Below are 42,506 nucleotides of genomic sequence, written 5' to 3'. Positions count from 1 at the left end.
AGGCATCAGACCGAGTTGATTCTGACTGTTGACTGTCTACTGACAATCTTCAATCCAAAAGGAATTGCATCATGACCCAACCAACCCGAAGGAAGGCCAGGCACGAGGTCGATCAATAAATTGGCATTGACAATGTGCACGCTGTTGAGTTCTCAAGGACCAGACGCACTCCCCCGCTCCACACCCGAAGATGCTCGCCAGAGAGGCTTTCAAATCCGTCACCCGGGGAAGAACCCTGGCGGACAAGATCACCAGGTAAACCCAGTGACCGTCTCAGCCGTTCCGTTCTCCGCCGCCGTGGCAACGAGAGGTAACACTACACAGGCTCCCGAGGCCCCGCCAACCGTGGTTCCTCCCGGGCGTGTCGGCCCGGGAGCCCCCGTCGGCGCCGGGGCTACTCCGCTGCGGCGAGCTGCCCGCAGGCCCCGTCGATCTCCTTGCCGCGGGTGTCGCGCAGGGTCGTCGGGATGCCCGCGGCGTTGAGCCGGCGGACGAACTCGTCCTGCACGTGCACCTCGGACGAGGTCCACACCGAGCCCGGCGTCGGGTTGAGCGGGATCGGGTTGACGTGCACCCAGCCCTTGCCACGGGCGTTCAACTTCGACGCGAGCAGGTCGGCACGCCAGGCGTGGTCGTTCATGTCCTTGATGAGCGCGTACTCGATCGAGACGCGACGCCCGGTCTTGACGTAGTAGTTGTGCGCGGCGTCGATCGCCTCGTCGGCCTTCCAGCGCGAGTTCACCGGGATGAGGTCGTCGCGGAGTTCGTCGTCGGGTGCGTGCAGGGACAGCGCGAAGGTGACCGGGATCCCTTCGTCCGCCAGCTTGCGCATCGCGGGGACCAGCCCGACGGTCGAGATCGTGATGCCGCGGGCGCTCATGCCGAGGCCGTTCGGCTGCGGCGCGACCATGAGTCGCACGGCGTCCATCACCCGCTTGTAGTTGGCGAGCGGCTCCCCCATGCCCATGAACACGATGTTCGTCACGCGCTCGGCGTCGACGCGGTCCTTGCCGCCCTTGCGGGGATCACCCCCGAGCTCCCCCGCGGCGATGGCCGCGTTGGCCCGGACGATCTGCTCGATGATCTCGGCGGTCGACATGTTGCGCGTCAGTCCCGCCTGACCGGTGGCGCAGAACGGGCAGTTCATGCCGCAGCCTGCCTGCGACGAGACGCACAGCGTGATCCGACCGGGGTACCGCATGAGCACCGACTCGACCAGGGCGCCGTCGTGCAGCTTCCACAGGAACTTGATCGTGTCGCCGTTGTCCGTGGCCAGCCGCCGGGTCTCGGTCAGCAGGGGCGGCAACATGCCGGCGACGAGCTGCTCGCGCTGGGCGGCCGGCAGGTCGGTCATCTTGTCCGGGTCGGACGTGTAGTGCGTGAAGTAGTGGGTCGCGAGCTGCTTCGCCCGGAAGCCCGGCAGCCCGAGTTCCTTGACGCGCGCCTCGCGCTCCTCGGCCGTCAGGTCGGCCAGGTGGACGGGCGGCTTGCCGCGCTTCGGCGACGCGAACTGCAGCAGCGGACGACCGTCGGTGTCGGTCGCCTGCTTCCAGCCCTCGGTGCGCGGGCGCACCTGCGGACGAGCAGACTGCTGCTGTTCGAACGGGGTACGGGTGTCGGAAGCCATCAGGCCAGGATACGGGAGGCCCGTGACACGTCGGTGCCGGACCCTCCGGTGGCAGGGATGGTCACCGTCGACGGCCCCGCCTGCGTCGGGTCAGCTGCCGGCGGGCAGCAGGCGCGCGAAGTGGTGCGCGGCCGAGTACATCGGGACGATGTCGACGACCTCGCCCGGGTGCGGGGCCTGCAGCACGAGTCCCTGGCCGAGGTACAGGCCGACGTGGTCCTGGTCGTCGTACACGACCAGGTCACCGGGCAGCGCCTCGGACTCGGGGATCGTGGTCGCTGCCGCGTCCTGCGTCGGCACGTAGTGCACCAGCGGGATGCCGACCGCGGCGTACGCGACCATCGTCAGCCCGGAGCAGTCGATGCCCGCGTGGCTCGCGCCGCCCTCGACGTACGGGTCCCCCATGTACTGCAGGGCGGTCTCGACGATCGTGGCCCGGTCACCGCCGGCGGACAGGGCAGCCGACAGGGCCGACTGCGCCTGGGCCGTGGTCACGCCGAAGCGCAGGTCGAGCGTCGGGTACGAGACGACCGTGGTCGTGGTGGTCATGCCGTCCGTGGACACGACGGGCACCTTGACGTCGTGCGCCACGGTGAAGGTCTGTGCGGCCTGCGCGGTCGTCGTGCCGTGCTGCGTCTCGGTCGGGGTCGCCGCGTTCGCCGGCATCGACAGGGTCAGGGTGGACGTCACCGCCAGGGCGGGAGCGAGCAGGATCGCCGCTCGCTTGGCGTTCGCCGCGCGGCGGATGTGCCGGGGGTCGACGGCCCGCTCGGCTCGGAGGACGGCCGCGCGGCTCAGGACGGCCGTGCCGGCGACGGAAGCGACGGGCACGGGACGCCACTGCATCCGGACGGTGCGGGTCGGCTTCGGGTGCTCGACGAACGTGGACCGGGCGGCGGCGGGCCCGAGGGCCGAGCGACGGCCGCGGGGACGCAGCTGCGGTCCCGGCGATGCCGGAGCGGGTTCCAGCGCGGTGCGCGGGGTCGCTCGCGAGGGCTGTCGGTCTTCGGCTGCTGCAGGCAGGGCGTGGCGTCCCATGGGTCCTTCCGGGTCGGGACCGCTGGGCGATCCGGAAAGTAACGTATTGGTCACGGAGCGGCCCGCGGCTGAGCAGTCCCGGAGTGTTCCTGCGGCTGGTCACAGGAACGGGCGATCCTCGCAGCTCGCTCAGATGCGGCGGATCCGGGATTCATGCGCCGTGGACCCGGCCTCAGACGGAGGCGAGCCGCATGACGGCGGCGATCCGGGCCTCCCGGTCGGCCGCCAGGCGGTCGAGGCGAGCCGCGAGCGCTACGACGGACGCGTCGACCGGGCTGTCCCCCGAGATGTCCCCCGCGACCGGGACGCCGGCGCGGACGGCGAGCGGCAGGACGCCCGCCCACACGGTGTGGTCCTCACCGTCGTCGGCAGCCTCGCCGTTGCCCTGGAACCGGACCTTCACGCTCGCGCGGTCGAGGGGCAACTGCAGGACCTGGGTGGCACGGACCTCCTTCGCGGTCATCTCGCGCACCTCGTCACGGCGACCGGGCATCAGGTGGTCGGAGACCTGCCAGAGCGCCTCGGTGCGGAGCTCGGGCGGCACGACGGTCGCAGCGCCGGCGATCATCGCGCTCCGGTAGTTCGCGGAGCTGTCGAAGGTCGAGCGGGCGAACACCAGGCCGTCCAGGTGCGTGACCGTCGCCGCGACCTGCACACCGGCCGGACCCGCCTCGAGGAACAGGCCGCCGCCCGTCGAGCCGTGCAGCAGCAGGACCGGGCCGTCGCCGAGGTCGCCGACGCCGCACAGGAAGGGCAGCACGATCGGGTGGCCGCCGCGGAGGAACCCGACGTGGGCGAGGTGGGCCTCGGCGAGGATCGCCCGCAGGACGGCCGGGTCGTGGGACTGTCGTTCGCGGATGCGTCGGACGCGCAGATCGGGCCCGTCGGCGGGGTTCTGGGTGCTCATGCGGGCAACGCTAGGGTCGGGAGTGGTCCGGTGCGTGGACCAGATCGGGGTGATCGTGGTGGACCAGTCCAGCAAGACCGCGGGGGTCGTCGCTCGTGTCCGGGGCATGGTGCACGACGGCACGCTGCACGAGGGCGATCCGATGCCCTCGACCCGGGCGTTGGCTGCCGAGCTCGGCGTCGCACGCGGCACGGTGGTCGCGGCGTACGAGCAGCTCGACGGCGAGGGGTGGATCCGGACACGGCACGGGGCCGTGGCGCGGGTCGTGGCGTCCGCTGGCGCGTTCGGCATGGCCAGCGTGGGCGACCGGGGCGGCGCCGTCGTCGGGGACTTGCCGCCAGCGTCGGACCCGGGTGCGACGGCGATGGCCGCCGCCGCCGCCCGGGTCATCGATTGCCGCCCCGGGATCCCTGCCGTCACCGCGATCTCCCAGCGGGACTGGCGGGCGGCCTGGCGGGCAGCGGCCGATGCGCCCCTGCGGAACGCGGTCGCCGACCCGCTCGGCACCTCGGACCTCCGGGCGCAGGTCGCCGCACAGCTCGGGCTGAGCCGGGGGTTCGCCCCGGCGCTCGACCGGGTGCTGCTGGCCGCAGGGACCTCGGAGGCGCTGTCCCTCGTCACCGAGGCGCTGCGCATGCACCTCGGTCGCGCGCCGGTGTTCGCCGTCGAGGACCCCGGCTACCGGACCGGGCAGCGTGCGGTGCGCAGTGCGGGCGGGACGGTCGTCGGCATCCCGCTGGACGACGACGGGATGGACCTCGACGCCCTCTCGGCCGCCGGCCCGGTCGACGTCGTGCTCGTCACCCCGACCCACCAGTACCCGCTCGGCTCGGTGATGCCGGTGGTGCGACGGCAGCGGCTGCTCGCCTGGGCCGCGGCAACGGGCACGCTTGTGGTCGAGGACGACTACGACTCCGAGTTCCGACACCGCGGCAGCCCCGTGCCCGCCCTCGCGGCGCTCGACGCCGAGGGGGTGGTGCTGCACGTCGGCGGGTTCTCGAAGACGCTCGACCCGCGGCTGCGCTGCTCGTACGTCGTGCTGCCCGCCGCCGTTCCGGCAGAGCAGAGTGCCGGTGCCGTGGCCGGGATCGCCGAGGCGGTGCTCGCTACCCGCCGCGCCCGTGGTGCGGTGGTCGCGGAACCCGTCCAGGTCGCGCTCGCGCACCTGCTGCGGACCGGCGCGCTCCGCCGGCACCTCGGCCGGGTCCGTCGCGACTACACGCACCGTCGCGCCCGGATCGCGGCTCGGCTCGACGGCGTCGCCGGACTGGAGGCCCGTGCCCTGAACGGCGGACTGCACGCGGTGGTCGTGTGGCCGGGTCCGGCGACCGGGCAGGAGGTCGCCGCGCGGATGGCGGGGTCCGGCGTGCTGGTCTCGACGCTCGAGGAGTACGGGATGACACCGGGCAGCACGCCGGCCGGGATCGTGCTGGGGTACGGAGCCGTGACCGTGCCGGAGCTGGACCGGGCGCTCGATGCGCTGATCGGGGCGGTCCGCGACGGTTAGCGCTGGTGCTGCTGCAGGTGTGCGCGCACCTGTTCCTGCACGGCGGACGCGTCGCGGTGGTCCCACAAGGCGAAGTGCGTGCCACCCGGCAGCGTGACGAACTCCGCGTCGGGGATGGCGTCGGCAGCGCGCGTGCTGTCGTCGTGCACGACCTCGGAGTCGGCGTCGCCGTGGACCAGGAGCGTCGGCGCCCGCACGGCACCGAGGTCGAGCGACTCGATGGCCGCGAGCTGCCGCACGTCGTTGTCCCAACCGGCGCGTCTCGGTCCGGAGGCGTTGCCGGTGCGGGCGACGCCGAGCAGGAAGGCTCGGCGCTCTGGATCGTCGAGGACACCGGCGACGTGCTGCCGTAGGGCTCCCCCGCGCAGTGCGCTGACACCGGCGACGGCAGCGCGAGCCGCGGCGGCCGGGGCGATGCGTGCTGCGGCGGCTGCCAGACGGGCACCGAACGCCGTGCCGGTGACGAGCCGCTCCGCGGGACCCGCCGGACCGGGGACCCACCGACCGGACACCCCTGAGGCGACGGCGAGCGCCGTGGTGCGTTCCGGGTGTTGGACGGCGAAGCGGTACGCGGCGGGGGCACCACCGGACCACGCCAGCAGCCCCGCGCGGTCGATGCCGAGGTCGTCGAGCACGCCGGCGAGCAGGTCGGCCTCGTCGTCGATCGACGAGCGGTCGGGGTCCAACGGTGTGCCGAGGTACCCGGGCCGCGAGACCGTCACCACGCGGAACTGCTCGGACGGCAGGAACGCCGACATCAGTTCGGCGACGTCGATGCCGCCGGGGGTGCCGTGCAGGACGAGCACGGGGGTGCCGGTGTCCGAGCCCCGGGTGCCGACCTCGACGCCGCGGGTGACGGCTCGGGCCGAAGAGGACATGCGGCGACGATACTGCGGGCCGCCGTGCGGCGCCGCCGTGTCGGTCAGCGGGCCTCGGAGCTGGCGGCGCCGCGGGCGCTCACGAGGTCGGCGAGGGACGGCTCGGCAGCGTCGGTGGGCACTGCCCAACCACGGCGAGCGGCCTTGCGGACCAGACGGTAGGTGGTGACCTGGACAGGCTCCACCCCGTCGGCGGATTCGTATGTCGTCATGTGTGTTGTTCTCCCTGAACGCGAGTTCATCGCTGCGCCCGACGGTACGCGTGCCGGGTACCCCAGGACGGGGGCCTGCGTTCCCTGGCCAATGGGCGGCGCAGCGGCGATCGACCTCACGTGCAGAGCGACAGTTGACGGCTTCGGGGGCCCGTGGAGTGTCGCTCAGCGCGAAGGGTCGGCGAGCGCGCGACCGGGTCGGCGAGCGCGCGACCGGGTCAGAGACTCGTCATGCCGCCGTCGACGCGGAACTCGGCGCCCGTCGCGTACGACGACTCCGCGCTGGCCAGGTAGACCATGATCCCGGTGACGTCGTCGGGGGTGCCGGGGCGGCCGAGTGGCGTGCGGGCGACGATCGCCGCGCGTGCTTCGGGGTCGCCCGAGATCGCCTGGACGAGCCCGGTCTCGGTGTAGCCCGGCACGACGGTGTTCACCCGGATGCCGTCCCGCGCGTAGGCCATCGCGGTCGCGCGGACGAGGGCGTGGATGCCGCCCTTCGTCGACGAGTACGCCGCGAAGTCCGCACCCTCGCCGTTCAGCCCCGTGGGCGAACCGGTCGCGATGATCGACCCGCCGCCGCCGGCCGCGAGCATTGCCCGGACGGCGTGCTTCACGGTCAGGAACGTGCCGGTCAGGTTCACCGCGACCGTGCGGTTCCAGGTCTCGAGCGACAGGTCGGCGACCGCGGCGTCGTGACCGAACAGTTGCACGCCGGCGTTCGCGACGACCACGTCGGGCGTCCACGCCTGCGCCGAGAGGGCGGCGAACCCGGCCTCGACGCTGGCCTCGTCGGCGATGTCCACGGTGAGCGGCAGCGCGAGCGCACCGGCCGCCGCTGCCGCCGTGCCAGCCGCCACTGCATCGCGGTCGGCGTAGACCACGCGCGCTCCCTCGGCGACGAACCGGTCCGCGATCGCGCGACCGATGCCGGAGCCCGCCCCCGTGACGAGTGCGGTCCTGTGGTCGAGTCGTGCGGTCATGCGGGAGCTCCGTCCTGGGAGCGCCGTCGCTCCACGGACCCATCATTGCCCAACCGGTTGACCGGTGGTAGTCATGCACCATGACTGTGACGTCGATGGGCACGGTGTCGATCGGTGCGTGGCGGTTCACGGTGCTCGACGCCGAGCTCGCCGACCTCGCGTACGACGACGAACCGGTGCTGCGGGCGATCCGGTTCGTGACCCGTGATCACGACTGGCGCACCGCCGACGACACCGTGCTCACCCGGACGATCGACACCGGCGCCGACGGCACGAGCGGGCGCCTCCGCATCGAGTCCAGCAGTCGGTACGACGGCACCGAGGTACTCCGGTACGCCCTCGAGGTCACCGTCGACGGCCCCACCCTGCACGTCGACGCGGTCGCCACCACGACGACGCCGTTCCGCCGCAACCGCATCGGCCTGGTCGTGCTGCAGCCGCCGACCCTCGCCGGCGCACCCTTCACCGCGCGGCACCCGTCCCGCACCGTCACCGAGGCTGCGTTCCCGACGTGGATCGCGCCGCACCAGCCCTCCCACGACCTGTCGGGGCTGGACTGGTCGACGGGTCGGGTCGCGCTGACGCTCGACCTGGCCGGCGACGTGTTCGAGATGGAGGACCAACGCAACTGGACCGATGCCTCGTTCAAGACCTACTCGACGCCGCTGTCCGAGCCGTTCCCGGTCACGCTCGACGCGGGTTCCGTGGTCCACCAGTCGCTCACGCTGCGCGCGACGACGGACGGTCGACCGGGAGGCACGGCCGCCCCCGCCCCGGACCTCGCGTTCCTGGACGGGCCGGCTCCGACCGCCGTGGTCGCCCCGCCGCCGACGCTCCAGTTGTTCGCCGCGTCGGCCCCGGCGGCTGCGCGCCCGGCCGACGCGCGCCCGGCCGGGGTGCCGCTCGGCGTGCCGGTCTTGGTGGAGCCCGTGCTCGGCGATCCGAACGTCCTTGCCGTGCTGGCCTCGGCTCGGCTCGATGCGGGTGGCGGGCCGCTCGACGTCCGGTTCGTGACCGACGACCCGGACGTGCTGCGTGCCGCGATCGACGACGTGCTCGACTCGGGCGCGGTCGTGCGGATCGGTGCGTTCGACCCGACCTCGCACGTGACGACACCGGCGCTGCAGCAAGCCCTGCGCGACGCCGCTACTGCTGCCGGCGACCTCGAGGTCGTGGCCGGCACCCGCGCGCACTTCACGGAGCTGAACCGGACCGTCGACCTGTTCCGCGACTGGGACGGGCCCTTGACGTTCAGCGTGACGCCGCAGATGCACGACCGGTCGCCCGAACAGGTGACCGAGTCGATCCGGATGCAGCGCTGGGTGGTGATGAGCGCCTCCAGGCTGGCCGCCGGCAGGGCGCTGCACGTCGGACCGGTGACGCTGCGGCCACGGTTCAACGCGGTGGCGACGTCCGCGCGCCCCGTCGTGACCGACGCGACGATCGAGGCCGGCTACGGGCCGCAGTTCGTGCCCGATGCGACGGATCCGGAGCAGCACTCGGCGGCAGCGCGGGCGTGGTTCGCGGCGTCGGTGGCGGCGCTGACGGTGCCGGGGGTCGCCTCGATCACCCTCGCCGAGGCCTGGGGACCCCGCGGCGGGCGGTGAGTACCGCGAAAGCGACGGATTCCCGCCGATGGTCGGCGGGAATCTGTCGCTCTGGCGGATCAGACGGGTGTCAGCGGCGGACGGCGTCGATCTTGAGCATCTTCGCGATGACGCTGTCGAGCTCGCTGTCGTCGAAGACCTGCTTCCAGTCCTCCTTGATGAGCTTCTCGCGGCCGTAGCCCATGGCGATGTGGCAGGCGTCCGAGAACGGGTTCGAGCCGCGCAGGCCGTTGGTCAGCGCGATCCAGGTGTGGCCGTAGAGCATGGCGCGCGCGGCCTCGCGGGGCACGCCGACACCGGTGACGGTCTCCTCGAGGGCGTCGTTGAGGAAGTCGCCGATCATGCAGGCGATGGTCTCGACCAGGGTCGGCTCGAGCACGGCGAGCTGCTTCACGGTGACCCAGTGCACCTGGATGACGGGCGCGTACATGGTGGTGATGACGGCCTCGGCGATCGCCTTGGCACGCTCGTCCTGGTCGCCGAGCGACTCGGAGGCGTCGAAGGCCGCGATGACCTCCTGCGGAGCGGCGATGCCCCCGAAGGTGTCGTCCCACTCGGCCTTGGTGGTGCGCTCGAGGAACACCGACGGGTGGCACGGGTGCGCCACGGCGTAGTGGATGTCCTCGCGCTTGGCGAGCAGTCCGGCGTAGGCGGCGGCCGGGTCGAGCGTCAGGATCGTCGCGCCGGGCTGCATGACCGGGACGAGCTGCTCCGAGATGCTGCCGAGCAGGACGTCCGGCACGGCGAGGATGACCACGTCGGCGACCTTGGCGGCCTCGAGGCTGTCGGTGAGTGACCGGCCGAGGGCCTGGATGCGCTCCTGCCCGGCGGGCGAGGCCTCGCTGTAGAGCGTCGTGTACTCGCTCTTCGCGAAGTTGTTCGAGACGCGAGTGCCCATCTTGCCGCCGGCACCGATCACGGCGACGGTGACGTCGGCCGTACCGGATCCGGCAGCGACGGTGTGGGGGGTGGTGACGGTGTCGGTCATGATTCCTTGCTCCTGATGTGCTCGATGGTGTGTTCGGTCCACGCCGCCTCGATGCGGGTGGTGGTCTGTGCGGGCGTCTCGCCCGGTCGTGGCTCGGCGCCCGCGTGCTCGTCCTGCCACGGCAGCCAGAACTCGATGACGCGGTTGATCCCCCGGGCGTCGGGGTCGATCGCGGCGCGGACGGTGTCGTGGTCGATGACCCCGGAACCCATCGGGACGCCGGTGTACTGGAAGCCGACCCAGCCCGGCGAGCGGGTGAAGCCGGAGTCCTTGACGTGCCAGTTGACGACGTACGGGGCGGTCATCGCCACGACGTCGGCGGGGTGTTCGAGCCGTGCGACGGTGTTCGCCGGGTCCAGGCAGATGCCGAGGTGGTCGGAGCCGATCGCCTGCACCACCGCGACGAGGTCGGCGGTGGCGACGACCTCGTACGTCTCGAGGGCGAGCGTCACCCCGGCCGCTTCGTACGCGGGGAGCGCCTGCCGCAGTCGGCGTTCGGTCTCGGCGGCGTCCGGGTGGTCGTCGCCGCGCGTCCACATCGACCGGACGAGCGTCGCGCCGAGCACCTGCGCGATGTGCAGGTACCGGGCCAGGTGCGCCGGGTCGGTGCCGCGGGTGCCGACCTCGAGCGTGAGCCCGAGGTCGTCGGCCAGCGTCCGGATCGCGGCCAGCCGGTCGTCCGACGCGGTGTCGAGCGGCAGGTGGTCGCAGATCTGGAACAGGTCGACGCCGTCGCGGGCGGCGGCGTCGCGCAGGGCGTCGTCGAGGGACAGCGGTGCCGGCACACGGTCGGACATGCGCCAGAAGTAGGCGTAGGTGGAGAGGCCGAGCAGGGAGGTCACGCCGGTGCTCCGTCCTGCGTCGCGGCCAGCGCCTCGGCTTCGTCGAGGATCGTGCGGATCGCCTCGGGGTCGTGGGCGAAGCGGCCGAGGAACAGGCCACCGATGCGGCCCTGTCCCCGGGTGAGGAGGCCAGGCCCGGCGCTGCCGCCGTAGATGACGACCGAACCGGCGAGCTCCGGGCTGGTCGCCAGGTGCTGCTCGATGCCCGCAAGCACCGCGACGATGTGCTCGTCGGGGGCGGGCTGCGGCGCGCCGATGGCCCAGACCGGCTCGTAGGCGGCGATGACCGGTCCGGCGAGCCCGTCGGCGACGGCCGTCGCGACGAAGCGGTCGAGCTGCGCGGTGACCTCGGCGACGGCAGCGGACGGGTCACCGTCGGCCGCGCGCTCGGTCTCGCCGATGCAGATGAGGGGACGCAGGCCGTTGCGGAAAGCGGCGTGCACCTTGCCGGCGATGTCTTGGTCGGACTCGTGGAACAGGGACCGGCGCTCGGCGTGCGCGATCTCGACCAGGTCGACCCCGACCTCGCGGAGTTCGCGGCCGGACACCTCACCCGTGAAGGCACCCTCGTCGGCCCACGCCAGGTCCTGCGCGCCGAGGAGCACCGGGGTGCGCTCGAGCACGGCGTGCACCGGCACGAGCGAGGGGAACGTCGGGATGACGAAGAGCTCGACGGCGCCGGACTGCACCGCCGGGTGGGTCCGGGCGATGTCGGCCACGGCGGCCGCCCACTCGAGCGTCCGGGCGTGCCCGAAGTACATCTTGAGCGACACCCCGATCGTGATCGGAGCGGCCGCCGTGGGCTCCGGCATCAGGCGTCGGTCCCGACCGGCGCAGAACCGTCGTAGGAACAGATCGCCGCGACCTTCTCGGCGCTGGCGCTCGTCTGGTCGAAGGTGTAGCCGAGCCACTCCTTCGCCATCCGGCGTGCGACCTCGACGCCGACGACCCGCTGGCCCATGCAGAGGACCTGGGCGTCGTTGGACAGGACCGAACGCTCGACGCTGAACGAGTCGTGCGCGGTGACGGCCCGGATGCCGGGGACCTTGTTCGCCGCGATCGCGACACCGAGTCCGGTGCCGCAGATCAGGATCGCGCGGTCGGCCTCACCCGACGCGACGAGTCGTGCAGCATCGACGGCGACGTGCGGGTACGCGGTGTGCCCGTCCGCGTCGACGCCCACGTCGGTGACGCTGACCACGCGTGGGTCCTTCGCGAGGTCGGCCTTGATGATCTCCTTGTAGTCGAACCCGGCGTCGTCCGAGCCGACGACGATGCGGAACTGCTGGTCACTCATGCGGGTGCCTCTCTGCGTGTGCGGGGGTCAGGCGGGGACGGCGATGGTGGCGAGCACGGCCGCCGTGATCAGGGCGAACGAGATCGCGCCGGCGTCGGGGGTGCCGACCGCGTCCTCGCCGTGGGTGCGGGCGCGGCCCATCTTCGGCAGCAGGTCGGCGGTGGCGTCGGCGGCAGCCGTCGCCACGGCAGATGCGGCGGACCACGCGGCGACCAGGTCGTCGCCGGCCGCGACGCGGTCGGTGAGCACCTGGTCGAACGGGACGATGGCGTCGACCATGGTCTTGTCGCCGGGGACGGCTCCGAAGGCGAGGACGGCCTCGGTGGCGGCGTGCACCGCGCTCTGGACCGTGGCGGCTGACGGGCGCTCGACGTCGCCGAGGACGCGACCCAGTGCCTCCAGGGCGGCTCCCCAGATCGCACCGGACGTGCCGCCGGCCTTGTCCGACCAGGCGTCGCCGGCGATCGCGAGGACGCTGCCGGCACCGGCGCCGCGCATCACCGCGTCCGCAGCGGCACGGTCGGCGGCGGTGGAGCCGCGCTGCATGCCGATGCCGTGGTCGCCGTCACCGGCGACGGCGTCGATGCGACCGAGCTCGTCGGCGTGGACGTCGATCGTGGTGCGGATGGCCGTGATCGCCTCGGCGACCCGGGCAGCGGCCGCCTGCGACGCCGCGGAGCCGACCGTGACCGGCGCCTGCACGTCGGCCGCGAGCGTTTCGGCTGCGACCGGCTGCTGCGGGACGGCGCCACCCTTGCGGTACGCGGGGCTGTCGGCGGGCGCGGCCCAGAGCTGCTCGAGTTCGTCGTCGAGCCAGAAGAGCGTCAGCGAGACGCCGGCCATGTCGAAGCTCGTGACGAGTTCGCCGACCTCGGGCTCGACGACCACGGCACCGGCCGCCGCGAGCCTGCGCTGCGCGGCGCCGAAGACGACGAAGAGCTCCTCGTACTTGACGCTGCCGAGGCCGTTGAGGATCGGGACGACGCGTGCCCCGTCGACGACGACACCGGATGGCAGCTCGGTCAGCAGCTTGTCGACGAGCAGGTCGGCCAGACCGTCAGCCGTCGGGACGTCGGCCTCGGCGATGCCGCGTTCGCCGTGGATGCCCATGCCGATGGCCATCCGACCCTCGGGGACGGTGAAGAGCGGTTCGTCGGCGCCGGGGAGCGAGCAGCCCGAGAAGGCGACGCCGAAGCTGCGGGTGCGGTCGTTCGCGCGTTCGGCGATCGCGGTGACCGTGTCGAGGTCGTCCCCGCGCTCGGCGGCGGCGCCCGCGACCTTGAACACGCAGAGGTCGCCGGCGATCCCGCGGCGCTTGTGGGCTTCGGCGCTCGGGGCGGAGGCGACGTCGTCGGTCACCCGCACCGTGCGGACGTCGATCCCGCTGGCGGCCAGTGCCCGTGCCGCGGCGTCGAAGTTGAGCACGTCGCCGGCGTAGTTGCCGTAGCTCAGCAGCACGCCGCCGCCGTGCTCGGACGCCTTCGCGACCGCCGTGACCTGCTGGGCGCTCGGGCTGGCGAACAGGTTGCCCATCGCCGCACCGGCTGCCAGACCGTGCCCGACGAGTCCGCCGAAGGCCGGGTAGTGGCCGGAGCCACCGCCGACGACGAGCGCGACGGTCCCCTCGGGGCTGGTGGTCGAGCGGGCGACGCCGCCGTGGACCTTGCGGACCCGGGCCTGGTTCGCGGCCACGAAGCCGTCGACCATCTCGTCGGCGAAGTCCGCGGGGTCGTTGAACAGGCGGGTCATGCGTGGGTCTCCCGGGTCGTGGTCGCGGTCGCGGTCGCGGTCGACGAGGTCGTCGCCGTCGTCGTGGCCTGCGCCGCAGCGTCGGCGTCCCGTCGTTCGTGCCGCTTCGTGCTCCGACCGAGCACGAACATCAGCACGCTCGACAGCACCATGAAGAAGCCGACGATGAACATCGGGACCTGGTAACCGCCGGTCCACCCGCTGACGATGCCCGTGATGTACGGGGCAGCGAACCCGCCGAGGTTGCCGATCGTGTTGATGAGCGCCACACCCGCAGCAGCGGCGGCACCGGTCAGGAACTGGGTCGGCACCGTCCAGAAGTTCGGCAGTGCGGCGAAGATCGCGCAGGCGGTGACCGCGATGACGGCGATCGTGGCGGCCGGGCTGTTCATGAAGAGCGCGACCGGGATGCTCAGGCCACCGACGAGTGCGGGGACGGCGATGTGCCAGACCCGGACGCCACGGCGGAAGGCGTCGCGCGACCAGAAGTACAGGACGACCGCGGCGGGGACGTACGGGATCGCCGTGATCATGCCCTTCTGGAACAGGTCGAACGTGGTGCCGAACTGCTCCTGGAAGCCGTCGATGATCGTCGGCAGGAAGAAGCTCAGCGCGTACAGGCCGTAGATGAAGCCGAAGTACACCGCGGCGAGCATCCAGACGCGGCCGGAACCGAAGGCCGCACGGAGACCGCCCCTGCCGTGACCGGCTTTCTCCTTGTTCTCCGTCGCCAGGGCACCTTCGAGCCACACCTTCTCGTCCTCGTCGAGCCACTTCGCCTGCGATGGCTTGTCCTTGAGCACGAAGAGGCACAGGACGCCGACGATGATCGCCGGGATCGAGACGCACAGGAACATGAAGCGCCAGCCGGCCAGGCCGCCGAGCATGCCCTCGTGGGTCATCAGCCAGCCGGCGAGCGGGGAGCCGATGACGCTCGTCAGGGGCTGGGCCAGGTAGAACAGCGCGAGCATCTTGCCGCGGTGCCGTGCGGGCACCCACGTCGACAGGAACAGGATCGCGCCGGGGAAGAACCCGGCTTCGGCGATGCCGAGCAGGAAGCGCAGGCCGACGAGCTGCGGGTAGTTCTGCACCCACGTGAAGAGCAGCGAGACGATGCCCCACGTGATCATGATGCGGGCGAGCCAGATGCGCGCGCCGAACTTGTGGAGCGCCAGGTTCGAGGGCACCTCGAGTACGAGGTAGCCGATGAAGAACACGCCGGAGGCGAACCCGAACTGGGCGGCGGTCAGACCGAGGTCTGCCTCCATGCCGTTCGGGGCCGCGAAGGAGATCGCGGTGCGGTCGAGGAAGTTGATGAAGAACATCAGTGCCACGAACGGCACGATGCGGATCGCGATCTTGCGGATGGCCGTCTTCTCGACGACCGAGGTGGGGATGCCTCGCGTGGCGGGGATGTCCACGATGACTCCTGCTCGGTGGGGGTGGTACGACTCCGGCCCGGGCTGCAGCGCCCGGTGGTGGAGCGGGCGCATCGGTGCGCCTGGTCCAGTGTGCGGATTCCAATTCAACTTGTCAACCGGTTGACCAAACACTCCCCAAGCGACTCGAAGCCCAACCGGTTGACCGAACGGTACGCTCACTGCATGCCCGCGTTCAGCCCGGACGATCCCCTCAACATCCGACTCGAACTCGAGTCCGTGCCCGTGGGTTCGCCCGCCTCCGAGGTCGCCCGACAGCTCGTGTCCCTGCTCACCGCGGGTGAGCTGGCCCCGGGTTCGCGACTGCCGTCCGAGCGGATCCTGGCCGAACGGCTCGGGGTCGGACGCTCCGCCGTGCGCGAGGCCCTGGCGGCCCTCGAGATCCTGGGCATCGTGCAGATCCGCCCCGGCTCGGGCACGTACCTGCAGGGCGGCACCTCGGACCTGCTGCCGACCACGCTGTCGTGGGGGCTCATGCTCGCGTCGAACCGCACGCGCGAGCTGCTCGAGGTCCGGTCCTCGCTCGAACGGACCGTTGCGATCCTCGCCGCGCAGCGTGCCACACCCGAGCAGGTCGCGGAGCTCGGCGAGTACCTCGTCCGACAAGAGGCCACCCTCGACGACCCCGAGGCCTTCATCGACGCCGACGTCCGGTTCCACGTGCTGCTCGCCCGGGCCGCGGGGAACGACGTGCTCGGCGACCTGCTGCAGAGCCTGCGCTCGATGCTCAGCGTGTGGGTCGGCCGCCGTGTGCAGACCCGCCAGGCGACCGAGGCCGCCTACGAGGAGCACCGCGCGATCTACGAGGCGCTCCGGGCCGGCGACGTGCCCGCCGTGCAGCGTGCGATGGACGCGCACATGGCCACGGCGAGCGCCCGCATCGAGAACGCGGAGCCCATCCCGCCCGTCGAGTAGCGGCCGGGAGGCGCGGTGCGGGTCCGCCTCGCACCGTCCGACGTTGCTGGGGCGGCAACAGGGCTTGGGTCCGGCCCGGCAGGTGCGGTCGACTTGGCAGATGCATGCACACGAGACCACCGCCGCGACCGCCGGCTCCCCCGTTGGCTCGGCCCGCGACTGGTGGGAGCAGCGGTACGCCGAGCGCGACGGGATCTGGTCGGGCCGCGTGAACGCGGTGCTGGCCGACGTCGCAGCGGCGCTGGCCGTGGGGCGCGCACTCGACCTCGGCTGCGGTGAGGGCGGCGACGTCGTCTGGCTCGCCGAGCAGGGTTGGGACGCACTGGGCATCGATCTGTCGGTGACGGCGATCGAGCGCGGCTCGCGGGCGTCGGTGTCGGCCGGGGTCGACGAACGGACAGCGTTCGTCGCTGCGGACCTCGCCCGGTGGGAAACGGCCGCGCGCTTCGACCTGGTGACGGCGTCGTACCTGCAGTCGTGGCCGGTGGAGATCCCACGCGCGGAGATCCTGCGGCGGGCCAGCGGGTTCGTCGCGGTCGGCGGGCACCTGCTCGTGACCGCGCACGCCGCCCCACCGCACGACGACCTGCCGGCAGAGATGCAGGAGTACCGGTTCCCGACGCCCGACGAGGACCTGGCAGCGCTGCAGCTCGATGACGCCTGGGAGGTCGTGGCCGCCGAACTCCGGCCGCGCACCGCGACGACGCCCGAGGGCGACCCGCACGAGGTCCTCGACAGCGTGGTGCTGGTCCGCCGCACGCGCTGACGACGGATGGAGCGCCGGACGGTTCAGCGCCGAGCGGTCAGCGCGGGAGCGGGACCGCGGCGCCGAACGCCTGCACGACGCGGGCCACCACCTGGGCGGCGGGGGTGTCCCAGATCGCCTGGTTGAAGAGCTCGACCTCGACGTCCCCGGTGTAGCCGGCAGCGACCACCGCCTCGGTCACGGGCCCGAAGTCGACGTGCCCGTCGCCCGGGTACCCACGTGACAGCAGCGGGTCGGCTGCGATCGGGGTGAGCCAGTCGCACACCTGGTACGACGCGATCCGCCCGGCAGCCCCCGCGCGGGCGATCGATCCTTCGAGGGCCGGGTCCCACCACACGTGGAACGTGTCGACGACGACCCCGACGGCGGCGGCCGGGAACGGTGCCGCCAGGTCGATGGCCTGCGCGAGCGTCGACACCACGGCCCGGTCGGCGGCGTACATCGGGTGCAGTGGCTCGACGGCGAGCCGGACGCCGGCGTCGAGGGCGTGCGGCACGAGGTCGGCGAGTGCGTCGGCCACCCGGCCCCGGGCGCCGACCAGGTCGCGCGATCCCTCGGGCAGTCCCCCGGCGACGAGGACGAGCACCGGCGCCGAGCCGGGAGCGCCGGCCGCGGCGAGGGCTGCGGTCTCGTCGATCGCGCGCCGGTTGTCGTCGAGGGCCTGCTGCCGAGCGGCTCCGGGCGGCAGGGTGAAGAAGCCTCCGCGGCAGTGCGACGACACCCGGAGCCCCGAGTCCGCGACCATCCGGACGGCCTCGGCGAGGCCGACCTCGGCCACGGGCTCCCGCCAGGTGCCGATCGCTCCGATGCCGGCCCCGGCCACGATGTCGAGCGCCTGTCGGAGCGGCGCGTACTTGATGGTCGCCTGGTTGACCGACAGCCGCGGATGCGGCCCAGCACCGGCGGACCGGACCGGCGTGCCGGCGTCCGCCGCGGTCGTCACGCGACCACCTCGGCGACGGTGCGGTCGACGGTGGGTGATCCGGGCCTCCCGGTCGGCTGTGTCGCCACGCCGGCAACCGCGAGCAGCGCGTGCCATCGTGACGCGGCGAGGTCGGGGTGTTCGAGGGCGCCGCAGGCGTTCGCGAGCCGGAGGGTCTCGGACAGGTGCGGCAGGGAGCGGCCGGCGTGCTGGCCGCCGACCATCTGGAAGGCGGGCTGGTGGCCGTTCAACCAGGCGAGGAACGCGATGCCGGTCTTGTAGTGCCAGGTGGGGGCGCTGAAGACGTGGCGGGAGAGCGCCTCGGTGGGGGCGAGGAGTGCGCGGAAGGCGGCGTCGTCGGGCAGGGCCTGGACGGCGGCGGAGGCGAGGGGTGCGACGGCGGCGAAGGCGCCGAGGAGGGCGTCGGAGTGGGCTCGACCGTCTCCCGCTACGAGGTCCACGTAGTGGAAGTCGTCGCCGGTGAACATCCGGGCGGTCGCGGGCAGTTGCGAGCGGAGGGCGACCTCGGCGCGGGCGTTCAGCAGGCTCATCTTGATGCCGGAGACCTTCGGCCCGGCGTCGCGCATGATGTCGAGCACGGTGTCGGAGGCCTGCTGCCCACCGAAGTAGCCGGCGAGGGCGGGGTCGAAGGCCTCCCCCAGCCAGTGCAGGACGACGGGTGCGCTCGCCCGCTCGACGACCCGGCCGTAGACGCGGCGGTAGGTGGCCGGATCGTTCTGCGCGAGTCGTGCCAGGTGCCGGCTGGCCATCAGGACGACGCCGGCGCCGGAGTCCTCGGCGTGGTGGAGCTGGGCGACGTACGCGTCGACGACCTGCTGCTCGGTCGGGAGCTCGTTGCGGTCGTCCGGCAGGTCGTCCGTGTTCACGCCGACGACGATGCGCCCGCCGACGGACTGGGCCTCGCGGGCACTGCGGGTGATGAGCTCACGCACCGCGGCCGGGTCGAGGCCCATGTTCCGCTGCGCCGTGTCCATCGCGTCCGCGACGCCGAGCCCCCACGACCACAGGTGGTGACGGAAGGCGAGTGTGGCGTCCCAGTCGAGGTCGGCCGGAGCACCGGGGGTGTTGTCGGCGGCGGCGCGCGGGACGACGTGGGCGGCGGCGTAGACGAGGCGCTCGGTCAGGGCCGCGGACGGCTTGGCGGCGTCGGTGACGGCGGGCGGTTTCAGGGGCGTCCGGGTGGTCGTGCCGTCGGGGGCGAGGAGGGTGAGGTCGGTCATGCGCGGGCCCCGGCCGTCGCGGGCGCGGCTGCGCGGTCGGCGTCGTCGCTGTTCGCGTCGGCGCTGTTCGCGTCGGCGTCGGCGTCGGCGTCGGCGTCGGCCTGGAGGCTCGGTGCGGTCTGCGCGGGCAGGCGCAGCTCCGGCAGGTCCACACGTCGCCCCTCGGCGCTGGACCGCAGGCCGGCTTCCGCGAGCGCCACGCCGCGGGCACCGGACAACAGGTCGTAGGGATGTGGGCGACCGGCGACCAGGTCCTGCAGGAAGTCCTCCCACTGGGCGCGGAAACCGTTGCCGAACACCGCGTTGTCGGGGACCTCGAGCCACTGGGTCCTGTAGTCGCGGTCGTCCTTCAGGTCCGGGTTCCAGACGGGCTTCGGCGTCGCCGTCCGGGGCTGGATGCGGCAGCCGAACAGTCCCGCGACCGCGCTGCCGTCGGTGCCGTCGACCTGGAACTCGACGAGCTCGTCACGGTCGACCCGGACCGCCCAGCTCGAGTTGATCTGCGCCGTGATCCCGCCGGCCAGGTCGAACACGCCGTAGGCGGCGTCGTCCGCGGTCGCCGGGTACTCGTGGCCCTGTTCGTCGGTGCGCTGCTCGATGTGGGTGACGGCGCGCGCGTACACGGACTCGACGCGGCCGAACAGCTGCTCGAGCACGTAGTTCCAGTGCGGGAACATGTCGACGACGATGCCGCCGCCGTCCTGCTGCCGGTAGTTCCAGCTCGGTCGCTGCGCGGTCTGCCAGTCTCCCTCGAACACCCAGTAGCCGAACTCGCCGCGGACGGACAGGATCCGGCCGAAGAACCCGGAGTCGATCAGGCGGCGGAGCTTCCGCAGGCCGGGAAGGTAGAGCTTGTCGTGCACGACGCCGTTCGGCACCCCGGCCTCGGCGGCGAGGCGGGCGAGTTCGAGGGCTTCGGCGGAGGTCTCGGCGGTCGGCTTCTCGGTGTAGATCGCCTTGCCGGCGGCGATCGCCTTGCGCAGCGCATCGGCACGGGCGCTCGTGACGGCGAAGTCGGCGAAGACGTCCCAGCGGGGGTCGGCGAGGGCGGCGTCGAGGTCGGTCGTCCAGTGCTCGAGGCCGTGGCGGGTGGCGATCTCCTCGAGCTTCGCGGCGTTCCGGCCGACCAGGATCGGTTCGAGCTGCACGCGGGAGCCGTCCGGCAGCCGGAGTCCGCCGTCCTTGCGGATGGCCAGGATCGACCGGACGAGGTGCTGCCGGTAACCCATGCGCCCGGTGACGCCGTTCATGATGATGCCGATGGTGCGCGTGGTGGTCAACGCGTGCTCCTTTGCTCGCCGTGGCCTGCTCTCCGCGTGCTGGAAAGCGCTTGCCGGAACCGTACACCACGGCCCGCCCGCCCGCGCCCGCACCCGCGCGCCCCCGAGGTTCCGAAATCTTGGAGTCTCGAGGCTCTGAACAGTGCTCCGTGGAACCTCGACGCCAGACACGCGGCATGTTGCGGAACCTCGACGCCCGGGCGCCGGCGTGTCGTGCGACGCTCCCCACCCGCCGGTGACCGATGGGGATCGCGTGGGACGTTCCCGACCCCGCCAGCCGAGGTTCCGAGATTTCGGAACCTCGGCGTGCCAGGCGGCACTCCGTGGAACCTCGGCGCTGAACCGGCGGCGTGTTGCGGAACCTCGACGCCCGGGCGCCGGTGTGTCGAGCGCCCTCGAGCTCGACCGCCGCGCCGCGCTACCGCGCCGTACTCGCGCGCAGCACGACCTCGCCGTCGATCGCACCGTCGGCCTCGAGCCCCAGCGCCCGCCGCACCGCCCGCTCCCCGATCTCCTCCAACGGGAGCCGCACCGTACTGAGTGCCGGCACGACGTCGGCGAGCATCTGCACGTCGTCGAACCCCGCGACGCCGACGTCCACCCCCGGGACGAGCCCACGCTCCCGGATCGCCGCGACCGCCCCCACCGCCATCAGGTCGGTGACCGCGAACACGCATCGCGGCAGCACCCACGACCCCGCGGCGGCCCGGTCGAGCAACGTCACCATCGCCTGGTACCCGCCGTCGCGCGTGAACGCCGACGGCACCACCGAGTCGTCGGGTACCCGGATGCCGTGCGCGGCCAGGCCGGCGACGAAGCCCTCGACCCGGGCGTGCGCGGTGACCAGGTCCGGGTCACCGGACAGCACGGCGAACGAGTCGTGGCCCTGCTCGACCAGCGCCCCCGCCAGGGCAGCCGCACCGCTGAGGTTCCGGATCACGACCCCGTGCACCCCGGGCACCCCGGCCGCGGCACCGTCGAGATCGGACACGAGCGCGGACACCCCGGCGCCCGCGGCGACGAGCGCACCGACGGCGGCGGCGGAATCCGACCCCCCGGACGTCAGCCCGGCACCCAGTCGACGACTCACGGCGAGCACCACGGCCCGCGGCCTGAGCCCGGCGACGACCCCGAGCACCGCGGCCTCGCGCGCCGGGTCTCCCCCGGTGGAGGTGATCGTCACCACGAGACCGGCGTCGTCGGCCGCCCGGATCGCCCCCGCGGCGATCGCGGCGAAGTACGGGTCGGCGATGTCGCCGACGACGAGCGCCAGGGTCGTGGTGGTCCCGCGAGCGACGGCCTGCGCCTGCACGTTGGCGGTGTACCGGAGCTCCAGGGCGGCAGCCTGCACCCGGTCCACCGACTCCGGTCGGACCTTCCGCGTGCTGCCGTTCAGCGCCCGCGAGGCGGTCGCGAGCGACACGCCTGCGAGCCTCGCCACGTCGGCCAGGGTGACGGCGCCTCGCTCGGGCATGTCGTGCCTCCAGTCCGATCCGCGCCGTGCGCGGTCTGTGGCGAGGATAGCGATTTCCCGGGAGGCCCGACCACCGTCCACGCCGTCGGCGCGGCCATTCGAGACGGCTGGTCACCATGTCAGAACATCGCGCAGGAAAGCGCTTGCCAAGAGCGCGCACGTCGTGTAGACCTGGGGTCCTCGGCCGAGACACCCCGAACGCTCGCCCACGGCACACGTCAGTGGTCCCGAACGAAAGCAGTGACGATGAAGTCATCCAAGAGAATGCTCGCGCTCGTCGGCGGCATCGCCGCACTGGCCCTGGTGAGCGGCTGCGCCTCCGGTGGATCCGGCGACGGCGGCAAGGTCGATCAGCTGACCTTCTGGCTCTCCACCTCGACCGCGCAGGAGAAGGGCTACCAGGACCTCGCGACCGCGTACGAGGAGAAGACCGGGGTCACGGTCAAGATCGTGAACCTGCCCTACGACGGACTGCAGACCAAGCTCCGCGAGTCCGCGCAAGCGAACTCGCTGCCCGACGTCGTGCGCGCCGCCGGCATCGACCCGATCTGGACCGGCAAGACCGTCGACCTGGCCTCGATCGTCGACGACGACGCGAACAAGATCGACCAGGACATCATCGCGAAGGACGACGACGGCAAGGTCACCTCGATCCCGTCCGACGTCACCGCTGCCGGCCTGTTCGTCAACAAGTCGCTGTTCGAGAAGGCCGGCATCGACTACCCGACCGACCCCGCGAAGGCGTGGACCTGGGACGAGTTCCTGAAAGCCGCCGACCAGGTGAAGGCGAAGACCGGTGCCAAGTACGACATGGTGTTCGACTCGTCGCCGTCACGGCTCCGCGCCTACATGTTCACCAAGGGCACGGACTTCATGCAGCAGGAGAAGGACGGCTCCTTCCCCACCGACGGCAAGACGGTCGACGCCCTGCAGGACTTCGCCGACATGAACGACGACTCGGTCATGCCGAAGTCGGTGTGGACGAGCGGCCAGGACCCGAACGCGCTGTTCAAGAGCGGTCAGGTCGTCGCGTACTTCTCCGGCGTGTGGCAGTCGTCGGACTTCGCGTCGAACATCACCGACTTCGACTGGGCGAGCGCCGCCACCCCGGCCGACCCGACCCACGCCACCGAGATCAACTACGGCGGCAACATCGTCGGGTTCGAGAACTCGGACACCCGCGGCGCCGCAGCGAAGAAGTTCATCGACTACATGTACGAGCCGACGAACTACGCGAAGCTCGTGACGACGAACGGCTTCCTGCCCGTCGAGACCGGTCTGGACATCGAGTACCCGTTCGAGTCGCAGGCAGCCAAGGACTCCTTCGCGCTGTACCAGAAGGAGATCGACGCAGCCGATCCGATCTCGAGCTCCTACGCCAAGGAGAGCGCGAAGTGGGCGGTCGAGGGCAAGGAACTCGGCACCGACCCGACCACCGCCGAGGTCGGCAAGCTCATCAACGGGCAGCAGTCGGCCAAGAAGACCCTCGAGACGATCACGAAGTACTACGAGGAGCACGTCGGCTGACGGAACGGGGCCGGGCGCACACGTCCGGCCCCGTTCGTCTTCCCTTCCGCAGCAGCACCATCACGAACGAAGAGGATCATCGTGAGCATCCCCACCGCAGCCGGTGACGTGCAGACCGCCGTCCCCACCCCGGTGCCGCCCCGCCGGCCCGGAGCCGCGAAGACGACGAAGCGCCGCCGCTCCGGCGTCAGCAAGCCCGTCCTCGCCCCGATCCTGTCCGTGAGCGTCAACGCCGTCCTGTTCGTCGTGTTCTTCGTGTGGCCCGCCGTCATCGGCCTGGGCTACTCGTTCACCGACTACAACGGCGTCGTCGACCCGAAGTTCATCGGCCTGGCGAACTACTTCGAGCTGTTCGCCGACGACACCTTCTACGCGGCCCTCGGGCGCACCTTCCTCTACGCGATCGTCGCCGTCCCCCTCGGGTTCGTGCTCGCACTGTCGATGGCCCTGATGCTGACGAGCCCCGCGGCGAAGGGCCGGAGCGTCGCCCGCATCGTGTTCTTCGTGCCGTGGCTGATCTCCCCGATCGTCACCGGTGTCATCTGGCGGTGGATGTTCGGCGAGAACTTCGGTCTGGCGAACTTCGTCATCGAGTCCCTCGGTGGCAAGGCCGTGCCGTGGCAGTCGAACGCCGACCTGTCGTTGCTCGTCGTCGTGTTCGCCACCGCGTGGGCCGGAGCCGCCTTCAACATGCTGCTGTTCGTCGCCGCGATCCGGAACGTGCCGCAGTCGTACTACGAGGCGGCGTCGCTCGACGGGGCCGGCGCCTGGCACCAGTTCCGGTACATCACGCTGCCGAGCATCGCGCCGACGTCGTTCATCGTGATCCTGCTGTCGTCGCTCGGGGCGTTCAAGGAGTTCGCCACCATCCAGGCGCTCAACGGCGGCGGGCCCGGCACCGACAACAACCTGCTCGTGCAGTACATCTACACGAACGGGTTCCAGAACGCCCACATCGGCTACGCGAGCGCGGCGTCGATGGTCCTCATGCTCATCCTCATGGCCATCGCGCTCGTCCAGCTGGCCGTGAACCGTCGGACGGAGGCCCGTCGATGACCGCCACCCTGCCCAACGCCCCCGGCGCACCCGCAACCGACAACACGACCAAGAGCAAGAACACGCGCAAGAGCACGACCAAGACCAAGCGCCTCGACGGCCCGCCCCGTCCGAAGGCCATCGCCGCCACCGCCCTGCTCTGGGTCTTCATCATCGCCTTCGGGTTCCCGGTGCTCTGGTTCGTCCTGAGCGCCTTCAAGCCCGGCGGTGAGCTGTTCTCGTACCCGCTCACCCTGCTGCCGAAGAACTGGTCGGTCAGCGGGTTCACCGAGGCGTGGGCCAGCTACGACTTCGCCCGGTACTTCGGCAACACCGTCATCGTCGCGCTGGTGACGACCGTGCTCACCGTGCTGGCGAGCGCCGCCACCGGGTACGCCCTGGCGAAGTACGACAACAGGTGGCTCAAGGTCTTCTTCGTCTGCATCCTGGCGACGACCATGCTGCCGACCGAGGTCATCCTCGCCCCGACCTTCATCGTCATCCGCGACCTCGGCATGTACGACTCGCTGGCCGGCATCATCGTGCCGTCGGTCATCACCGCCACCGGCATCTTCATGTTCCGGCAGTTCTTCATCACGGTGCCCGACGACCTGGTCGAGGCCGCCCGCATCGACGGTGCGAGTGAGTTCGGTATCTTCTGGCGCATCATGCTGCCGATCTCCCGCCCGATCATGCTGACGCTCGCGATCTTCTCGTTCCAGTGGCGGTGGAACGACTACATCTGGCCGCTGCTGGTGCTCAACGACCCCCACCAGTTCACGATCCAGATCGCCCTGCAGAGCATCGTCGGCGCCGAGAACGTCAACTGGACCGTCTTGCTCGGTGCCTCGGTGATCTCGATCATCCCACTCGTCCTCATCTACCTGGTCTTCCAGAAGTACGTGAACGGCGCAGACCTCAACGCAGGGCTCAAGGACTGATGGGGTTCCTCGACGCGATCGGTCCGGCCGCGGACGCCGCCGTCGCGGGCCTCCGGCTCGCCGACGACGATCCGGCTGCGCTGCAGCACCGGGAGCTGATGGCGCGTGCCCTCACCCTGGTCGGGGCGTGGGTCCGGAACGAGCGGACGGGAGGCCCAGCTCGCCTTCCCGACGACGACCTCACGACCGCGCACGGCTGGGTCCGGCACCTCGCGGCCCGGCAGTCCCCCGGCGGCACGTTCGTGGGCGGCGACAACGTGCTGTCCCCGCCGGACTCGGCCTTCACGGTGAACGACGTCTGCGACGCGCTCGAGCTGCTGGCGCCGTACCGGTCGTCGGTGTCGGCGGCCGCGGCGCTGGCCGACGACCTCGACCGGATCGTGCACCGTGCGACCCCGGCCCTGGTAACAGGTGGCGTCCACACCCCGAACCACCGGTGGGAGATCTCGGCCGCGCTCGCCCGGATCCACCGTCTGCACCCGTCGCCCGTGCTCGTCGACCGGATCGAGGAGTGGCTCGCCGAGGGTGCCGACATCGACGCCGACGGTCTGTGGTCCGAGCGCAGCCCGAACTACGCCGCCGCCGTGTCCTGTCCGTCGTTCCTCGTCCTCGCCGCGGTGCTCGACCGGCCGGAGCTGCTCGACCCCGTCCGCCGATCACTGGACGCCACGCTCGCGCTGCTGCTGCCGGACGACACCGTCGAGACCGTGCAGTCCCGTCGCCAGGACCAGTCGCAGGCGTTCGGGATCGGTGCGTTCGCTCCGGTGCTCTGGCACGTGGCGGTCCTCGACGACCGGGCTGACCTCGCGGCCGTCGCCGTCCGGGCCGCGGCCACCGCGTCGTGGCGGCCCGGCGCCGTCGCGGCCCGGGCGATGACCGATCCGCTGCTCGACCGTCCGTTGCCCGTCGGTGCGCCGCTCGCCCCGGCCGTGCACGCCTTCACCGACGCACGCCTCGTGCACGTCCGCGAAGCCGACCGCAGCGTCGTGCTGTTCGCCGGCTCGGACGTCCCGTCCCAGGGGCACGTCCGATCGGGCCTGGCGAACAGCCCCACGTTCCTGCGCGTGTTCGCCGGTGCGGTCGTGCTGTCCGACGTGCGGCTGTCGCGGGAGTTCTTCGGGCTGGGACCGTTCCGTCCGACGTCGCTGGAGTCACTCGGCGAGGGACGCTACCGCCTGTCCGAGATCGTGTCCGCCGGCTACCACCAGCCCCTCCCTGCCCGGACCCGACGCACCGACGGTGCGTACACGCTCGGCGACGCGGGACGGTTCTCGGCGTCGATGTCCTTCGGCTCGCGCGCGGCGGACACCGTCTCCCTCACCACGACGGTCGACGTCACCATCACCGCGGAGGCCGTCGAACTCGACGTGACGACCAAGGGTGCCGACGTGCCGTGGTCGCTCCAGCTGACCTTCCGCGACGAGGGCACGTTCACCGGCGTGCGCACCGATGCCGCGACCGGGGAGACCGTCCTCGCCGAGGGCACCGGCACCCGCCGCGTCGGCGACGACGTCCTGTCCTTCGGCCCGGGCAACGGCAGCGGGCCGGACCAGCCGGCGTTCTACGCACCCGGGCAGGACTACGCGTTCCTCGGCGGCACCGACCGTCCGGCCGGCGAGCACGTCCACGTCACCGGGCGCTCCCCCGGCACCACGCGCATCGTGATCGGGACCGGACCGCTGTGGTCGTGACCACGGGACGACCGCCGGCCGCGCACCGGAGCGGCACCGCGCCTCCCGGAATCGTCCTGGTCGGTGCGCGCGGTTACGGGCTGCACCACCGGGTGAACATCGACCGACTCGTCGCCGCGGGGGTCTGCACGCTGACCGCCGTCGTCGACCCGACGCTCGTCACGGCCACCGACGACGGCGTTCCGGTGGCGTCGGACGTCGCGGCAGCGCGCGGACACGGCCCGGTCGACGTCGTCGTCATCGCAGCGCCGATCGGCGCGCACCTGCCGCTGGCGGTCGCCGCCCTCGAGGCCGGGGCCGACGTCCTGCTCGAGAAGCCGCCGGTCACGACCCGGGAGGCGCTGGCGACCCTGCTCGACGCCGAACGGCGCACCGGCCGGGTCGTGCAGGTCGGGTTCCAGAGCCTCGGGTCCGGCGCCCTGACGGCCTTCCGCGACGGGTCGCTCGTCGGCTCGGTCCGGTCCGCCGCGGCCGTCGGCACGTGGACCCGGAACCAGGCGTACTGGGACCGCTCCGCATGGGCCGGACGCCGTCGGATCCAGGGCGTCGACGTCCTCGACGGCGTGGTGACGAACCCCCTCGCCCACGCGGTGGCGACGGCCCTGGCGCTCGTCGGGTGCCGTCGGGCGTCCGACGTCGCCCGCGTCGAGGTCGAGCTGTACCGGGCGAACGACATCGACGGCGACGACACCTCCGCGGTGCGCGTCACGACGAGCGCCGGGCTCGAGGCCACCGCGGCACTGACCCTCTGTGGTCCGTCCGAGGTCCTGCCGACCGTTCGGGTCCGCGGAACCGAGGACAGCGCGGTGCTGCACTACACGGCCGACGAGGTCACCGTCGGCGGCGCCACACAGACCGTGGGCCGGACGGACCTGCTCGAGAACCTGCTCGCCCACCGATCCAGTGGAAACGACCTGCTCGTGCCCCTGGGGTCGACCGGGGCGTTCGTCGAGGTGCTCGAGGCCGTGCGGGCAACCGAGCCCGTCCGCATCGACCACCCGTGGGTGACGTGGGAGGGCGAGGGGCCGGCTCGGCGTCCGCTCGTCGCCGACGTCGAGGCGATCGTCGACCGCGCCGCCGACGAACGCGCGCTGTTCTCCGAGGTCGGGGCACCCTGGGCGCACACCCGACACGACGAGTTCCTGCAGACGCTGCGTGTCGACGGGTCTCCGGTGGCGACGGAGCGCGACGGTGCTGCCATCATCGCGAGCTCGTCCCCTCGCCCGTACCTGCACCCGGTGCGGACCCTGAGCGGTACCGTCCTGACTGCCCACCACCCGGCCGACCACGACTGGCACTGCGGCCTCGGGGTCGCGATCCCCGACGTCGAGGGCACGAACTGCTGGGGCGGTCGGACGTACGTGCACGGATCCGGGTACGTGTGGCTCGACGACCACGGCCGCGTCGACGTCGCGCACTCCGAGCAACACCCGGCATCGGCCAGCGCATCGCACGGCGGCGGGGGCAGCACGCAGGAACTCGTCTGGCGCGGCCACGACCACACGGTCGTCCTGCGCGAGGACCGCACGCTCACCTGGCGCGGCACGGACACCGGGTGGGAGCTGACCTGGTCGTCGTCGTTCCGCACCCCCGGCGATGCGGTCGTGCACCTCGGCGGTCCAGGCAGCAACGGACGGGTCGGTGCCGGCTACGGCGGGTTCTTCTGGCGGTTCGCCGACTGCACCGACGTGGTCGTCCGGACCGCTGACGCCGACGGTGAAGCGGCGGTGCACGGCTCGGTCGCGCCGTGGGTCGAGTGGTCCGCGGTGTTCGAGGGCGCCCCAGCCTCGGTGCGACTCGAAGCGCTCGACCACCGCGACCCCTGGTTCGTCCGGGCCGCCGAGTACCCCGCGATCGGTTCGGCACTGGCCTGGCGGGAACCGGCGCTCGTGCACCCCGGCGTCCCGCTCGTGCGGTCCTTCCGCGCGACGATCACCGACGGCACGGGCACCGGCACCGGCACCGGCACCGGCGGCAATACGCTGGGCCGATGAGCACCGCAGACTGGGAATCCCGCGTCGCCGCACTCTGGGCCGACGACACGATCGACGATCAACAGCGCATCGACCGCATGCGCGAGCTCGCCGAGGTCGCACCGCACCCGGCCCTCGGCGCCTTCGAGCTCGGTGGCGCGAACGACTCCGGCGGCCACGAGGACGAGGCCGACGTCCACTACGCAGCAGCCACCGCGGCCGGCCTCACCGAGGTCGACCCGGCCCGTGCCGCGCAGATGGTCGTCCAGCACGCCTCGACCCTGCGGAACCTCGACCGGATCGACGAGGCCATCGCCATGCTGCGTGACGCCCCGGAACACCCGTCCACCGGGGCCGCACCGAAGGTGTTCCTCGCGCTCGCCCTGCACAGTGCGGGCCGTCACGACGAAGCACTCCGGGTCGCGATCGAGGCCGTCGAACCGACGCTCCCCCGCTACCACCGGTCCGTCCGCGCCTACGCGGCTGCCCTCACCGAGTGAGTTGCACGAGCCGGGCGGCGGTGAGGACCCGGCTCGCGGGGACGCGGACGTCCCTCCCCGTTCCGGTCGCGACACCCGAATCGCGGCGGGACGAGCTGCAGGAACAGGACAGGAAGGAAGCGTCGACGCTCGACTGACGCCCAGTGAGGCGCTCCCTCCCCACGGGCCGAACGTGCTTCGGCCACTTGCGGATTCGGGTTCCGTTACCTCGCACAGCATGCGCCTGCGCCGCCTGGACCGATAGGGGCAGTGCCCGATCAGCCGGGATCGGCATCGCGCCGCGCCTGCCCCTGCCGCTGCCTCTGCCTCTGCCTCTGCCTCTGCCTGATCAGGCGATCGCGACCTCGCCGCGTGCCAGCATCCCGCGCGCCCGCGCGGCATCCGCCGCCGGCGGCCGCCCGTGCAGCGCCCGGTAGTCCCGCGAGAAGTGCGAAGCGCTCCGGTACCCCACCGCGACAGCGGCCTGTGCGGCGTTGTCGCCGAGCACGATCATCCGTCGCCGGGCCTCGCCGAGTCGGAGCCGCCGCAGGTACTGCACGGGGCTCATCCCGGTGACCTGCCGGAAGCGTGCGAACAGCGTCGACTCACTCGTCCGCACCGCGGCCGCCAGGTCCGACACCGACCAGGGCTCGGCCATCCGCTCCGTCAGCAGAGCGGTCGCTGCAGCGACGACGTCGCCCTCGCGGTTGCCGATCGCCGCGAGGATCCGCGGCGCCTGGTCGGTCTGCAGCAAGCGGAGCACGACCTCGCGGGTGACGAGCGGCGCGAGGACCGCCATGTCCTCAGGGGTGTCCAGCAGCCCGACGAGCCGGGCGAACGCGTCCGCGAGTTCGGGCGTCCACGAGCCGAGCCGAGCCGGTGCCGCAGCGTCCTGGTGCGGACGGGACATCGCCCCGGCGACCTCGGCGACGGCCACGGGGTCGAGCTGCCACACCGCGGCGACGAACCCGGCGCCCAGATCGGTCTCGACGACCCCGGCGATCACCGGCAGGTCGACGGGCGTGATGATGAAGCGCTCCCGGCCCCAGACCTGGTCGTCGTCCCCGACGATCGACCGTTTGCGCCCGGCGAGGACGACGGACATGGACGGTGTGTAGCGCTGGTAGCCGAGCTCCGTCGGACGCGACACGCGCGACAGACGCACCCCGAGCCTCCCGGATCGATCCGTGTCGTCCACGTGCGCCGACACGCTCCGCAGCGCGCGGTCCAACCGGTCCGAGGTGACGTCGTCCATGGACCCCATTGTGTCCGGGACTGCCGCGCGCCACCGGTGGAGACGGGCGCTGTGCAGGATCCAGCAAGCAGTCCGGAGTCCTGGGCAATCGCTGCTGGGCCCGACCGATCGAGCATCGAACCATGCAGACGAACGAAGCACTCCTCGGATCACTCCCCACCGACCATCGGCTGACCGGCCGCGCCGCACTGGTGACCGGCGCCTCGAGCGGGATCGGCGAAGCGATCGCCCGGGTCCTCGCCTCCTCCGGCGCACACGTCGGCGTCGCGGGGCGCGACGCCGCGCGGACGCAGGCGGTGGTCGACGCGATCACCGCTGCCGGAGGGTCGGCAGTCCCCCTCATCGGGGACCTGAACGGCCGGGCCGACGAGGTCCGCGACCTCGCAACCCGTGCCACGGCGGCACTCGGCGGCCGCGTGGACATCCTCGTGAACAACGCCGGCGTGTACCCGGGCGGTCCCACCGCGACGCTGCCCGACGAGGCCGTGGACGCGCTCTGGGCGACGAACGTCCGCGCGCCGCACGTGCTGGTCGGCGCGCTCGCCCCGGGCATGGTCGAACGGGGCTCCGGGGTCATCGTCAACACCGGTTCGTGGATGGCCCGCGTCGGAGTTCCGTTCATGGCCCTCTACCCGGCGACGAAGGCAGCCGTCGAGCAGCTGACACGTGCTTGGGCAGCCGAGTTCGGCCCGAGCGGCGTCCGCGTGTCGACCGTCGCGCCGGGGGCGACGGCCACGCCGGGCAACGCCGATTCGCACGAGGCGCTCGAGCAGATGACCGTCGGCACCCCCGCCGGCCGCCCCGTCCGGCCGATCGACATCGCGTACGCGGTGCGCTGGTTGGCCTCCGACGAGGCGGCCTTCGTGCACGGCGGCACGATCGACGTCGACGGCGGCATCGCGGCCACACGCCTGGCCTGACGAACCCCGCGCGCGTGCCCGGGCGGGGGGCGGGGACGGGTGGGGGCGAGCGGGCGGCGGGGGGCGGGTGGGGAGAGCGGGCGAAATGCCCGGGTCTGGGAGGCGCCCCACGCCGACATTTCGCCCTTTCGCGCGGGTACTGCTCGCCCGGTCCCGGCGAGCGGGCGAAATGCTCGGGTCAACGTGGCTCGCCACCCGGGCATATCGCCCGCTCGCGCGAGCGGGCACTCGTATTCCAGCGGATGCATGCGAGCTCGGGCATGCGTCCGCGAGCGGGCGAAATGCCGCGGTCACGAGCGCGCTGCACCCGGGTGTTTCGCCCGCTCGGCCTGCGGCGCGCGGGCGGGCGGCCACCGGCGAGGCCGACGCACGAAGCGCACGAGACGTACGCGCGGGGCGGACGGGAGGCGCGGGGCGGGCCCGCACCGGGCCTCCCGTCCGTCAGCGGCGACCGTCTACGGCCGCACGCCCTCCTGCGCGACCGGCAGCGAGTCACTCGTCGTGCGGAGCGACTCCTGCCGGATCTCGAGCTGCGTCACGGCGAGGGCGGCCAGGTCGTGCAGGTTGGCGAGGTCGGCCTCGGTCGCCTGCCGCGGCTTCGTGTCGAGCACCGCGAGGGTGCCGATCGGTACTCCGTCGTGGCGGACGAGCGGCACGCTGACGTAGAACCGGATGCCGAGCGCGCCGGTGACGAGCGGGCTGTGCTGCATGTCGGGGTGGATCGACCCGTCCGGGATCACGACCGGCACCGCGACGGGCGCGAACCCGTTGCCGAAGTTGATGCTGCGAGCTGCGTCGTCGACACCCTCGGCGATGTACGACTGCGACCAGGCGCGGTCTTCGTCGAGGACCTCGACCAGGGCGATCGGTGCGTCGAACAGGCGGGCGGCCATCGCGGTGGTGCGCTGGAGCGCCTCGTCGGGCAGCGTGTCGAGCGTTGCAGGGCGAGCCGAGTCCACCTCGGACAGAGGCGGCGCAGCGGGATCGGCGGCGGCCCCCGTCATGTCGACGACGTGGTCGGTACCGGCGGTCTCGGTCATCACGACGTCACGCAGCATCGTGACCAGCTCGGCGCCGGCGGGACGTGCCGACGGGTCCTGCGCCGTCATCGCACGGAGCAGGTGCTTCCAGTGCTCCGGCAGGGGCTCGGGGACGACGGGGTCGCGGGACAACCGGGCGACCGCGGACTCGACGAGGGAACCGGGGAACTCGCGGCGCCGGGTGAAGCACTGCAGCAGCACGAGGCCGAGCGAGTACACGTCACTCGGTGCACCGACGTCGCCGCCGCGGGCCTGCTCCGGGCTGAGGTAGGCGGCGGTTCCGGTCGTGACGCCGTCGGCGGTCATGCGTTCGACGCCGGCGGCGAGCGCGATGCCGAAGTCGGTCAGGCGTGCACGGGCGCGGTCCGAGTCGTGACCGTAGTCGACGAGCAGGATGTTCGACGGCTTGATGTCGCGGTGCACCACGCCGTGGCTGTGGATGTAGTGCAGCGCCTCGGCCATGTCGTAGCCGATCTCGGCGATGTGGCGCGAGGCGAGCGGCCCGACGGACAGGCGTTCCTCGAGGTCCTGCCCGACGACGAGCGCCATCACGAGGTAGCGCTGGTGGGTGCCGTCGCGGCCGGTGACGACGCCGGTGTCGAGCAGGCTGACGAGGTTGTGGTGCTCGAGCGAGGCGAGCACGCCGAGTTCGGCTTCTTGCCGGGCGATGTCGACGGTGCCGGCGTGGAACACCTTGACCGCGACGGGGCGGTGCAGGCTCTCGTCGATGCCGCGGTACACGACGGACATGCCGCCCTGGCCGATGGCGTGTTCGAGTCGGTAGCGCCCGTCGAGCAGTGGGGCCGCGGACTCGGTGTCCTCGGTCGGAGTCATCTGGCCTCGTTCTCGGTGCTGGCAGGCGTCGGTGCATCTTCCCATCCCGACGGGGATCGTGTGCGGCCACGACGTTCTCCGGCTGAACGGAAGGACCGCGCCGGGCGCGCCAGGCACGCCCGGCACGCCCGGCGCGCCCGACGCACCAGCCGCCCCCGTCACCGCCGGTGCGCCGCCACCGTGCTCACCTGCAGGTCCTCGAACGTGCTCGTGAACCCGGCACCGCCGAGCGAGATGAGTCCGACGCGCGGGGTGCTCCCGAGGTCCGCCGTCCACGTCCCACCGCGCACGAAGTGCCGCCCGTCGACGGCGGTGTACGCCGTGTACCGGTGCTCCCCACCGACGAACCGGTGCACGATCCGGAGCGTGGTGCTGTCCCCGACCGGTCCGACGACCGTGTTGCCGTAGCTCGGCGCCCCGGCCGGCTGCCCGGAGACCTGCTTGCCGAACTCCGTCTGCCTGGTGTCGAAGATCGAGTTCGACGTGAGACGGAGGTAGTTGCCGTCGTCACCCCACACGATCAGTCCGCCCTGCACGTAGTTCACGCCGTCGCCGGTGGCGGGGGTGTCGACCGCGACGGTCGTCTGCAGCACGTAGTCGCCCCGTGGTGCCGGTTCGGACAGCACGGAGGCGAGCGGCGTCGCCGGTGGGTGGATGTCGGCGTCCTGCGTCTGCCAGCGGAACGTGCCGCCGGCGACGGTCCAGGTCGAGCGGTCGGGTTCGCGCGTCCAGCTGAGCGCTGCAGGGAGCGTGGTCCCGTCGAACGAGGTCGACAGCGCACGGATGGGCCGCCCGGGCACGTCGACCGGTGCGGTGGTCGCCCGGTAGGTCGCACGCTGCCCCGGCTGCGCGACCGGCCCAGGCTGCACCGTGTCGGACGGTCCCGCACCGCCGCGCACGACGGGCCAGCCGTGCCGCCAGTCGAGCGGGTCGATGAGCGCTGGCCGCTTCGTGTAGGTCGGCTGCCCCGCGTAGTACGGGTCGCGGCGGTCGACCGCGTGGGCGATGATCCAGTCCTGGCCCGCGAAGTCGGTGACGACGGTGTTGTGCCCGGTGCCGACCCAGCGGTTGCCGTTCTGCACGAGCAGGGGTGTTCCGCCGACCCGGGTGCTCGTGATCGCGACACCGTCCTGGTCGGTGAAGGGTCCGAGCGGGCTGCGTGACCGGGCGACGAACACGCCGTACCCGGTCAGTGCGCCGTTGCAGCAGTTCGTGGCGGAGCCCGTGAAGTACCACCAGCCGTCGTGCCGCATCAGGTAGGCGCCCTCGTACCGGTTGTCGATCGCGATCTGCCGTTCGCTCGCGGGGTCGGAGCGCAGGCCGTCGGCGCTCAGCGTCCGGACGTTGACCCCGCCGAAGTAGCTGCCGAAGTACAGGTAGGCCGTGCCCTTGTCCGTGATGACCTCGGGATCGAAGGCCCAGCGCTGTCCGGCGCCGTTCGCCGCCGCCTGCGGAGCCACGACCGGCCCGCCGGAGTCCGTCCACGGACCGACCGGACTGGAGCTCGTCGCGACCCCGACCGCGGATCCCCCGCCGGTCGGCCCGGTCGCCGAGGGCGTGTCCGACGCGGCGTAGTAGAGGTACCAGGTCCCCGCGCGACCACGGTCGCCGGCGCGGTACACGACGTCCGGCGCCCAGATGCCGTTCGCCGAACCGACCCAAGACGGTCGGGTCGGGAACGCGTCGTTCACGTACGTCCAGTGCGTCAGGTCGGTCGACCGGTAGGTCGGCACCCCGTGCTGCACGAGCGACCCGTCGGCGTTCAGCTCCGTCGCCGTCAGCGCGTCCGTCGTGCAGTACAGGTACCAGTTGCGGTCGCGCCCGACACCGTGGATCGCGGTCGGGTCGGCGCAGCTCGCCGCCGTCTCGCCGTCGGGCAGGCTGAGCGCCACCGGGTTCCGGTGGGTCGGCGCGGCGGTGCCGTGGCCGGCGCTGCTGTGTCCGGTGGTCCGGTCCGCCACGGGCGTGGACGCTGCGGCGGGGCCGACCGGGAGGCCCGTGGTCGCGACCGCCGTGAGCGTCGCGACGGCGAGGATGGTTGCGACTGTTCGGCGCACGGGGTCCTGCTCTCATCGTCGAGGAAGGGCTGCGTGCGCGAGCGTACGCTCGCGGGCAGCGGACCGGGCCGGTCCTGGCCGGTTCCGCGCGACGAAGGAGTCAGCGATGCCCGCGAGGTTCGTGTACTGGATGAACGTCTCGATCGACGGCTTCGTCGAGCGTGACGCGGGCGAACTCGGCGACGTCGAGGGGCCCGAGTGGATGCGGATCGACGAGCCGCTGCACCGCGAGTTCAACGCTCGCGCCGCCGCGATGACCCTGTCCGTCGAGGGCCGGGTGGTCCGCGACATGATGGACCCGTTCTGGCCGGACGCCCGAACCGACGAGTCGATGCCGGCGTTCATGCGCGAGTACGGCGAGGTCTGGACCCAACACCCGAAGGTCCTGGTCTCGCGGACCCGGACCAGCGCCGACCACAACACCCGGGTCATCGGTGGCGACGACGCGATCGCGCAGCTCGCTGTCCTGCGCGAGGAGTCCGAGGGCGACATCGGGGTCGGCGGCCCGAACCTCGCGACGCAGTTGCTCGACGCGGGGCTGCTCGACGAGCTGCTGCTCTACACGCACCCCGCCGTGCTCGGCGCAGGGCGGCCGTTGTTCGACCCACCGGAGACGGGCGTGCGACCGCCCCTGCTGCTGGACCTGCTCGAACAGCGGGAGTACCACAACGGGGTCACGCTGCACCGTTACCAGGTGCTGCGGTAGTCACTCCCCCGTCGGGCCCGCGCCGATGATGACGAGCCGCCAGGCGCTCGAGCGGTCGCTGTCGAAGCCGTTGAACGCGACGCTGTCGACGGCCGTGCTCGATGACAGTTCGATCTGGTGCGGGCTGTCGCGGCAGTCCATCGGATCGAGTTCGATGCTCTGCGATCCGCGCGCCGACACCGTCCGCACGACGCCACGCATCTGCCCGTTGCCGTAGCACGAGAACTCCAGGTGGTCGATCGTCCGCGAGTCCGGGAACTGCACCCGGATCCCGGTCTGTTCTTCGGGATCGTCGCCGCCGTCGCCGGGCGAGATCCTCGCGGACAGCAGCCCGAGCACGGCGTCGTCGGTCTCGGTCCTCGCTTCCTGCTTCGACTCCCACGCGCTGAGGGCTTCCTCGTCGACGGGCGGCGCCGACGTGCATCCGGCCAGCAGGGCCACGACGGCGAGCGCCGGCAGGGCCAGGGCGGGGAAGCGGCGGCCGCGTGACATCAGTCGGTGTCCGTGCCCGCGCTGACGACGAGCACCTGCCATGCACTGTCGCGGTCGCTGTCGAAGGCGTTGAACGAGATGCTGTCGACGTCACGCCTCCAGGTGCGCGGGAGGTCGACGCGCTGCTGCCCGTCGCTGCATGACATCGGGTCGGTCGACGTCGTCCGGGACGTCGACTCGGAGGTCGTCATGACGCCACCGGTCATCCGGGCGTCGCCGAAGCAGGAGAACTCGAGGTGGTCGATCTGCTCGGGGTGCTCGAAGGTGATCGTGATGCCGCGCTGGAGCTCGCCAGAAGCATCGGTCTGTCCCTCGCCGGTGTTGACCCGGGAGTACAGCGTGGCGAGCGCGTCGTCGCCGGCCCCGGACCTCTCGTGTGCGTGCTGCCACGCGCTGAGGGCTTCCTCGTCGACGGGCGGCGCCGAGGTGCAGCCGGCGAGCAGGGCCACGACGGCGAGCGCCGGCAGGGCCAGGGCGGGGAAGAGTCGCACGGTGCGAGCCTAGCGACGCCCTCGGCCAGTCGATGCGTGCACAACGAACGACGTCCCGCCCGTCGATCGACAGGTGGGACGTCGCGAAACGCGTGTGCGGCTCGGTCGGGTCAGACGTCGCGTCGACGTGCGACCGTGAGCGCGAGGGCGCCCACGACCAGGACCTCGACAGCCAGGACACCGAAGCCGCCCCAGCCGTTCAGGACGACGCCGCTCGTCGGCCCGGCCTCTGTGCCCGAGGACGAGTACGCGAAGAGCTGGCTGCCGGCCTGGTCGGGCAGGAACCGGAACACGTCACCGACCCAGTCGGCGTGCAGCAGACCCGCGACCAGCGACAGGATCACCGGCAGCACGAGCAGGATGCCGAGCGTGATCGCGATGCCACCGGCACTCGACCGGACCAGCAGCCCGATGCCGTAGGCGAGCAGCGCGAGCAGCGTCACGTAGACCGACGAACCGAGGATCGGCATGAACACCGACGGGTCGCCGATCTGCGCGGTCGTGTCATCGGAGGACAGCAACAGCGCCGACAGGAGCACGCCGATCCAGGTCGACACCACGCTCACGACGAAGGTCGTCAGCGCGAGGACGGTCGCCTTCGCGAGGACCACGCCCGTGCGCCGCGGGTCAGCGGTGAAGGTCGAGCGGATCTGGCCGGTGCCGTACTCGCCGGTGATGATCAGCACGCCGAGCACACCGACGACGAGTGCGCTGAGCGAGACGCCGGTGGTGTTGATGCTCACGAAGTTGGCGTTCATGACGGACTGCGGAGCGTTCTCCGGCACGACCACGAAGGCGCCGAGCAGCGCCGCCATGCCGATCGTCAGGACGACCAGGATCGCGTAGCACCAGATCGTCGACCGGATGCTCCGGAGCTTGATCCACTCGCTCTGCACCATGTGCGGGAACGACAGGCGGACCGAGTCCGGCTTGGATGCCGAGTGTGCCCGGGTGACGGGCGGGGTGGTGGCGCTCATCGGGTGCCCTCCGATCGGTACTCGACGTCGTCGCGGGTGAGGGCCATGTAGGCCTCTTCCAGGCTCGCGCCGGTCGGGGTGAGTTCGTGCAGGACGACACCGGCCTGTGCGGCGATGGTGCCGACCGTCGGTGCGTCGGGGCCGACGACCAGGAAGGTGCCGTCCTCGCGCGGGGTGACGGATGCGTTCGGGCCGATGGCCTGGAACAGCTGGTCGGGCGACGGCGTCCGGACGATGACCCGGCTGCCACCACCGGCGGCGCCCGGTGCGGCTCCCCCGCCGGCGACGAACTCCGCGATCGGGGCGTCGGCCAGGACCTTGCCGCGGCCGAGCACGACGACGCGGTCAGCGGTCTGCGCCATCTCGCTCATCAGGTGGCTGGACAGGAAGACGGTGCGGCCGTCGGCGGCCATCCGTCGGGCGAGCTGCCTGACCCACAGCACGCCGTCGGGGTCGAGACCGTTGACCGGCTCGTCGAGGATCAGGGTCTTCGGGTCGCCGAGCAGTGCGGCAGCGATTCCCAGGCGCTGCCCCATGCCGAGCGAGAACCCGCCGACGCGCTTCTTCGCGACCGACTCGAGGCCGGTCATGTCGATGACCTCGTGCACGCGGGACTTCGGGATGCCGTGGGTCGCCGCGAGCGAGAGCAGGTGGTTGTAGGCGCTGCGGCCCGAGTGGACCGCCTTCGCCTCGAGCAGGGCACCGACCTGTCGGAGCGGGTCGCGGAACGTCGTGTACGGCTGGCCGTTCACCGTCGCGCTCCCCGCGGTGGGCCGGTCGAGGCCCATGATCATGCGCATCGTGGTGGACTTGCCGGCGCCGTTCGGCCCCAGGAAGCCGGTCACACTGCCGGGTCGGACGACGAACGAGACGTCGTCCACGGCGGTCTTCGGACCGTACTGTTTGGTGAGGTGGCTGACTTCGATCACGGCGGCCACGCTATTGCAGCGGTGTCCGGCGGCGCGTCCGTCGGAAGGGGGATGTGTCAGGTGCGCGGCGGCCGGATCCGCCCGACCCGGCGACGGGTTCGGTCGGTGAGCTCGAGCCTGCCACTGCTGTGCAGCACGAGCAGGAGCATTCCCAGCGCGACCGGTGCTGCGATGACACCCGCGGAGCCGCTCTCGGAGAGGATCCCGCGGATCTCGTTGCCGACGACCGTGAGGATGTACGGGGTGAGGCCGAGCGTGATCGTGAAGACGACGGTCCACATCCGCGCCACCGCGAACCCGACGGCCACGACCTCGAGCACCCCGACGGCGTACCAGGCCCAGAGGTTGCCGTCCCACAGGCTCCGGCTGGTCAGCCACTCCCCCGTGAGGTGGCCGACGCTGCCGTAGCTCGCGACGCCCAGCAGGAGCCACCCGGCCGCGGCCGCCGCGGTGTGGTGACTGCGGATCGGCCGCCCGACGAGGGCGACGAGTGCGCAGGCCGCGAAGAGGGCCAGCGTGGCGCGGTCGACACTCCAGACCCCCGGGAACCGGACGAACCAGTACGGGGTCACGACGGCCGCGAGGATGCAGACGACCAGGGCGATCCGCCCGACCGCCCACCGCCCCGCGAGCGCCGCGACGAGCGCGACGAGCCAGAGTGCGGCGAACACGAAGCCGGTGTCGCGGAACGGCCCGACCTGCACGAGCGACTCCGGCGCCGGGTTGCCGTGGATCCACGGTGCCCAGCTGCTGACGACGAACTCGGCGAGCGCGAAGCCGGTGCCCATGGTGAGGGCGATCGTGCTGCCCGCGTCGCGGACGTGCGGCACGACCATCCGGTCCAACCGTGCGGAGACCGCGTGCCCGACGATGTCCAGCCGCTCCCGTCGCGTCGGAGCGGCACGGCCCTCGGCGTCCGCGACGTCGAGGAGCGTCCCGACGAAGGCGTCTTCGTTCGCTGCTCGCCACGTGCGCGGGTACCACCTCGTGAGCCGGCGGTACCGGGCTTCGAGCGGTGAGCCGCTCCGCTCGGCGGTCATGCCGCTCCCCCGGACGTCGCCGTCGACGCACGCCCGAGTCGGGTGCGGAGGACGCGGAGCTTCGCGTCGAGCCGTGCTGCCTCGTCGGCCAGACGCTGCTCGCCCTCGCTCGTGATCGCGAAGTAGCGCCGGAGTCGACCGCTGACGACCTCGTCACCGTCGCCCTGGACCAGCCCGTCCTTCTGCAGCCGCTCGAGCGACGCGTACAACGTGGTCACCGCGAGTGCGACGCGCCCCTCGGACAGCTCGGCCACCGCCTGGATGATCGCGTACCCGTGCTGCCGACCACCGGTCAGGCTCGTCAGGATCCAGAAGACGGGTTCGCGGAGTTCTCCACTGCTCATGGCCGGAAGCATATACCCGGTTCGGGAGTATTCCCGATACGGAAACCCGACGCGGTCGCGCCGGCGCGGCCGTCGACGCGCACGGCTGACGGACGGGAGGCGCGGGGCGGGGCCGCCACGGGCCTCCCGTCCGCCTCGCCCTGATCCCAGGGCCCCGAAACCGCCCTGCGGACGTCAGCGGCTGAGCGCGTCGCTCGTCGTGACGGTGGCGAAGCTGCCGTCGAGCGCCGCCATGAAGGCGGCGTGGACGCTCGCACCCGGGACGGTGACGCCGCCGAGCGTCAGGTCCGGCGCGGCGCACGCGTTGGCGACGACGGTCGCGGTGAAGCCGAGTTCGTGCGCGGCCCGGGTCGTCGAGTCGATGCACATGCTGCTCATCATCCCGACGATGGTGACCTCGTCGACTCCGGCGTCGGTCAGCAGTTCCTGGAGTCCGGTGCCGAGGAAGCTGTTCGGCTCGTGCTTCTCGAGGACCGGCTCGCCGTCGACGGGCGCGACCGACGGGTGGAAGTCGAGGCCCGGCGTGCCCGGCACGAAGAACGTGGCGTCGGGGTCCGTGGACACGTGGAAGACGTGCACCACCAGGTCGCCGGCGGCACGGAAGGCGTCGAGCACCGAGCGGGCCGCAGTGGCAGCGGCATCGGGTTCGACGAGGGGGAAGGCCCCACCCGGGAAGTAGTCCAGCTGGATGTCGACGAGGAGCAGCGCGCGGGTCATCGGCTCAGTATGGCGGGCGGCGACATGAGTGAGGCTCTGCCGAAACGGGGTCGAGCAGAACCTCCCTTCCGACGCTCGAGCCGCCCTAGCGTCAGGGAGATGGACCCCCTCGTGACCACGACCCCGTCGAACCACCCGACGGCCGCACCCGCTGGCGACGACCGACTGCCGTGGTTCCCGCTCGCACTGCTCGCGGCGATCGGGTTCGTGCTCGTCGCCATGGAGACCATGCCCGCGGGGCTCCTGCCGGTCATCGCGGACGGCATGGGGACGTCCGAGGGCACGGTCGGACTGTTCGTCAGCGCCTACGCGATCGGCACCGTCATCGCCACCGTGCCGGCGATCGCACTCACCCGCAGCTTGCGTCGCAAGCCGTTGCTCATGACGGCCATCGCCGTGCTGATCATCGCGAACACCCTCACCGCGTTCGCCCCGAACGTGACGGTCGCGCTCGTCACGCGATTCGTCGCCGGCGCGGTGTCCGGGATCATCTGGGGCATGTTCGCCACCTACGCGCGGCGCATCAGTCCCGCCCGGTTCGCGGGGGTCTCGCTCGCCATCGTCTCCACCGGCGCACCCGTCGGGTTCGCGCTGGGCACCCCGCTCGGGTCGTTCATCGGCACCGCCCTGGACTGGCGCTGGTCGTTCATCGGTCTCAGTCTCGTCGGGGTCGCCATCCTCGCGCTGATCGCGGTGTTCGTGCCGGACGTACCCGGCCAGACGGGTACCGCGAAGCTCTCCGTGGTCAAGGTGTTCCGCATCCGTGGAATCGCGATCATCCTCGCGGTCATCGCCACGTGGATGGTCGCGCACAACACGATCTACACCTACATCTCGCCCTACCTGCGGGTGACCGGCACCGACCTCAGCGCCGGACTGGTGCTCCTCGTCTACGGCATCGCGGCGATCCTCGGCGTCGTGATCACGGGCGCTCTGCTCGATTGGCGCCCCCGGCCGCTGCTGCACCTGAGCGTCGGACTGTTCGTCGTCACCGGCATCGTCCTGCTCGTCGGCCACGCATCACCGGTCGCTGTCCTGGTCGCTGCGGTCTTGTGGGGCATCAGTTTCGGTGGTGCCTCGACGCAGCTGCAGGCGGCGCTCACCACGGCCGGCGGGGAGAACGCCGACGTCGCCAGTGCGTTCCTGCCGGTCGCGTTCAACATCGCGATCTTCGTCGCCGGGATCTTCGGAGCCGCGCTGCTGACCGTGTTCGACGGACTGGTCCTGGCCGTGGTGATGATCGTGTTCGGGGCGATCGCAGCGGCGCTCACCCTGGTCGGCCGGCGGTCGGCGTTCCCCGCTCGGCTCTAGTTGTACTGAGTCATGAGGTTGGTGACACTCGGGCTGCGGGCGTGAGTCCGTGGCTCGAGTGGATCCGGTCATTGTTGT

Annotated in this window: 39 protein-coding genes; 13 read left to right on the top strand and 26 right to left on the bottom strand. The window is 71.9% G+C overall.

Going from position 1 to position 42,506, the window contains the following annotated elements; translation table 11 throughout:
• Positions 1-394: 394 nt before the first annotated feature.
• From rlmN to ITJ59_RS18435, 3 genes are all read right to left on the bottom strand, one after another.
• Entirely contained in the window at positions 395-1,627 is a 1,233-nt protein-coding gene (gene rlmN / locus ITJ59_RS18445) for a 23S rRNA (adenine(2503)-C(2))-methyltransferase RlmN (RefSeq protein ID WP_194652760.1), read from the bottom strand.
• A 90-nt stretch (positions 1,628-1,717) separates the two neighbouring features.
• Positions 1,718-2,665, bottom strand: a complete 948-nt coding sequence (locus ITJ59_RS18440) for a C40 family peptidase (RefSeq protein ID WP_194652759.1) — start codon at positions 2,663-2,665, stop codon at positions 1,718-1,720.
• A 172-nt stretch (positions 2,666-2,837) separates the two neighbouring features.
• Complete coding sequence (locus tag ITJ59_RS18435; RefSeq protein WP_194652758.1) at positions 2,838-3,572, bottom strand: pyridoxamine 5'-phosphate oxidase family protein; 735 nt, start codon at positions 3,570-3,572, stop codon at positions 2,838-2,840.
• A gap of 34 nt (positions 3,573-3,606) precedes the next feature.
• Between ITJ59_RS18435 and ITJ59_RS18430 the strand changes: the two genes are divergently transcribed.
• Positions 3,607-5,079, top strand: a complete 1,473-nt coding sequence (locus ITJ59_RS18430) for a PLP-dependent aminotransferase family protein (RefSeq protein WP_194652757.1) — start codon at positions 3,607-3,609, stop codon at positions 5,077-5,079.
• On the opposite strand, the gene ITJ59_RS18425 is transcribed toward ITJ59_RS18430, so the two are convergent.
• The 3 genes from ITJ59_RS18425 to ITJ59_RS18415 form a co-directional block, all read right to left on the bottom strand.
• Entirely contained in the window at positions 5,076-5,957 is an 882-nt protein-coding gene (locus ITJ59_RS18425; RefSeq protein ID WP_194652756.1) for an alpha/beta fold hydrolase, read from the bottom strand. The genes ITJ59_RS18430 and ITJ59_RS18425 overlap by 4 nt on opposite strands.
• Before the next feature lie 44 nt (positions 5,958-6,001).
• The gene (locus tag ITJ59_RS18420) at positions 6,002-6,169 is read right to left on the bottom strand and encodes a hypothetical protein (RefSeq protein ID WP_194652755.1); all 168 of its coding nucleotides are present in this window, start codon (positions 6,167-6,169) and stop codon (positions 6,002-6,004) included.
• Positions 6,170-6,387: 218 nt separating this feature from the next.
• Positions 6,388-7,149, bottom strand: coding sequence for an SDR family NAD(P)-dependent oxidoreductase (locus ITJ59_RS18415; RefSeq protein ID WP_194652754.1), 762 nt, complete (start codon positions 7,147-7,149; stop codon positions 6,388-6,390).
• Positions 7,150-7,229: 80 nt separating this feature from the next.
• Between ITJ59_RS18415 and ITJ59_RS18410 the strand changes: the two genes are divergently transcribed.
• Complete coding sequence (locus ITJ59_RS18410) at positions 7,230-8,756, top strand: hypothetical protein (protein ID WP_194652753.1); 1,527 nt, start codon at positions 7,230-7,232, stop codon at positions 8,754-8,756.
• 70 nt (positions 8,757-8,826) lie between these two features.
• On the opposite strand, the gene ITJ59_RS18405 is transcribed toward ITJ59_RS18410, so the two are convergent.
• From ITJ59_RS18405 to ITJ59_RS18380, 6 genes are read right to left on the bottom strand one after another with little or no spacing between them, the layout of a single operon-like run.
• Positions 8,827-9,744, bottom strand: coding sequence for a phosphogluconate dehydrogenase C-terminal domain-containing protein (locus ITJ59_RS18405; protein ID WP_194652752.1), 918 nt, complete (start codon positions 9,742-9,744; stop codon positions 8,827-8,829).
• Positions 9,741-10,586, bottom strand: coding sequence for a sugar phosphate isomerase/epimerase family protein (locus tag ITJ59_RS18400; protein ID WP_323749563.1), 846 nt, complete (start codon positions 10,584-10,586; stop codon positions 9,741-9,743). The genes ITJ59_RS18405 and ITJ59_RS18400 overlap by 4 nt, the downstream gene beginning before the upstream one ends.
• A complete protein-coding gene (locus tag ITJ59_RS18395) occupies positions 10,583-11,398 on the bottom strand; it encodes a triose-phosphate isomerase family protein (protein ID WP_194652751.1) in 816 nt (271 codons plus the stop codon). Before ITJ59_RS18395 ends, ITJ59_RS18400 begins: the two co-directional genes overlap by 4 nt.
• Positions 11,398-11,883: a ribose-5-phosphate isomerase gene (locus tag ITJ59_RS18390; RefSeq protein WP_194652750.1), complete on the bottom strand. Its 486-nt coding sequence runs from the start codon at positions 11,881-11,883 to the stop codon at positions 11,398-11,400. The genes ITJ59_RS18395 and ITJ59_RS18390 overlap by 1 nt, the downstream gene beginning before the upstream one ends.
• Before the next feature lie 27 nt (positions 11,884-11,910).
• The gene (locus ITJ59_RS18385; protein WP_194652749.1) at positions 11,911-13,632 is read right to left on the bottom strand and encodes a dihydroxyacetone kinase family protein; all 1,722 of its coding nucleotides are present in this window, start codon (positions 13,630-13,632) and stop codon (positions 11,911-11,913) included.
• A complete protein-coding gene (locus ITJ59_RS18380) occupies positions 13,629-15,053 on the bottom strand; it encodes an MFS transporter (protein WP_323749562.1) in 1,425 nt (474 codons plus the stop codon). The genes ITJ59_RS18385 and ITJ59_RS18380 overlap by 4 nt, the downstream gene beginning before the upstream one ends.
• Positions 15,054-15,236: 183 nt before the next feature.
• Between ITJ59_RS18380 and ITJ59_RS18375 the strand changes: the two genes are divergently transcribed.
• Positions 15,237-15,986 carry a FadR/GntR family transcriptional regulator gene (locus tag ITJ59_RS18375; protein ID WP_194652748.1) on the top strand — a complete coding sequence of 250 codons (750 nt, stop codon included), beginning with the start codon at positions 15,237-15,239 and terminating at the stop codon, positions 15,984-15,986.
• A 100-nt stretch (positions 15,987-16,086) separates the two neighbouring features.
• A complete protein-coding gene (locus tag ITJ59_RS18370; protein WP_194652747.1) occupies positions 16,087-16,752 on the top strand; it encodes a class I SAM-dependent methyltransferase in 666 nt (221 codons plus the stop codon).
• Positions 16,753-16,789: 37 nt separating this feature from the next.
• Here the strand turns inward: ITJ59_RS18370 and ITJ59_RS18365 are convergent, their stop codons facing one another.
• From ITJ59_RS18365 to ITJ59_RS18350, 4 genes are all read right to left on the bottom strand, one after another.
• On the bottom strand, positions 16,790-17,695 hold the full coding sequence (locus ITJ59_RS18365) for a sugar phosphate isomerase/epimerase family protein (RefSeq protein WP_323749561.1): 906 nt from the start codon (positions 17,693-17,695) through the stop codon (positions 16,790-16,792).
• A complete protein-coding gene (locus ITJ59_RS18360; RefSeq protein ID WP_194652745.1) occupies positions 17,692-18,915 on the bottom strand; it encodes a DUF993 family protein in 1,224 nt (407 codons plus the stop codon). The genes ITJ59_RS18365 and ITJ59_RS18360 overlap by 4 nt, the downstream gene beginning before the upstream one ends.
• Positions 18,912-20,165, bottom strand: coding sequence for a Gfo/Idh/MocA family protein (locus ITJ59_RS18355; protein ID WP_228511947.1), 1,254 nt, complete (start codon positions 20,163-20,165; stop codon positions 18,912-18,914). Before ITJ59_RS18355 ends, ITJ59_RS18360 begins: the two co-directional genes overlap by 4 nt.
• Positions 20,166-20,613: 448 nt before the next feature.
• Entirely contained in the window at positions 20,614-21,669 is a 1,056-nt protein-coding gene (locus ITJ59_RS18350) for a LacI family DNA-binding transcriptional regulator (protein WP_194652744.1), read from the bottom strand.
• A gap of 246 nt (positions 21,670-21,915) precedes the next feature.
• On the opposite strand from ITJ59_RS18350, the gene ITJ59_RS18345 reads away from it, so the two are divergent.
• The 6 genes from ITJ59_RS18345 (at position 21,916) to ITJ59_RS18320 (ending at position 29,336) form a co-directional block, all read left to right on the top strand.
• Positions 21,916-23,196, top strand: a complete 1,281-nt coding sequence (locus tag ITJ59_RS18345; RefSeq protein WP_228511937.1) for an ABC transporter substrate-binding protein — start codon at positions 21,916-21,918, stop codon at positions 23,194-23,196.
• A gap of 81 nt (positions 23,197-23,277) precedes the next feature.
• Positions 23,278-24,252: a sugar ABC transporter permease gene (locus tag ITJ59_RS18340; RefSeq protein WP_323749560.1), complete on the top strand. Its 975-nt coding sequence runs from the start codon at positions 23,278-23,280 to the stop codon at positions 24,250-24,252.
• Positions 24,249-25,172, top strand: a complete 924-nt coding sequence (locus ITJ59_RS18335; protein ID WP_228511935.1) for a carbohydrate ABC transporter permease — start codon at positions 24,249-24,251, stop codon at positions 25,170-25,172. Before ITJ59_RS18340 ends, ITJ59_RS18335 begins: the two co-directional genes overlap by 4 nt.
• Positions 25,172-26,863: a hypothetical protein gene (locus ITJ59_RS18330; RefSeq protein WP_194652743.1), complete on the top strand. Its 1,692-nt coding sequence runs from the start codon at positions 25,172-25,174 to the stop codon at positions 26,861-26,863. Before ITJ59_RS18335 ends, ITJ59_RS18330 begins: the two co-directional genes overlap by 1 nt.
• Positions 26,860-28,857 (top strand): DUF6807 family protein, encoded by a 1,998-nt coding sequence (locus ITJ59_RS18325; protein ID WP_194652742.1) that lies wholly within the window; start codon positions 26,860-26,862, stop codon positions 28,855-28,857. Before ITJ59_RS18330 ends, ITJ59_RS18325 begins: the two co-directional genes overlap by 4 nt.
• Positions 28,854-29,336: a tetratricopeptide repeat protein gene (locus ITJ59_RS18320; protein WP_194652741.1), complete on the top strand. Its 483-nt coding sequence runs from the start codon at positions 28,854-28,856 to the stop codon at positions 29,334-29,336. The genes ITJ59_RS18325 and ITJ59_RS18320 overlap by 4 nt, the downstream gene beginning before the upstream one ends.
• 328 nt (positions 29,337-29,664) lie before the next feature.
• Here ITJ59_RS18320 and ITJ59_RS18315 read toward each other — a convergent pair whose 3' ends face one another.
• Positions 29,665-30,570, bottom strand: coding sequence for an AraC family transcriptional regulator (locus tag ITJ59_RS18315; protein WP_194652740.1), 906 nt, complete (start codon positions 30,568-30,570; stop codon positions 29,665-29,667).
• Positions 30,571-30,692: 122 nt separating this feature from the next.
• Between ITJ59_RS18315 and ITJ59_RS18310 the strand changes: the two genes are divergently transcribed.
• Positions 30,693-31,490 (top strand): SDR family NAD(P)-dependent oxidoreductase, encoded by a 798-nt coding sequence (locus ITJ59_RS18310; protein WP_194652739.1) that lies wholly within the window; start codon positions 30,693-30,695, stop codon positions 31,488-31,490.
• 455 nt (positions 31,491-31,945) lie between these two features.
• Here the strand turns inward: ITJ59_RS18310 and ITJ59_RS18305 are convergent, their stop codons facing one another.
• Both ITJ59_RS18305 and ITJ59_RS18300 read right to left on the bottom strand, forming a co-directional pair.
• Positions 31,946-33,364, bottom strand: a complete 1,419-nt coding sequence (locus ITJ59_RS18305) for a protein kinase domain-containing protein (RefSeq protein ID WP_194652738.1) — start codon at positions 33,362-33,364, stop codon at positions 31,946-31,948.
• Between the two features lie 158 nt (positions 33,365-33,522).
• Positions 33,523-35,421, bottom strand: a complete 1,899-nt coding sequence (locus tag ITJ59_RS18300; protein ID WP_194652737.1) for a family 43 glycosylhydrolase — start codon at positions 35,419-35,421, stop codon at positions 33,523-33,525.
• A gap of 106 nt (positions 35,422-35,527) precedes the next feature.
• Here ITJ59_RS18300 and ITJ59_RS18295 point away from each other — a divergent pair, with 106 nt between their 5' ends.
• On the top strand, positions 35,528-36,127 hold the full coding sequence (locus ITJ59_RS18295) for a dihydrofolate reductase family protein (protein ID WP_194652736.1): 600 nt from the start codon (positions 35,528-35,530) through the stop codon (positions 36,125-36,127).
• Here the strand turns inward: ITJ59_RS18295 and ITJ59_RS18290 are convergent, their stop codons facing one another.
• The 7 genes from ITJ59_RS18290 to ITJ59_RS18260 all read right to left on the bottom strand — a co-directional run bounded on the left by ITJ59_RS18290 (position 36,128) and on the right by ITJ59_RS18260 (position 41,117).
• The gene (locus ITJ59_RS18290; protein ID WP_194652735.1) at positions 36,128-36,619 is read right to left on the bottom strand and encodes a hypothetical protein; all 492 of its coding nucleotides are present in this window, start codon (positions 36,617-36,619) and stop codon (positions 36,128-36,130) included. It lies immediately after the preceding gene.
• On the bottom strand, positions 36,619-37,110 hold the full coding sequence (locus ITJ59_RS18285; protein ID WP_194652734.1) for a hypothetical protein: 492 nt from the start codon (positions 37,108-37,110) through the stop codon (positions 36,619-36,621). The genes ITJ59_RS18290 and ITJ59_RS18285 overlap by 1 nt, the downstream gene beginning before the upstream one ends.
• A gap of 110 nt (positions 37,111-37,220) precedes the next feature.
• Complete coding sequence (locus ITJ59_RS18280) at positions 37,221-38,087, bottom strand: ABC transporter permease (RefSeq protein WP_194652733.1); 867 nt, start codon at positions 38,085-38,087, stop codon at positions 37,221-37,223.
• Positions 38,084-39,016 (bottom strand): ABC transporter ATP-binding protein, encoded by a 933-nt coding sequence (locus tag ITJ59_RS18275; RefSeq protein WP_194652732.1) that lies wholly within the window; start codon positions 39,014-39,016, stop codon positions 38,084-38,086. The genes ITJ59_RS18280 and ITJ59_RS18275 overlap by 4 nt, the downstream gene beginning before the upstream one ends.
• Before the next feature lie 56 nt (positions 39,017-39,072).
• Positions 39,073-40,056: a hypothetical protein gene (locus ITJ59_RS18270; RefSeq protein WP_194652731.1), complete on the bottom strand. Its 984-nt coding sequence runs from the start codon at positions 40,054-40,056 to the stop codon at positions 39,073-39,075.
• Positions 40,053-40,400: a PadR family transcriptional regulator gene (locus ITJ59_RS18265; protein ID WP_194652730.1), complete on the bottom strand. Its 348-nt coding sequence runs from the start codon at positions 40,398-40,400 to the stop codon at positions 40,053-40,055. Before ITJ59_RS18265 ends, ITJ59_RS18270 begins: the two co-directional genes overlap by 4 nt.
• A gap of 174 nt (positions 40,401-40,574) precedes the next feature.
• On the bottom strand, positions 40,575-41,117 hold the full coding sequence (locus ITJ59_RS18260; RefSeq protein WP_194652729.1) for a cysteine hydrolase family protein: 543 nt from the start codon (positions 41,115-41,117) through the stop codon (positions 40,575-40,577).
• 99 nt (positions 41,118-41,216) lie between these two features.
• Here ITJ59_RS18260 and ITJ59_RS18255 point away from each other — a divergent pair, with 99 nt between their 5' ends.
• The gene (locus ITJ59_RS18255) at positions 41,217-42,428 is read left to right on the top strand and encodes an MFS transporter (RefSeq protein ID WP_194652728.1); all 1,212 of its coding nucleotides are present in this window, start codon (positions 41,217-41,219) and stop codon (positions 42,426-42,428) included.
• The last annotated feature ends 78 nt before the right edge of the window (positions 42,429-42,506 follow it).

Source organism: Curtobacterium sp. VKM Ac-1393 (assembly GCF_015350995.1).
Lineage (GTDB): Bacteria > Actinomycetota > Actinomycetes > Actinomycetales > Microbacteriaceae > Curtobacterium.
This window is presented reverse-complemented; position numbering and strand designations above follow the sequence as displayed.

What these genes read in the sequence shown, in the direction of transcription:
- rlmN (WP_194652760.1), bottom strand. Translation starts at nt 1,627, where the DNA reads ATGGCTTCCGACACCCGTACCCCGTTCGAACAGCAGCAGTCTGCTCGT.
- ITJ59_RS18440 (WP_194652759.1), bottom strand. Translation starts at nt 2,665, where the DNA reads ATGGGACGCCACGCCCTGCCTGCAGCAGCCGAAGACCGACAGCCCTCG.
- ITJ59_RS18435 (WP_194652758.1), bottom strand. Translation starts at nt 3,572, where the DNA reads ATGAGCACCCAGAACCCCGCCGACGGGCCCGATCTGCGCGTCCGACGC.
- ITJ59_RS18425 (WP_194652756.1), bottom strand. Translation starts at nt 5,957, where the DNA reads ATGTCCTCTTCGGCCCGAGCCGTCACCCGCGGCGTCGAGGTCGGCACC.
- ITJ59_RS18420 (WP_194652755.1), bottom strand. Translation starts at nt 6,169, where the DNA reads ATGACGACATACGAATCCGCCGACGGGGTGGAGCCTGTCCAGGTCACC.
- ITJ59_RS18415 (WP_194652754.1), bottom strand. Translation starts at nt 7,149, where the DNA reads ATGACCGCACGACTCGACCACAGGACCGCACTCGTCACGGGGGCGGGC.
- ITJ59_RS18410 (WP_194652753.1), top strand. Translation starts at nt 7,230, where the DNA reads ATGACTGTGACGTCGATGGGCACGGTGTCGATCGGTGCGTGGCGGTTC.
- ITJ59_RS18405 (WP_194652752.1), bottom strand. Translation starts at nt 9,744, where the DNA reads ATGACCGACACCGTCACCACCCCCCACACCGTCGCTGCCGGATCCGGT.
- ITJ59_RS18395 (WP_194652751.1), bottom strand. Translation starts at nt 11,398, where the DNA reads ATGCCGGAGCCCACGGCGGCCGCTCCGATCACGATCGGGGTGTCGCTC.
- ITJ59_RS18390 (WP_194652750.1), bottom strand. Translation starts at nt 11,883, where the DNA reads ATGAGTGACCAGCAGTTCCGCATCGTCGTCGGCTCGGACGACGCCGGG.
- ITJ59_RS18385 (WP_194652749.1), bottom strand. Translation starts at nt 13,632, where the DNA reads ATGACCCGCCTGTTCAACGACCCCGCGGACTTCGCCGACGAGATGGTC.
- ITJ59_RS18375 (WP_194652748.1), top strand. Translation starts at nt 15,237, where the DNA reads ATGCCCGCGTTCAGCCCGGACGATCCCCTCAACATCCGACTCGAACTC.
- ITJ59_RS18370 (WP_194652747.1), top strand. Translation starts at nt 16,087, where the DNA reads ATGCATGCACACGAGACCACCGCCGCGACCGCCGGCTCCCCCGTTGGC.
- ITJ59_RS18360 (WP_194652745.1), bottom strand. Translation starts at nt 18,915, where the DNA reads ATGACCGACCTCACCCTCCTCGCCCCCGACGGCACGACCACCCGGACG.
- ITJ59_RS18355 (WP_228511947.1), bottom strand. Translation starts at nt 20,165, where the DNA reads ATGAACGGCGTCACCGGGCGCATGGGTTACCGGCAGCACCTCGTCCGG.
- ITJ59_RS18350 (WP_194652744.1), bottom strand. Translation starts at nt 21,669, where the DNA reads ATGCCCGAGCGAGGCGCCGTCACCCTGGCCGACGTGGCGAGGCTCGCA.
- ITJ59_RS18345 (WP_228511937.1), top strand. Translation starts at nt 21,916, where the DNA reads ATGAAGTCATCCAAGAGAATGCTCGCGCTCGTCGGCGGCATCGCCGCA.
- ITJ59_RS18335 (WP_228511935.1), top strand. Translation starts at nt 24,249, where the DNA reads ATGACCGCCACCCTGCCCAACGCCCCCGGCGCACCCGCAACCGACAAC.
- ITJ59_RS18330 (WP_194652743.1), top strand. Translation starts at nt 25,172, where the DNA reads ATGGGGTTCCTCGACGCGATCGGTCCGGCCGCGGACGCCGCCGTCGCG.
- ITJ59_RS18320 (WP_194652741.1), top strand. Translation starts at nt 28,854, where the DNA reads ATGAGCACCGCAGACTGGGAATCCCGCGTCGCCGCACTCTGGGCCGAC.
- ITJ59_RS18315 (WP_194652740.1), bottom strand. Translation starts at nt 30,570, where the DNA reads ATGGACGACGTCACCTCGGACCGGTTGGACCGCGCGCTGCGGAGCGTG.
- ITJ59_RS18310 (WP_194652739.1), top strand. Translation starts at nt 30,693, where the DNA reads ATGCAGACGAACGAAGCACTCCTCGGATCACTCCCCACCGACCATCGG.
- ITJ59_RS18305 (WP_194652738.1), bottom strand. Translation starts at nt 33,364, where the DNA reads ATGACTCCGACCGAGGACACCGAGTCCGCGGCCCCACTGCTCGACGGG.
- ITJ59_RS18295 (WP_194652736.1), top strand. Translation starts at nt 35,528, where the DNA reads ATGCCCGCGAGGTTCGTGTACTGGATGAACGTCTCGATCGACGGCTTC.
- ITJ59_RS18290 (WP_194652735.1), bottom strand. Translation starts at nt 36,619, where the DNA reads ATGTCACGCGGCCGCCGCTTCCCCGCCCTGGCCCTGCCGGCGCTCGCC.
- ITJ59_RS18280 (WP_194652733.1), bottom strand. Translation starts at nt 38,087, where the DNA reads ATGAGCGCCACCACCCCGCCCGTCACCCGGGCACACTCGGCATCCAAG.
- ITJ59_RS18270 (WP_194652731.1), bottom strand. Translation starts at nt 40,056, where the DNA reads ATGACCGCCGAGCGGAGCGGCTCACCGCTCGAAGCCCGGTACCGCCGG.
- ITJ59_RS18265 (WP_194652730.1), bottom strand. Translation starts at nt 40,400, where the DNA reads ATGAGCAGTGGAGAACTCCGCGAACCCGTCTTCTGGATCCTGACGAGC.
- ITJ59_RS18260 (WP_194652729.1), bottom strand. Translation starts at nt 41,117, where the DNA reads ATGACCCGCGCGCTGCTCCTCGTCGACATCCAGCTGGACTACTTCCCG.
- ITJ59_RS18255 (WP_194652728.1), top strand. Translation starts at nt 41,217, where the DNA reads ATGGACCCCCTCGTGACCACGACCCCGTCGAACCACCCGACGGCCGCA.